This window comes from Parabacteroides sp. AF14-59, assembly GCF_003479515.1.
In the GTDB taxonomy this organism is placed as follows: Bacteria; Bacteroidota; Bacteroidia; order Bacteroidales; family Tannerellaceae; genus Parabacteroides; species Parabacteroides faecis.
Genome location: NZ_QUHH01000030.1, coordinates 1 through 57,671, shown reverse-complemented (window position 1 = coordinate 57,671; position 57,671 = coordinate 1). Strand labels below are relative to the sequence as shown.

Below are 57,671 nucleotides of genomic sequence, written 5' to 3'. Positions count from 1 at the left end.
CAGGAAATGGGGTTTTTGCGGAGAATGAGTTTGTGAAGTTGGAAAATGGTGTGTATATGAATGTTGTTGATTCCGGAAATGGCGAACGAGCAACGCTTGGAACACGTGTTTTTTGCCGTTTTATAGCACATGGAGTTTTGGATAGCGACTCGACATTGTTGGTTGATAATTTATCATCTCAATATAATGGTGTATGGGGATTTCCTACAGAGTTCTTATTTGGATCTGCTGCTTCATCTTCCGGTTTTGTAAACTATGCTCCTGATTATTTTGTCGGAGAAGGGTTAGTGACTCCAATGTATCATGTAGGAAATGGCGCTATAGTAAGATTGATTGTTCCGTTTAAAAGAATGGGATCTACATTCCAGGATACTTACAGTCCAATCTATTTTAGTAAAGTAAAATATACATTCGAAAAATAATCTAACATACTTATGACTCTAATTAAATCTATTTCCGGTATTCGCGGTACAATAGGCGGAGCACCGGAAGACGGATTAAATCCGTTGGCCATTGTGAAGTTTGTAGCAGCTTATGCTACCTTCATCAGAAAAAACACAACAGTTACAACAAACAAAATCGTAGTAGGACGTGATGCACGTATTTCCGGGCCGATGGTGAAACAGGTAGTTCTGGGTACACTTACCGGTATGGGGTTTGATGTGGTCGATATCGATCTGGCTACAACACCGACAACCGAATTAGCCGTAGCAATGGAAGGTGCTTGCGGTGGTATCATTTTGACTGCCAGCCATAATCCGAAACAATGGAATGCCTTGAAGTTATTGAACGAAAAAGGTGAATTTCTGAATGCAGCCGAAGGTGCTGAAGTGTTGGATATTGCTGCTTCCGAAAGTTTTGAATTTGCTGATGTCGATCATCTGGGAAAAGTGATCGTCGACAATACATATAAACAGAAACATATTGAGAGTGTACTCAATCTTGACTTGGTGGACGTAGAAGCTATAAAGGCTGCTAATTTCCGGATAGCTATCGATGCAGTAAACTCCGTAGGTGGTATCGTATTGCCGGATTTACTTTACGCATTGGGTGTAAAGGAGATTTTTAAGTTGCATTGTGCTCCTCACGGAAACTTCTCTCATAATCCGGAACCTATCCCTGAGAACTTGACGGAGATTTCAGAATTGATGAAACATGCGAAAGCAGATGTCGGTTTTGTTGTGGATCCGGACGTAGACCGTTTGGCTATTATCTGCGAAGACGGTGAAATGTTTGGTGAAGAATATACATTGGTTGCCGTAGCGGATTATATATTGAGTCATACTCCGGGTAATACAGTTAGCAATTTGAGTTCAAGCCGTGCATTGCGTGATGTGACTCGTGCTCATGGTTGCGAATATAATGCGGCTGCCGTAGGTGAAGTAAATGTTGTTACTAAGATGAAAGCAACAAATGCTGTGATTGGCGGCGAAGGCAACGGTGGGGTGATCTATCCGGCCAGCCATTACGGTCGTGATGCTTTGGTGGGTATCGCTTTGTTCCTTACTCATCTGGCAAAGAAGAAAATGAAAACAAGTGAACTGCGTGCCAGCTATCCTCCGTATTTTATCTCTAAACAGAAAGTACAGCTTACTCCGGAGATTGATGTGGATGCCATCCTGGCCAAGGTAAAGGAAAAATTCGCTCAATACGATATCACTGATATCGACGGTGTAAAGATTGACTTCCCGGATAAATGGGTTCACCTTCGTAAGAGTAATACCGAACCTATCATTCGTATCTATTCGGAAGCTCACACAATGGAAGAAGCCGAAGAGATTGGCGGCGAGCTGATCGCGGTTATCAATGAGATGTGTAAGTAAAATTTAATACATATAATAAATAGGAGAGGATATTCGAAAGAGTATCCTCTTTTTGTATATATATGCTTTACGGATTTGGCGTTTGTCTGTTTAAATGTAGCGTTTAATCATGATAATTAAAGTTTATACGTTAAAATGGGATTAACCGATTGTAAATGTCATAATATTTTATGTTCTTTGTTAGAAAGGGAAGGCAAGTATGGAAAAACAACAGTTAACGCCATATGGGGTATTCGTTATCCTGTTTAGTCTATTATTGGGTTGTTCGTTTCAAAAATCATCTGTAAAGGAGGCTGAAACGAGCAGGGTCGATTCTTTGCTTTCTTTTTATAGGGACTCTTTGGCTGTAAGGCCGTTAGCTGTTATTTCTAAATTAAGGACTGATCAGGAAAATATATCGGATAGCATAAACTATTATAATCTGGATCAAACGATCTCCCGTTGTTATTATTTTAGCAATCAGGTTGATTCTGCATTCTTATTGAATGATCGGGTCTTACATTTTGTTGAAAAACAACCGGAAAAAGATGGTCGTCTACTGAAATTATCGGCAGATGCCTATAATAGCCGGGGTGTTTTCTTTCAGGATATGAATCAATGGGACTCTGCCATTGTGTGTTTGCATAATGCTTCAGAAGCATTATCGCAGGTAAACGATTTTGAACGTTTACCTGCGATAAATGTCTATATTAATCTGGCTGATTGTTATCAGCATCAGGGTGATTATGGCTGGGCCGGTTATCATTACCGTAAAGCATTGTTTCTTTCTGATTCTTTAGGTGTTGGTGATAAGATGAATTATCCTATTTATTCCGGATTGGCAAAATTGTATCAGGAGCTGGAGAACTATTCGTTATCTGATTCTTATTTTCGGAAGGCAGAACAATATTGGGATAAAGGAAGCGATTATGAAAAGTACTATTTTGCTAATTCCAGAGGTAACTATTATTATGTAACCAAAGAATATGATAATGCATTAGTTTGGTTCCAGCGGGCAAATGTGATTGTAGCAAACTTTCCTCAACCTATTTATCGGGGTATAGTAGAAGGGAATATCGGTGAAATATATTTGTTGAAGGAGCAGCCGGATTCCGCCCACTATTATCTGGAACGTTCTGTTGCCTTTTTCGGGGAATCCGCATTGCAGCAACCCGGCATAAAGTTTTATATGGATGGATTGTTTGCATCTTTAGCTTTGCAGGAAAATGATTTGCAGGAAGCTGCGCGGCGATTGAATCAACCTTATGATACGCTTCATACGGATCTCCAGTACCAATATTATCATAACAAGCGGTTGGAGGAGTTATACCGTAAAAAGAAAGATTTTGCCCAAGCGTATTATTACAGGAACCAGGCGAACCTTTGTGGAGATTCTTTGCGGAATATGAAGATTGAGAATAGTATTCGTGAGACCGAATTTCGTTATCGGCAGGATACGACTCTTTTGAAGAAAGATATCATGATTACGCAAACTGAAGCTAAGGCACAGCAATGGATGTGGCTTGCATGGATTGCCGGACTAGGATTAATTATTGTTGTTTTATTAATGGTATGTGCGCTGCTTTATATCCGTCGGAAGAAAGAGCTTCGTTATAAACAGCAAATAGCTACTATCACCCAATTGCGTATGGCGGTTGTCAGAAATCGTATTGCTCCTCATTATATATTTAATGTACTGAACTCGGTTATGCCTATCTTCCGCCGTTATGAAGAACTTTCCGAACCGGTAAATTTGCTGATCGATGTATTGAGAGGCGACTTGCTTTCTTCTGAACAACTGGCGGTTCCATTAGAAAAAGAAGTAAGTTTTGTAAAGAACTATCTGAAGTTGAAAATGCTGGGGGATCCGGAACGTATCCGGGTGGAGTGGAGCATCTCCTCCGGCGTATCTATGGATACGTTAGTCCCTTCAATGTCTATCCAGATACCGGTTGAGAATGCAGTGAAATATGCTTTTAATACAGAATCTTTGAATCCGTGCATCACCATATCTATATCAGTAGAAGATGAAGAACTTCATGTATTGATAGAAGATAACGGTATTGGTTACCATCCCGGTGCACATGCCAGGGATGAGAGAAGTACCGGCCAGGGTTTAAAAATACTATATCGTACAACCGATTTATTGAATACTCACAATATCGGTAAAATGCAATTTTCCATCAGAGACCTGTATTCTGCCTCTGAAAAACAGCATGGAACCAGTGTCTCATTAATTGTCCCACTTAATTACAACTTTGCTTTATGAATGCGAATGAAATTACTACAGTCATCGTCGATGACGAACCCTCTTGTATCAAATGTTTAGAAAGCGATTTATCACGCTTCCCGGAGATACGTGTCGTAGCAACTTGTACATCTCCGGATAATGCAGCCCGTGAGATAGTCCGTTTACAACCGGACCTGCTTTTCATTGATGTCGAAATGCCGGGAATGACAGGTCTGGAACTTTTAAGCCGGATACAGTCGGATATTCATCCGGATATGCATATAGTTTTTTATACTGCTTATGATAAATATTTGTTGGATGCAATCCATGCGTCTGCTTTTGATTATTTGTTGAAGCCTTATAAGTTGAAAGAGTTAGATGATTTGATAAATCGTCTTCGTGCTCATGTTGTCAAAGATGAGAAAGTTAATATTGAACAGTCATTACGGAAGCTGCTTATTCGTAGTAAGTTTGCGGTTCAAACTATATCCGGGCTAGTTTTTGTAAAGTGTGAGGAAATTCTTTTGTTCCAATATTTAAGGGAATTGCGCTGCTGGCAAATGATGCTTGCTGCTGATCGCAAACTGCATAAACTCCGTATGAGTACGACAGCCAAAGATTTACTGGGTATCAATCCTTCTTTTGTGCAGATTAGTCAGGATTATATTGTGAATCTTGATTATTTATGTTCGATTGAAAATGTGACGTTGAAGTGTGAGTTGTATTCGCCGTTTACGGATATTGAATTAAATGTATCGCAAAGGTATTACAGAAGACTAAGAGATGTATTAGAAATACTGTGAAGCTATTAAAATTAGTGTGCTTATAAGTGAATTGGTATCGCTTGTCATAATGAAATGTTAGATAATCGTTGATGACATATTTCGGTAAACTGGGATATTTCTTTATTAAATACATTTGTCTTTAGGCATATATAGCCTACATGAATTTTATAGAGCAATGGACTTGGAACAATATACAGACAAACAGATTATTGATGGCATTCTTGCTAATAACAAGGTTGTAATTGAGTATTTCTTTCTAAAGAGATGCTCTTCACTTTTTATTTATATTATACAAAATATATTTGCTGGGAATATAGATAAAAAGGAATTAATTAGTGAATTATACTTATATATGGCTGATAAGGATTGGTACAAAGTTCGCCAATTTGATTATAGGAGTAAGCTTATGACATGGACGAGCGTTGTAGCAGTACGCTTCTTTCAAAAAAAGAAATATGAACTGATAGAAAATAGATCAAATGAGACTCTAAATAAAGAAATGGATAAAATAACCAATGTAACTATGTTTATAGATTGCAAGATGGATGTTTGTAACGCATTAAAGAAAATGCCTAATGAAAGATACCGCAAGGTTATCGAGGCGTTGGACTTAAAAGAAATACATCCGGAGTCATTAGCGGAAGAAATGAAAATAACTGTTGATAATTTATACAACATTCATCGTAGAGCACTTATGCAGTTAAAAATCGTTATGGGTAGAAAGGAGGAGTATTATGAATAATATTTCTGATGAGATGTTAGCAGCGTATATTGATAGTAACGCTACTCCATTGGAGTGTTTAATCATAGGTGATGCAGCTAATGATGAGGAGATAATGGAGGTTATGGATATTATATCTGGTATAAGAAATAGTTCCGATTTATTACTAGATGATGAATACTTTGAATTGAAAGTTATAGGAGAATCATTAAATAAAATAGAACGATTTAATGAACTTAAACGACGATTTAATGAAGATCAAGTTGATAATATAAAATAATAATTACATATGACTAATAAAGCGAAAAATGGAGCAATTTTTAACGCATACATTTAGTATTTCAGATCATCCAATTAAGAAATTTGATGAACCTTTTAATCTTCAGTATGTTATGGGACTTGGGGAATTTATGTGTTACATCTCCAACTCTAACAATCGTGCAAAATTATTATTTGAAGTTTGGGCTTATTCAATTTTAGGATATGTACCAAAAACATCGTGGAATTATACTTTTGATTGGATTTATATAAAGGCTGCTCTTTGTAGAGAAAGTGACGATATATATTTCTCTATAATGAGACAATCGTTTGTTTTTGATTGTTTTTATTTAGCTTCAACTTTAGACCCTAGATTAGCTATTTGTACATATACTTTTCTCTTAGATAAAGTCTGTGGATTTTTTACAAGAGATATTTTAACAGAAAATTATAAGTATTTTCAAAGTGAATTGTTTTTTGCAAGTAGTAGTAGTATTCCCTGTTCACTTCAACAACATAGATATTTAGATATTAAATTCCATGCGAAACCATTGAAGAAGATTCTTGTTGTTGCGACTATGAGTGCGGGTAAATCTACACTTATTAATGCACTTGTCGGATATCGTATCAACAGAATTAAAACAACAGCGTGTACTAGTCATCTTTGTTACATTTATAACAAACCATATGAGGATGGTTTAATAGTAAATATAGGTGAGAATAAATTTGTTTATAGTAATGATATGGAGTTTGTAAGTAGTGATTATTTTATGTCTGCAGGATTACACTTTGACTCTTATCTTTCTTCAGAACGGATTTGTATAATTGACACTCCTGGTACCAATTATAGTAAAGATATTAGTCATGGAGAAATAACAAAACAAGTAATTTGTGGTAATGATTATGATGCAATGATTTTTGTGGCAAATGGTCAATATTTTGCAACCAATGATGAAAGTGAATTACTTGACTATACGATTCAACATACTCATAAGCCTATAATATTTGTTTTAAATCAGCTTGATAGATTTAAACAACAAAATGATTCTATAAAGAAAATGCTTAATGATTTTGAGAAAGTTCTAAATGATAAGAAACATCATGAGCCATTAATTGTTCCTTTGTCAGCTTTTGGTGCTTTAATGATCAAACTGTACCTAAAAACGTCTTTTTTGGATGATGATGAATTATTTGAATTAGATATTTTGAAAGCTAAGTTTTCTAGGAAGTATTATTTTCTTGAGAACTATACTAAATACAGTTTTAGCAAGCAGAAATCAATATTGGATCATACGGGAATATTTGTTTTGGAAAAACTAATTAAATTTTTACAATGAAGAAGATTGAAATAAAGTACAATCCGTTTTTGATATCTACAGAGATATTAATAGATAACAAGAAGCCTAAAGCTAATAGTTCTTTAAACTTTGGTAAACTTAGATTACAAGAATGGGCTGGTAATTTACCTGATATTCTTGTTAGTGAATATTCAGATAAGAATTATGAAGTAGATTTCACAGGAACTCAAGCTGATTTTGATGACTTGAAAATCGCTTTTAAGTCACAGAGTAAAAAAGTAGAGGTTACAATGTTTAATCATCACTGTACACCAGATGTAGCAGATGTTGAGGCTGATGTAGATAAAATTTTCGAAGAAATTAAAAAAGGCAAGGTAGATGCACTTCGTGATGAATCAATAATTACAGCATTCGAAAAAGCGAAGAACCAAGAATTTGAGATTAATGTAATTGCAACAATGAGTTCGGGGAAATCAACTCTTATTAATGCCCTTTTAGGCAAGCAATTAATGCCTGCTAAAATGGAAGCTACTACGGCAACTATTGTAAAAATTATTGATACAGACCAAAAGAACTTTCTAGCCATTGCTTTTGATGCATTTGGAAAAGAAATTTTTCGAAATGAAGATGTTTCTTTAGATGTAATGAAACAATGGAATGAAGATGAGAGGGTTTCAAACATTGAAATTCAGGGACGTATTCCTTGTGTTGATTCCGTTGGTATGAAATTAGTCCTTGTAGACACTCCTGGTCCAAACAATGCGCGTGACGAGCGTCATAAAACATTAACTTACAAAATGCTTTCAGATTCGGATAAATCGCTCGTATTGTTTGTAATGAATGGTCAAGCATTGGGTATAACAGATGAGAAAGATTTGCTTGATTTTGTCTGCCAATGTATGAATTCGGGAGGGAAACAATCCAGAGAGAGATTTATCTTTGTAATGAATAAGATGGACGATTTTAAACCTAATCCTAAAGATGACGGACTCGATTGCATCGAGAATGCTTTAAAATCTGCCAAGGTGGATCTTGAGTCTAGAAAAATTTATGAGCCGAATATTTTTCCTGTTTCTTCGTTAGTCGCTTTGGAACTTCGTTCTGAAGATGAAGAGCCATCTGCACTTGATAATTTCAAACGTAAAATTAGAAAATATGATTCTTTTCATTTTGAATCATATTATCATTATTCGCATCTTCCTCACGTGGTTAGGCTTAAGTTTGAAGACGACCTAAAAGTGGCAGATGATGATACTAAAATAGAGATTCATAGTGGAATTGTATCAATAGAAAAAGCTATTGGACAATATATAAACAAATATGCTCGGACAATCAAAGTTTATGATCTTGTTCAAGCTTTTAATGATCGTTTGACAGAATTAGCGGCTATAGCTGCTATTCAAGAAGAGATTCGGCAAAATTCAGCAAAGAAAGAGGAACTTGATCTGGCTATTAAAGAGATAAGAAACAAGATTCAAATGGGGCAATCTGCACAGGTTCTAGCAACAATGATTGATAAAATTGATTTGATTAAAGATGTTGAAAATGAGGTGGATATCTATCTGTTGTCTCTTAGGGCCAAAATCAATAAAATTATTTTTAGATACAACAATAGTTCAAAGGTATTGAAATCTGAAGCTGAAAAACAAATTAAGGATATTCAAAATGAAAGTGATGCTATTCTTAATCAATTAAATGTGCGTATTGAAACAATTCTCAATAATACTTTTATTCGTCTTTGTAATATCATTATAGATCAATATAAGTCATATATTAAGGATCTAGGAATTGTCTTTAATGACAATGCATTGAGTATAAATCCGTTGAATTTTGTTGCGGAAGAATTAACAGATTTGTCAGACCTTTTGACTGAAAAAATAAAGAAAGAAGATGAAGGTCAATTTAGAAATAAAATGATCAGAGAGTCATACCAAGAAAAGAAGACTAACTGGTTTTGGAAACCTAGTCAATGGGGTTCTGTACGATATGAAACAAAATATCGTGACAAAATTGTTAGAGAGTGGGTTACTAAATATGTTGAATATGTCAATATGTCGGAAGTTGTTGGTAGTTATTTTGAGCCGATCCAACTGCAACTTGATGAAGCTAAGATAGAATCATTGAAACATGTCAAAAATGAAACAAGTCGTATAAAGTTGTCATTAAATCAAATACTTTTAGATATTAATCTAGTTCTTGAACAGAAATTAAATGAGCTTCAAATATCAATTAATGAAGCTAATACTACAGCTGAAGCAATAATAGAGCAACAAGAAAATCTTAAGTGGATGCAAAGTATAATTGATAGAGTCAATAAACTTATAAAATTTTAAAATATTACACAATGAAACGAGATTTTATAAATGCAGTAGAAAACAAGAATTTAGCAAAAGTCAGAATATCGTTATCTAACGAACTTTTGCTTGATCCTCGTGGAAATACTTTTGGGGAAATGTTATCATTTGCAATGAGTCATATTTCGGATCTTTTTGAAGAAAACAAGGAGGCTAATTATTCTGTACCTCCTCAAGAGGTTTGGAATCTAGAGTTTTTATTCGAAGTAAAGAGTGATTTGGATTCAAACTTCTCAAAAGAGAAACTAGCCTTTTATGAGGCAGTGATAAAAGTCGTTGGTCGAAGTAAAGCTCAAGAAATAAATGATACGGAGACAAAAGAGCGTGAATGTTCAGAAAGAGAGAAGTATACTGATAAGAAACAGCGTACTCGCATTAATACAACTAATGGAACAATAACTGCTGGAGGTACTATACTTACAATTGTTGGTATTTGTGCAGGTAAAACACTCTTAACTGTGTTAGGAGGAGTCGTGTTAATAGTAGGTGGTGTAATGTTGTATAATGATAGCAGAAAGTAAAATGGCAACAATATATGATCGCAATAAAAGAGTTAATAAACCTGCAGAGGTTCGATTAATATCCGATGATGTTGGGGAAGATATTCAAGGTGACTGTGGTTTATTAGAAAACATGGTGGCTCAGGGGACAGATGTAGCCTTTTCCACTGAATCATCAGAATTAAAAAATGAGCAAGAGATGCAAGCTTATGTTAGTACTGCTAACAACGCTTTAGGTATGGTAGACGATATAGTGTTGAAAAGTTACTTATCTAACTTGTCTGAAATGGAGGTAATGCAAATATCTTTCAACGATGACGACAATAATGTAATTCTTTTTAAGATAAATAAGATGGCCTATGAGAAAGATGAGTATGCTACCGACAAATTTGTGAGTACTATTAGTGCAATGACCTTTACTAATAGTTCTCTATTTTTAATAGTGGATGGAAAAAAAGATCATACTGATTTTTATTTGGGTGTACGAAATAATGACGATAATCGTACAACCCGCTCTGTTGCTGATGCATTTTATAATTCAATAAAGGGACAGTTTCCTGGTATTATCCTTGAGGATTTATCGAAAATTGAAAAAGGATCTTCGTCATCTTTGCAAGATAGTTTGTCATACCGTTTTAATAAGGCTGCAAGTCTCAGTTCCTGTGTCGGAGTTCCTGCATATAAAAGCGAGAAAGGTAACTATACTAATATCAACTATATTCAAGGTATTGAGAAGCTAGCTATTGCTATGCAAGGAAAGGAATACACTGCGATTATTCTAGCATCTAATATTACATCGGAAGAAATTCGTAATATTAGGTTAGGATATGAGAACATATATACGCAGTTATCATCAATAGCCACTCAACAACTTGCATACTCTACTAATGAATCGCTAGCTAATGCCATCAGCAGGACAAAAAGTCTCACTGATTCAATTACAGATAGTGAAACGCATGGTTCTGGTACTACAAATACTACAGGTGAAAATATCGGAAAAGCAGTTTCAAAGAGCACGTCAAAAGGTGAGTCAAAACCGAACGCTTGGAGTAAAGGTGGTCAACTTGCAGGATCATTGGTTATGGCAGGCTCTGTTCTTACTGCTACAGGTGTTGGCGCTCCTGCTGGATTAGTATTGATGGGCGCAGGGGCAATTGCTAGTTTGGGAGGTATCGTTTTCGGGAAAACAAAAAGTAGTAATGAATCTGAGAGTCAAAGTGAAACAGAAGGTCGTTTTACTTCAATAGGAAGTTCTGAGACTGATAATTATACAAAAGGAAGATCACATACAGAAGGGTTAAGTGACACGCGTGGTAATACATCAACAATAGGTTCTTCTAAAAATTTTACTCTAACAGTTCATAATAAGCATATTGAAGAAGTTCTTAAACTCATTGATAAACAATTGCAACGTATTGAATTATCAGAAAGTACTGGGCTCTGGTCTGCTAGTGCCTATTTTTTTTCCTATGATAATGATCGTGCAACTGCTGAGACTGGTGCTACTATTTTCAGATCTATTATGCAGGGAGAAGGGTCTGGTATAGAAACTTCGGCTCTCAATACTTGGTTTACTCAGAACAATGAAAAATATCAGGAGCGTTTTAATAATATTAAAGCATCTGTCGTTAACTTTATCCATCCAGTCTTCCTTTATGCAAAGGATAATATGAATACAACCGTAGAAGTACCAGGTACATCACTTGTAAGTAGCAAGGAGTTGGCTTTGATGTTAGGACTACCTCGTAAATCAGTGCCTGGATTACCAGTCATTGAGCATGTTTCCTTAGCGAAAGAGGTCGTTAGACACAATGCCCGTCCTTCTAAAAATCCTATTGAGATAGGTTGTATATTTGACCAGGGGGTCAGTCATTTAGAAAACAAAGTAAAACTGGATGCTAAGAGTCTAACTCAGCATACTTTTATTACAGGATCGACTGGATGTGGCAAGAGTGAGACTATTTACAAACTTATTGATGAAGCAACAAAAGTAGGTGCAACGTTTCTCATCATAGAACCAGCAAAGGGAGAGTATAAGAATATATTTGGAAATATAAATGTATTTGGAACAAATCCTTTAATAACAAAATTGCTGTGTATCAATCCTTTCCGTTTCCCAAAAGGAATTCATGTGTTGGAGCATATTGATCGTTTGATTGAAATATTTAATGTCTGTTGGCCGATGTATGCCGCTATGCCTGCTGTACTTAAGAAATCTATGCTCACAGCTTATGAAAATTGTGGTTGGAATTTGATAAAATCTTCAAATATATATTCAGATCATTTATTCCCTACATTTGTGGATTTGTTAAATGAATTAGTGTTGACGATAAATAATTCCGCATATTCCGAAGAGGTGAAAAGTAATTATATAGGGTCTTTAGTTACACGTATTGAATCGTTAACAAACGGTATAAACGGTGAGATTTTCTCGTCTGATGAAATTCCTGATAAAATCCTTTTTGACGAAAATACTATTATTGATTTAAGTCGTGTAGGGTCACAAGAAACAAAATCGCTTATAATGGGTATCCTAATAATGCGATTAAGTGAATACAGAGTGACCTCTGTTACGGAAGCGAATAGCAAACTTCGACATATAACTATTATTGAAGAAGCACATAATATTCTCAAGCGCACTTCTACAGAGCGATCAGTGGAAGGTAGTAATATTACTGGAAAGTCTGTTGAGATGCTAACTAATGCCATTGCAGAAATGCGTACCTATGGTGAGGGTTTCGTTATTGTTGATCAATCACCAACATCTGTTGATCCTGCAGCAATTAAAAATACCAACACTAAAATTATTATGCGTCTACCAGATGTCGATGATCGTCGTATAGCTGGTAAAGCGGCCGGTATGAAAGACTATCAAATAGATGAAATAGCAAAACTTCCAACAGGTATAGCCGTAGTTTATCAGAATGACTGGATAGACCCAGTTCTTTGTCAGATTGATATTTTCAATGGTGAGAGAAAAGTATTTACTCCGACTAATTGTTTAACTAATTGGAACGAAGCTGACATAGCAACTACTGAAATTTTGAAACTGTTACTCAAAGGTCGTTTATCTACTAGCGTTGAACCTGATTTAGATTTAATAAATCAATCTATCGACAATATAAAACGATCTACATCAACGAAAATTGTATTGAGAGAATTGGTGTCGCAATATAATTCAAATGATATTTCATTTTGGAAAGATGAGAATTTTGGTAAATTGTCGAAAATCGTAACAGATATTCTTGGAGTTAAAATGGATGTTGAACGTCTCGTTTACAAAGCTAAAGATTTCTCTCAATTGAATGAGGAATTATCGAAATTGATAACAGAACATGTGGAAATACCTTCTTGCATGGACTTGGCTATTCGTCAATCATTGATGAAAGACTATAGTGAAGGTTCTGATACGAAATACAAGATTTATAATGCATGGTTTCAAGAAATTAATAAACAAATTTTAGAATGAACTTAGATTTGAATAACTCAGAGGGGTTAAGAGCATCTTCTCCTTTGGCTGAATTAGCTAAAGTTAGTGACTTGCTCAACGACCAGGAACTTAATAAGTCATTAGACAAAATGAGTTTTAATGGAAGTGCAGCTAAAGTCGGATACTATACTTTTCATAAGCTTTCACAAATGCCGGTAGTTTGTGAAAAGATAGATGAATGCAAAATATCTTTTTTAGATAGTATAAAAGCTGTTGGTATAAAAATAGATGATTTTCATGAATCTGTTAAAGAAGATGTATGTGATTTTTTTAAAGGTACTTATGAGAATGTAAAAGATTTTTTTGCAGATAAGTCCGATACGCAGGCTTTAAAAGGTCTTGGAGAAGATTTTTATGAAACTCGCGAATTTGGAATTGACAAATGTTCTGCAGCAGCCAAAGAAATTTTTAATCCCGGCGTTATAGATAATTGGATGAATTTATCTTTGACTGAACGTCAGGGTATTTCAAAGGCTTATGCTGCAGAAGTAGCTGAAGCTTTCAAACTAGAGAAATATTCTGGTGTTATTTTTGAAGATCTTGAATCTGGTGTATTAGGATATAATAATGGGGATGGTAGCATTCATATTACTAACGATATGCTTATTAACTATGGTTCGCCGCTTGAAGTTGTAAACACTATTACTCACGAATTGCGCCATCAATATCAAAATGAATGCATAAATGGATATCACAATGTTTCAGATGAAGTGAAAAATGAATGGACGGCAGCAACTGCTATTTACGACTCAAATAGCCAACCGTGGGCATTCGACCCTTGGGGATATAAATACAATCCTCTTGAGATTGATTCTCGATATGCAGGAGAGACTGTAGTGAGAAATATTACAAAGGATTTTATTAACGATCAATTCGCATAATAATGAATACTATAAATAGAGAAGAACTGAAAGTCCGCCTTATTACGGAAGGATATGCAGATCAGTATGGTTTTGAACAAACCATTGACCGTTTAATTAATTTTGATGGTAAGCCAGGAGAAATGTTAAAAACATGGATGAAAACGGGTGAAATTTCTGAATTTGAAGCAATTCAAGGTATAGATGTTACTTTTTTACGTAATAAGTTGAGAATGAAAGATCCTGCAATCATCATAGCATATGCTATGCTTTTAGCCGACCCTCAGTCCAATGGGATGTATTTAAAACGCCTTGCAGAAAGTCGGATTATTTATCATTCGGATAAAGAAATTGATTAATCAAAGTATTATAAGAATGTTTGTATATTTTAATTAATTGGGCAATAACTACTATAAAAATATTGGGTAAATAAGAAATACGGAATTTAATGAGAGTTCCGTGTTTTTTTTATTTCAGTGATAGTTTTCCAATGTTTATGTCTTCTCTATAAGAAACGATTAAAACAATATTATCATGGAAAAGAGAAGTATTATCAATTATTTTATGTTGTGGGAAAAGATCGACGAATACACCCGAAAAGCTGGAAGAGTGAGCGCACGTCCTGTTTTGTTGCTGTATTATGTGCTGAAAAGTCCGGATACACCGAAATCAGATAAACTTCTGATAGTTTCTGCGCTTTCTTATTTAGTACTTCCAATTGATTTAATATCTGCTAAACGTTTACCTGTTATTGGCTGGATAGATGAAATCGTATCATTAACGATAGCTTATCAAAAAGTTTGTAAATATATTACTCCGGAAATACAATGGAAAGTAGATAATATTCTGGACCGTTGGTTTCCAGAGATAGAGTCTGAAGTATTAACAAATTAATATTGCGTTATATGATGAAAACTATTCAATTAACAATCAACGAAGCATTACAGAATGCCGATTTTTGGTTTGTTCATGACTAGGAGAGTGAAGTGTTTTATTTTATGATGCAGGAAGGAAATGTAAAATATACAATTATGTTAGGATATGATGAAGAATAAGCTCTTATATGAAATAACTTGGGATGATTACGGTTGGATAAAACAGTTTAGAAGTGCCGACAGTCAATCAGATAGAGGTATTTGTAGAGATTTACGGAAGAAGGTTTTTGAAAATACAGTAAAAATAGTCAAAGCCGGGTCATATATGACAATGTGCGGACGTGTTGTCCGGCTGGATTTGAATCCGGATCTGACCAGGCAAACAGAACTGTATGACAAAGAAATTCATCCTGCTTATAACAGTCCTCTATATAAAACTGAAATTGCAGCTATAAATTCAGATTGTCTTGAGTATGCGAGGAAAGTTGCTGTGATAGATGATAGTGTGAGCGTGTTGAACATGGCTAGTCGTCAGAATCCGGGTGGAGGAGTATATAGTGGGGCAGGAGCACAAGAAGAGTATCTTTTTCGTTGTACGGATTATTATCGTTCATTATTTCAATACGGATCTTTTTCATCGAACTATGGCATTCCAGCAGCAGTTAAACAATATCCGCTTGATCAGAATTTCGGAGGATGTTTTTCTCCTGATGTTACAGTCTTTCGTAGTTCGGAAGAAAATGGTTATCGTTTATTGAGAAAGCCTTGGAAGGTTAATTTTATAGCCGTTTCTGGGATGAACAGACCAAAACTCATTGATCAAAATGGTGAATGGCGTATTGATGACTGTTTAGTAGAAGGCGTTAAGAATAAAATACGTACAATTTTGAGGATAGCCATCCTAAATGGACAGCAAACGCTTCTTTTAGGTGCTTTAGGATGTGGCGCTTTTGCAAACCCTCCAAAGCACATTGCTGAGTTATTTAAAGAAGTTTTTGATGAGCAGGAATTTAAACATATATTCCGAAGAATCTTTTTTGTGATAAAAGAGGATGCTAATTCTCATGGAATGAATTTTCAACCGTTTAAAGACGTTTTTGGAGAGCGTTCCCCCTTTCAACCTCTAACATCCGAATTGTTATTGCGTTTCAATCATAGTAATGATATAAATAAAAGTAATGTATCCAAAATTCTGCACAGGGAGAGTTTTGATAAGAATTTGTATTGGACATTATATTCAAACGGAATTTTGTCTATCTCTGGAGTTGGAAAAATACCTGACTATATAAACCATTGGGACTCTTATTTTGGGGAAGGGCAAGCTCCCTGGATTGGCTGTGAACGTTATGGGGTAATGCCTCATATTCTACGTATAGAAGAGGGGATAACTCATATAGGTGCAAATGCTTTTGAAAGCTTAGATAATTTTCATATAGTTTATTTGCCTCAAACTTTAGAAAGTATAGGAGATTTGGCTTTTTATAATTGTTTTAATATAGAACAAATAAATAGGCCGGTGAATCTGCGTTATGTAGCTTCGGATGCTTTTTGTGAAGCGGGAAAACAAATTTATTAGCAATTGAAAGTAGTCTGTAACGAAGAAAATAGTTTATTATGGAACAATCATACGATCAACATATCCGTCAGCAAGTAACAGATCTTTTCCAAGCTATGGAACAACGAGTAACTCAGGAAGAGATGGAACGGATTAAAGCAGCTTATGCTTTGGCTGACGAAGCGCATAAATCTCAAAAGCGCAAGACGGGAGAGCCTTATATTATTCATCCTATAGCAGTGGCCTATATCGTTGGTAAGGAATTAATGCTGGGAGCAAATCCTGTGATAGCAGCTTTCTTGCATGATGTGGTGGAAGACACTCCGTTTACTATCGAGGATATACAGGAGCGTTTCGGAGAGGATGTCGCTTTTCTGGTACGTGTTGTTACTAAACAGAAAAAAGAACATTATGAGATGTCGAAGCAACTGGATAATTTCAAACAAATGCTTGATTCGGTACATTATGACATCCGTGCTATCCTGATCAAACTTTCTGATCGGCTGCATAATATGCGAACATTAGACAGCATGCGTCCGGACAAACAAATGAAGATAGCCGGAGAAACGGACTATTTTTATGCTCCTTTGGCTAACAGGCTGGGATTATATGATATAAAAACCGAACTGGAGAACCTGAGTCTGCGTTATCGTTGTCCACGAGAATATGCAATGCTGGCAGAGTTTCTGCAAAAAGACGAAGCTGATAATAAAGCCAGACTGGAATATTTTACCGGTAGGATCAGTCGTTTGTTATTGGATAACGGGATACAGGCCCGCTTGGAGGTAGTGTATAGGACTCCTTATAGCGTATGGCGTAAAATGCAGGTTACAGGAAGAGACTTTTGGCATTTGGACTACCGACATATTATTCATATTATTTTTCCTGATGACCAGTCGGCATCGGAGAAGAATATAAGCCTTCGTATTTATTCTCTGTTGACGGACGTATTTAAGGAGAAGCCGGGCGGTATTACGAACTATATTGATTCGCCCAAAGAAAACGGTTATCAAAGTTTTCATGTCAAACTGCTTTGCGAACAGGGTATATGGGAGGAAATCCATATTAGTTCTGAACGTATGGTACATAATTCAAGACAGGGTTGTGTGGCCGATCGTACGGAAAAGAATATAGAAAACTGGATTGAAAAATTTAAAGCTGTATTACAGGATATAGCCTATCACAGTCAGGAAGGCAGCTTTATGGAAAGTGTGGTAACCTCTTTCTATAATGATGATATAATGGTGTTCACTCCTAAAGGGCGTCCGATTATTTTACCACAGAAGGCAACTGCTCTTGATTTTGCATTCGAAATTCATAGTCGTATCGGTAAACATGCTCAATTTGCCCGTATCAATGGCAAACTCTGTTCTGTAAAAACCGTGTTGCATCGGGGGGATTGTGTGGAGATCGGTATAAATGAACATATTTATCCCCAAGTAGATTGGATAAACCATGTACTTACTTATAAAGCCAAACGTCATTTGCGAACCTATCTGTCCCGAATGAAAAAAATACCTTATAAACGTTGTCCGCATTGTCATCCGTTGCCTGGTGATGAAGTGATTGGTTTTACAGAGGCCGATAAATGCGTTACTATCCATAAACGAGATTGTGCATCTGCGATCTGTTTGGCTTCTCAAAATGGAGACTCAATTGTTTCTGTCAGTTTTGAAGAAGACAAAGATATTCTTTATCCGGTAAGTATCAGCATAAAGGCGGTTGACCGTTATCATTTGCTTAGTGATTTGATCGATTGCATTACGAATAAATTGCAACTATCTATTGTGAATCTGACAACTGTAACAGTGGATGAAATTGTAGATTGTACAATAGATTTTTCAGTTCACTCTGTTGAAGAGCTGCAGGATGTGATTATACATCTCAATACAATAACAGGGGTAGATGAAGTGCGAAGAAGAGAATTAAAATAATGTTTAGAATATATGAAAGGAAGATTAAACACTAGTTATAAATTATATCTCGGGCTTTGGGTTCTATGTTTTGTTGCATGTTCTTTCTCCTCCTGTTCGGATAAAAGAAAAGGAACGGGTGGAAACGATATAACAGCTATCCCCGGAAAATATGTCGTAGGCGAGCCACGAGATCTGGTTGCTTATTTTGATTCATTGGAACAGCATTGTGGGGCTGAGATTTGGGTACATTGTCCGGAAGACGGAGGGGTGGAAGAAGTTCGTGAAAGTATTCGGGAACTGGATAGATATGTTGCCGGCAAACGAAAGTTCTATCCGGTGGAAGAGGTTAAAGGAGCCCTGAAACAGATGGCTTTTCAGCAGGGTTATTATTACAGCCATGGTCCTGGAGATGAAGAAGATGTTAATTCGGGTGAGGTTTTCTTTTTCCGTTATTTGGAACAAGCTGCTCGTTTTTGTCCGGAAATATCATTTCTGGCTGATTTTAAGTCGGCCAATGATAGTGTGGGAGTGATATATTATCCAGAATGGTCGGCAAGTAATCCTCTTTATTCCTTCCTGATCTATCAGCAAAAAAATGGTTTTAAAGTACAAGCCATCGGAACTAAAGGCAATACGCAAATAGAGAAAATATTCCAACTGAAAGATGAAAAGAGGCAAACCTATTATTTGTGTTCGAATAATTTTTCACCTCTGCACTTCTGCCAATATTTATATAGGATCGAGGGGGACGAGATAAAGTTACTTTGTAGTACAGACGATGAGGATTATCATCCGGAATGGAATACGGATTTGATTGATTATGAGATTGTTTTTAATCCTCAGGAGATATGCTGGAACAGATGTGATAAAAAAGAAGATTATTATTACAAAATAGAAGGGACGAAAACGTTGTATCTTAAATTGGATGGAGAAAGATCTTGTTTCTATGTAAAATGAGAATATAACCGTTCATCCTTCATTTTTGCCTCATAAGGTGCTGGTTCTTTTTATTTTAAGTTGGTGAATGGTCGGTGATTGGTTCTCGAAAAGGTGAATGGTTGGCTTAAACCGTTCACCTTTTGAGTTTCATGTTCTCCTACACTTAAAATAAGTAACACTTTTCTCCCTGTATATTACCACAAAACCAATAATAAACTATACCTTTAGCTATGACTTATAAACTAAAGGATGGCTATCGTTAAGCTTTGCGACCTGTGTCGTTAAGCTTGATGACGAAGGTGGTTAAGCATACTGACCCTAGTCGTTAAGCGAAAGAGTTATAGGATTTGCCTTAAATAGTACTGACTTACTCCTTACTTGCAAGTGAGGTAAGGAATAGAAAAAACAAATGTATATATGCCAGCAAAGTATCTGTTTTACGAAAATCCTCATTCTCCCGGACAGGAAGAAAAGGGAGTATTACATGCCCGTATTGTGGAAGGGCAGGTGTTGCGTTTTGATAAGCTATGTGAGATAATTGCCGATCGCAGTACCTTCAATGAAGGAGAGGTCAAAGGTATAATGACTTTTTTTAAAGAAGAGTTGGTTCGGGCACTGAAGGAGGGTGATCCGGTGGAAATAGATGGAATCGGCTCGTTTTATGTTACGGCTAAATGTCCGCCTATACATGATCCGAAGGAGATCAGGGGCGAAAGTATCCGGTTTTCGAAAGTTGTTTTTCGGGCCTGTAAGGAATTGAAAAAGGAAATGAGTTCCATGCATTTCGAGAGGGCGACGGATTATAGGAAAAAAGTGGCTTACACTCCCGAGCAACGTCAGGAACGTATTCTCCGCTATTTATCGAATCACAGGGAGCTCACCAGTTCCGATTGCATGGGAGTGAATGTTTGTTCCCGTTATATAGCCCAGCAGGATCTGAAGTTGTTGAGAGGAGAGGGGCGTATCGTTCGCCTGGGAGGTCCGAAAGTCGCTGTTTATGTTTTAGCGGAGAAAAAAGAGGAGTGAAATGAAAGTTACATTATTGAAAGGAAATCTGAGTTCCGGTAAGCTGGTGGCGCTAGATGTTGTCGCGGAACGTATAAAGAATGAGGATCAAGCCCGGCGAGTGAGGGATATGCGTGAAATGATTCCCTATTGCTCGCCCGGAAGCCGGTTGGCTGATGCGGAGAAAATTTCGGTGGTACTTTTTGCTTCCGGTTATAAGGAGCAGGTTTGGAAACAGTATAACGGTTTGGTTTTACTGGAATTCAACCGTTTGGCAAACAGGGCGGAAGCCAGGCGGTTGCGTGATGAGATTACGAAGTACAACCAGCCTTTATTGGCCTTTATCGGTTCAAGCGGATTGAGTGTGAAGGTCGTGGTTCGCTATACGCTGCCGGATGGTTCGCTGCCGGTGGAAAAAGAGGCGGCGGCTTGTTTTCACGCATATGCCTATCGCAGGGCGGTATTGCATTATCAGGCGCAATTGCAGTGGCCGGTCGATTTCAAGGAGCCGTCGCTCGACCGGGGATGCCGCTTGTCGTTCGATCCGGAATGTTTTTATAATCCGGAGTCGTTGCCTGTCCGGATGGAACAGCCGTTGAAGATGCCGGAAGATTCCGGATATGCGGAGCTGATACGGACTTCTGATGATCCGCTGGCACGTATCTTGCCAGGTGTGGAGCAATATAAAAAAATGGAAATGCTTTTCGAAACTTGTCTGAATCAGGTGTATCGCGAACAGGGGCCCGATTGGGGAGAAAAGGAACCGAAAGATTTTATTGTGGCGGTCGGTGCGCTTTGTTTCGATTCGGGTATTCCGGAAGAAGATGTCGTGCGCTGGCTTTATTTCCGATTATGGAATTTACGTGATCAGAACCTGCTGAGGCTGACGATTCATAATGTGTATCTTTCGCGGAAATCGTTCGGGAAGAAACCCCATCTGCCGCAGTCTATGAATCTATTGGCACGGATGGAGGAATTTCTGAAACGGCGATATGAGTTTCGCAAGAACGAGATTATCGGGGAGGTAGAGTACAGGGAGAAGCATTCTTTCTGTTTTCGTTTCCGACCGGTGACAACAGAGGTATTGAACGGCATTTGCCTGAATGCGATGGAGGAAGGCCTTGATATCTGGGATAAAGATGTGCGCCGTTATATTTATTCGCCACGGGTTCCGAATTATAATCCGTTGGAAGAGTTTTTATACAATCTGCCGGGATGGGACGGGAAAGACCGGATACGTGCATTGGCCGATACGGTGCCGACATCGGATCCGGAGTGGAGGAATCGGTTTTATGTATGGTTTGTCAGTATGGTTGCCCATTGGCAAAAGGCAGACCGACTGTATGCGAATAGTCTGGTTCCTGTTTTGGTGGGCGGACAAGGGATCTCGAAATCAACATTTTTCCGTTTACTCCTTCCGCCTGTGTTGAGGGATTATCATGCAGAAAGTATCAATTTGGAAAATAAGAGTGAGGCAGAGCTGTTGATGTCTCAAAATGTATTGATCACAATTGATGAATTCGATCGTTTGAGCCGGAAGTATCAGGCTGATTTGAAACATTTGATTCAGAAGCCGGAAGTGAAAGTACGTCGCCCGCATCAGAAAACATTTCAGCAGATGAGGCGTTTGGCTTCATTTTCGGCCACAGCCAATCCAATGGAGTTGTTGACGGATCCGACAGGGAGCCGTCGTTATATTTGTGTTCAGGTAACAGGGGCGATCGATGTTTCTTCTCCGGTGGAGTATGAACAGTTGTATGCGCAGGCGCTTCATGCGATCCGTTCGGGTGAACGTTATTGGCTGAACACCGAAGAGGAACGGTTGTTGACACAAAGTAATTCCGGATTTCAGGATGAACCGTTGGAGATACAGTATTTGTTCAGTTATTTCCGTTTACCGGAGCCTGGGGAGAAAGAGGAACGGTTTACATCAGTCGAATTGTTGGATATTATTTCGGAACGCTCCAAACGGAAGTTCAGTAATACGTCGGCTTGTCGTTTCGGTAAAATGCTGAATGCCTCAGGGATTCGGAAGATACATACGAAGACTGGGAATTATTATTGTTTGGTGAGGAAAGTATAGAAATAATTGAACCTATCTGAGCATAAGTCTCAGTCATCAATAAGACATACTTAGTTACAGGTTCATTTGCCGTCTGCTTCAGCTGACGGATTGGTAAATGATCTATCTCATTGGACTTTAGTCCCTTTTTAAACAGTCTTGTTATTTAAGAGAAATGCGGCTAAAGCCAAAAAAGGGATACAATCTGTAGACCGTTGGTTAAAACCAACGGCAAATGAACCTGTAATAGTCATGTCACTTTGATTATAGGATAGTTCAATTCTGATAAAATATGAAGGTGAACGGTTTGCTAATAACCATTCACCTTTTTTTTGAAACCATTCACCTACGTTTATTGCAGATGTGTCTTGTTTTCTAATGTGTTGAATGTGGTTGGGTGAACGGTGAATGGTTTTTATGTTGTTTTTAATATGTTATAAGAATAACCGCCGGAACTCCTGTTCAAAATTCGGAGTAAACACGTTTTTCCCCAGGTTGGTTTTAATCTCTTCCATCGACCAGAAACGTCCGCCGTCTAGTTCTTCGGTATCCGGTTGGATTTCTCCGTTATAGACGGTACGAAATGTATTGACCAGTTCTTTTTCGATAGCCGATTCGAATATATAACGAGTCATGAATTGTGGGGTGAATTCGGTGATACCCAGTTCCTCACGAACTTCCCGGCGAAGAGCTTCTTCCACCGTTTCACCATAATCGATATGTCCGCCTACAGCCGTATCCCATTTACCAGGTTGAATATCTTTGTTCATCGAACGTTTTTGCAGGTACAATTCTCCTGCATCATTAAAAATATGCAGGTGGATGACCGGATGTAATTGTTTACTACCGCTATGACATTCCCGGCGGGTAGCCTTACCTATTGTTTCTCCCTCTTCATTCACCAGAGGGAACCATTCTTCTCTCATAAGTTAATAATTAATGAACAAATATAGGGAAACTTTGAAGATTAACCTTATCTTTGTAATCTATTCTAAACCTGGAGATATGAAAAAAGATGATTTATTACATGAGGAGCAATCAAGGTCTCAATTAAATGAACCTATGGCTCAATATTATTCACGTTTGAAAGTTCCTGTACGTGTATATAAAGATATACAGGTCGGTATTGAGCAAGCAGATAAAGGTTTGCTTATTCCTATGGAGGATGTTTTAGCTCGATACAGATAGGTTTATGGATATCTATTTTACTCCACTTGCTCAACAACGGTTAGATGATATTGTAGAATACAAGTATTGACTATATGGGATAATCGCATGAATCCTCAAACTCTTAAATTCATCTTTTCTGGATTTGATTGATTATTGAAATCATTTACCGGAGGTTGGAATATGAATTTTAATTATAACTTTTACAAGCCAGAACATTATAATGACAAATAATAGAGCCATTATAATGCTTTTATTACTTCTATCAATTCTTTATCCGATAACCCTTCTCCATAAGTCGCATAATCCAGACGGAACGTACAACCGTTCTTATATTCGGAACAGCCGTATGCCGTTTTTCCCCGTAGGATATTTCCTTTCTTACAGATCGGACAAACAGGTTTTTCTATTTCTTTCGGTTTCTCTTCCTTTTTAGCACGCGGCTTTCGGGGTTTCTTTTCTTTTTTCTCCTCTTTAGTCCCTTTTTCTGCTTTCGGTGCTTCTTTGACTGCCTCCTCTATGGTGATGGTGCGGGTCGACTGGTCGGAAAGAACGTTGATGACTACCTGGTTGACCATTTGTTTCAGTTCTTCCAGGAATGTCCGGGCTTCGTATGTACCCCGTTCTATCTGACGCAGTTTCTTTTCCCATAAACCGGTGAGTTCTGCACTTTTGAGCAATTCTTCATGTATCGTTCCAATCAGTTCCTTTCCCGTTGCAGTAGGAAACAGGTTCTTACGTTCCTTCCGGATATAATTCCGTTTGAACAGTGTTTCGATAATGGCAGCGCGAGTAGAAGGACGTCCGATACCGTTTTCTTTTAGGGCATCGCGCAAATCCTCATTCTCCACCAGCTTACCGGCAGTTTCCATGGCACGGAGCAATGTCGCTTCCGTATATGGTTTGGGGGGAGTCGTCCAGGTTTCTTTCAGTAACGGCTTGTGAGGTCCGGACTCTCCTTTGGTAAAGTCAGGCAAAACACCTTCTTCTTCGGTTGGTTCTGCATCGGGATCTTTTTGCTCGGCACCGAATACGACACGCCATCCCGGTTTTAATATCTGTTTTCCGGTTACTTTAAAATCGACTTTACCGACTTTCCCTAGTACAGTGGTGGTCGATATTTCGCAATCCGGATAAAAGGCTGCGATAAAGCGGCGGGTAACCAGGTCGTACACCTTTCGTTCGTTCTCTGTCAGGTTACGGGCCGGAACGCCGGTCGGGATGATTGCATGGTGATCGGTTACCTTCGAGTTGTCGAATACTTTTTTACTTTTAGGGATCTTGGCGTTCAACAGAGAAGCCGTCAGCTCGGTATAATCTACCAATCCTTTCAGCGTATTCGGGACCTTCGGATAAATATCCTCACTCAGGAAAGTGGTATCTACACGAGGGTAGGTCGTCACTTTCTTTTCATATAAAGATTGTATCAGTTTCAATGTCTCATCCGCAGTGAAGGCAAATTTCTTATTACATTCCACCTGTAACGAGGTCAGGTCGAAAAGACGGGGAGCATATTCTTTTCCTTTCTTTTCGGATATATCAGTAACGGTAAAATCTTCCTGTTGGACGATTTCGAGGAACGCTTCCCCTTCCTCTTTCTTGGTGAATTTACCTTTGGTGGCAGAAAATGTCGTATTCCGGTAGACCGTTTTCAATTCCCAGTAAGGCTCGGGCTTGAAGTTATCTATTTCTGCCTGGCGGTTTACGATCAGTGCCAGTGTAGGTGTCTGAACGCGGCCGATGGAAAGTACCTGGCGGTTTTGTCCGTAGCGGATCGTGTATAAACGGGTTGCGTTCATACCCAACAGCCAGTCGCCGATGGCCCGTGACAGTCCGGCTTCGTATAATGTCTTGAATTCTGTCTGTTCTTTCAGATGCTGGAAGCCTTCACGGATCGCCTCTTCTGTCAAAGAAGATATCCATAACCGGTACACCGGGCAGGTGCAACCGGCTTTCTGCATGACCCAACGTTGTATCAGTTCCCCTTCCTGGCCGGCATCACCGCAGTTAATCACCATTTCGGCGTTCTGCATCAGTCCTTCGATTATTTTGAACTGCTGCTCGTAAGTCGGGTTGCTGATCAGTTTGATTCCGAAGCGGGGTGGGATCATGGGAAGAGCGCTCAGGCTCCACCGTTTCCACTCGTCGGCATAGTCATGCGGTTCCTTCAGTGTACACAGATGTCCGAATGTCCAGGTAACCTGATATCCGTTTCCTTCAATATACCCGTTCATCTTTTTTGTAGCCCCCAGTACTTCGGCAATCTCACGTGCCACACTCGGTTTTTCAGCAATACATACTTTCATCTGCAATTTAATCCTTTCGTAAAAATCACACAAATGTACGGTTTCCTGCTGACTTAATAAAATAGTGAATGGAGTTTGTGAGGTATATAGAATATCTCTATATTTGACAAGTCTTAGGATTGAGAGGGAATAGATATGCCTTTAGCAATTATTTATGTATAATAATTCAGAACAGGAGAAAAAACTAATTGCAGGTCTGATTCATGATGACGAATCGGCTTTCTGTGAATTATACGCTTTGTATAAGAGCAGACTGATGTATTTTGCAATGAAGTTTCTTAAATCCAGGGAATTTGCGGAAGATGTTTTTCAGGATGCATTTACTTCGGTATGGCAAAACCGTCGTTTTCTGAATCCGGATTCACCTTTTGCCCCCTATATTTATACAATTGTAAAGAACCGGATCCTTAATTTACTGGCTGGAATAGAAAAAGAACAACAACTTAAAGATATCATATTAAAAGGCTCTGTGGATATAACTAACGACACGGAGGATAAAATAGTAGACGCCGATCTGAACCAGTTACTGGAAAAAGCGTTGCAGGACCTGACCTCACAACAACGCCGTATTTTCGATTTGAGCCGGAAGGAAATGAAATCTCATAAGGAGATTGCAGAAGAATTGAATATATCTGTGTATACCGTTCAGCAACATATTTCCGCATCTTTGAAAGTAATACGTTCTTATTTAGTTAAATACGCCGGGACATATGCCGATTTGCTCTTACTCCTTTTTTGTTTAAATTCATAATAAAAGTTAATAGCATCCCAGTTGTGCCCGCTTCCGTGGTACTATAATTATACGCACCAATAATATGTCAGAATTGAAGCATATAAACAACATATTAAAACGATTTATTGATGGTCTTTATACCCGTAAAGATGCCGATGATTTATTGAAGCTTCTTCATGAGGGAAAATATAATACGGAGATCAGTGAAACGATGGACGCTGTCTGGGAAACAATGGAAGATGATGAATTGTCATTGGCCCGGCAGGAATCCTATAAAGAGGAAGCCCGTCTGTTGCTGGATCGTATCCGGAAGCCGGAAAAGCGTCTTTCTTTTACTCCTTATTTTAAATACGTAGCTATGTTGGTTGCCGTATTCGCCATAGGGTGGGGAACCTTTAATATGTTCCGCTCAAACCGGCAAAAAGAACTGGCTTATATTGAAATACGGGTAAAAAACGGGGAGCATAGACAAATCACTTTGCCGGACGGTACTTCCGTTACGTTGAATGCAGGTTCCTATTTGAAGTATCCGGAACATTTTATCTCTGATATCCGTCAGATAGAGATGGATGGAGAAGGCTTTTTTGAAGTGACGCGGAATGAAGAGAAGCCTTTTGTTATCCATACCAAAGATGCTCATGTGAAAGTATTGGGGACCTCTTTTAATGTGAAGGCTTATGATATAGACGAGCAGTTGACGGTGAGTGTCCGGACCGGAAAGGTACAGGTCGATCTGCCGGAAGCCATGATGCGCCTGGCTCCTGACGAACAGCTTGTCCTGGATAAAACGAAAGGAGAGTTCCAGAAACGGAATGAAGATGCAAAGCTTTCTACTATTTGGATAAAGGGAGGGCTTTATTTTAACAGGACTCCGATACGGACCGTGGTAAATGAACTGATCCGTATGTATAACCGTCCGATAGCATTTGCTCCGGGAGCTGAATATGATGAATATATTTATGGAGAACACGATAATAAGAGCTTGGAGTCGGTACTTAAATCAATTCAATATTCGACAGATATAAAATACAGAATAGAGAAAGACAAAATAATTTTATATAAGAATTAATTATGAACCTTTTAATTTGATACTTGCATGAAAGACACCAGTTAACGAAAAATTAAAAGAAAAGGAAGATCACAGAGATCCTCCTTATACTCTACGATTGCCAGGCGTCCACTCCAGGCAATCCATACGGAGTCGTTTTAAATTACTATTCAAAACAACCATAAAACATCCAAATTTATGAACTTCCTTAATATTAAGAAGTATTGTTGGGCTTGTTATTCTGTTCTTTTTGTTTTTTTAGCAGTTGTGTGCGTACAACCGGTAACAGCTCAATCGGTTAAATCAGAAGTGATAACCATTCAGGTTCACAACCAGCCTGTAGAAAAGGTTTTTAAAGAGATTTCCCAACAAACGGGAGTCAAGTTCTTTTATGGCGAGACCGTCATCAATAACAAATTGACGGTTAATCTGGCCTTCAACGGCAAGCCGTTAAAAGACGTCCTCAGTGAAATATCCAAACAAACAGGTTTGGATTTTAACCGTGAAGATAACACGGTTTCTGTAAGTGTCCGTAAAGCAAAAACCGGTGCGTCTCAACAGGCTCAGCCGGAGAAGAAGATATCGGGGGTGGTAACGGACGATAAAGGGGAACCTGTTATTGGTGCGAATGTCGTTGTAAAGGGTACCACAAACGGTACTATTACGGATCTCGATGGTAATTTCAGTTTGGAAGCACCTGACGGCAGCACATTGACGATCTCCTATATCGGATATTTGAATAAAGAAGTACGTGTTGACGGACAATCCCAATATGATATCAGGTTATTGGAAGATACGCAAACATTGGACGAAGTCGTTGTTGTCGGCTTCGGTACTCAGAAGAAAGTCAATCTGACGGGTGCCGTAAGTACAGTCAAAATGGATGAGGTGATGGGCGATCGTCCTGTTGTCTCTGCCAGCCAGGCTTTGCAGGGAGCTATGCCGGGTTTGACGATTACCACGGATGCCGGTAGCCCGGGTAAAAGCATGAAACTGAATGTACGTGGTACCAACCGTCTGAATATAGACGAATATGGCGAAGGGGAACCTCTGGTGTTGGTTGATAACGTTCCGATGGATATCAATATGATCTCTCCGGCCGATATCGAAACGGTAACGGTGTTGAAAGATGCTGCGTCTGCTGCTATCTATGGTGCACGTGCTGCTTTCGGTGTTATTTTGATCACGACCAAACAGGCCAATAAAGAACAGAAAGTTTCTATCAATTATAACAACAACTTTGCTTTTTCCAAACCCCAGTCTTTGATAGAGAAAGCATCGCCTCTGGAGACAGTCCGTTTCTATAATGATATGGGTTATAAGAATGGCCGCTATAATAACGGACAGGACATTTCTGCCTGGTTAGGCTATCTGGAAGATTATCAGGTGAATCCCGGTAAATATCCATTGGGTTACTATATGGATGAGGGCGGAAACCGTTATGACCTGAGAGAAACAAACCATCTGGAGCGAATGATGGATAACTATGGTTTTCAGCAATCACATAATGCTTCTGTCAGTGGTGGTACGGCTAAATCTGCCTACCGTCTGTCTTTCGGTTACCTGGACGAAGACGGTATCCTGGTTTCAGACAAGGACGGTTATAACAGATATAACCTGTCTTCTTTCGTAAGTTCTGAAATTGCTTCCTGGTTTACAGTACAGGCCGATGTTAAATATTCGAAGGCGAAGAAGACGAATCCGAATATGAATACATTGAGAAACTGGTCGCCGTACCGGTTGGCTCAGTTGTTGCCTACTTATTATCCGGAAGGTGACGTCGAAATAGATGGGGAAACGTATCCGATAGGCACTCCCCGCTGGAATATCATGAACTCTCCGGTTCAGTCTGAGAATACGGAAGATATCCGTCTTTTCGGCAAGGCTATTTTTAAACCGATGGAAGGGTTGTTGATCAATGCGGAATATACTTTCAACAGAACGAACTACGATAAGGATGAATATCAGAAGACAGTGAAATATGTCAATGCAGAGAACAACTATTTCTCATTGGCCGATTCATATAGCGGCAATTCATCTTATCAGTTGGATGAACAACATACCAATTATAATGCGATCAATATCTACGGAAACTACGATAAGACTATCAATGACCATTCTTTCAGTGTAATGGCTGGTTTCAACCAGGAATACAGTTACATACGTAAAGTATGGGGAAAGAAATTACATGTTGTAAATCCCGAACACCCTTCCCTGAGCGGTGCAGACGGAACGATGACTACAGGTGACGAATATGACGAATATTCATTGCGTGGCTTGTACTACAGACTGTCTTACAACTATAAAGGAAAATATTTATTTGAAACAAACGGACGTTATGACGGTTCTTCCAAATTCCCTTCAGGTAACCGTTTCGGTTTCTTCCCTTCTTTCTCATTGGGTTGGAGAATTTCCGAGGAACGTTTCATGGACTGGTCGAAAGAATATGTCACTAATTTCAAGTTAAGAGGTTCTTTCGGACAGGTTGGTAACCAGGCTATTAAAAACTATGCTTTCCTGGGTGTAATGGCAACGGATGACGGATGGTTGGAAAATGGCGTATGGAACATTACCCGTAAGGTTCCGGCTTTGTTCAGCTCTAGTTTTACCTGGGAAAAGGTTGAAACCCTGGATATCGGTTTCGATCTGGGTATGTTTGATAACCGGCTGGATCTGGTATTCGACTGGTATCGCCGTGACACGAAAGGTATGTTGGCTCCGGGTAAGGAACTTCCTTCTGTGCTGGGCGGTTCTTCTCCTTTGGAAAATTCGGCAGATTTGCGTACGAAGGGTTGGGAGTTGGCAATCAATTGGAGAGACCGGATCGGTAAAGACTGGCGTTATAATATCGGTTTGAATCTCTATGATTCACGTTCCAAAGTAACGAAGTTCGACAATCCGACAGAGATGTTATCTACTGCAAAAGTAACTAATTATCGTGTAGGTCAGGAAGTAGGAGAAATCTGGGGATTTGTAACAGATCGTTTCTATACGGAAGATGACTTTGAATATATCAATGAAGAAGAAGGTATTTATAAACTGAAAGAAGGTATTCCGACACTTGATCCGTACGTTCGTGATCCGAGACCGGGCGATATCTTGTTTAAAGACTTGAATGGTAACGGAAAGATCGATACGGAAGGGGATAATACCGCGAAGAATCCGGGTGACAGAAAGATCATCGGTAATAGTTCCAGACGTTATCCGTATGCTATCAATGCCGGCATCGGCTGGAAAGGTTTCGACCTGACATTCTTCTTCCAGGGAGTTGGAAAGCGTGACCTGATTGTCGGTACGGATGGTAAGTCGAATTTCCTGGCATGGCCACATACCAATACGGATAATCCGAATGCTGCTGCGACAGTCCTGAAACATCATCTGGACTACTGGACTCCGGAAAATCGTGATGCTTATTATCCCCGCTTAGGTAATCAGACCGGCGTTAACCAGGGAGCGGATAGCTTCAACAGAAGGAATCAGACAAAGTATCTGATGGATGGATCGTATATCAAACTGAAGAATGTCACATTGAGCTACTCGTTCCCGAGTACCTGGCTTGAAAAGACAAAAGCGATCTCTGCCTTTAAAGTATTTTTCAGTGGTGAGGATCTCTGGACAAAACATCATATGTATAAAGGAATGGACCCGGAACAGACAATGAGTATTAATGACTTGTATCCGTTCATGAAGAAATTCTCTTTTGGTATTAATGTTACTTTATAATTTGTATAATACTTGATTCTTATGAAAAAAATATATTTATCAGCTTGCTTGGCTGCATTTCTTTTAGGGGGAACATCTTGTTTGAATGATGAGTTCCTGGACAAATACCCGATTGACAAAGAAACGGAAAATACCGTCTTTACGACTTATGATAATTTCAAGATGTATGCGTGGGGATTGTATAATAAAACGCTGATCGCTTATCAGAATTATCCTCAGGCAGGAGATATATCGGATATGTTATACGATTCGAACGATGCCCGTGGAATAGCCTGGGTGAATAACCGCATGTCTCCCTCGAATGTCAGTGCAGATACATGGACCTTTGATTTTATCCGCCAAGTGAATCTGATGCTGGATAATATTGATAATTCACAAATGACCGAGAAAGATAAGGCTCACTGGCGTGGGGTCGGTTATTTCTTCCGTGCTCATGGCTATTTTGAGTTGCTTAAAAAGTTTGGTGATCTGCCCTGGCTGGAACATGTGGTCGGCACGGATGATGTAGACATTCTGTATGCCAAACAAGATTCCCGCGAAGTTGTAGCCAATCATATGCTGGAAAATCTTCTTTATGCCGAAGAGAATATAAAAGCACAAGGGGATGGTGATAATACAGTCAATCCGAATGTTGTACGTGCTTTAATTTCCCGTTTCGGATTGTATGAAGGGACCTGGAGAAAGTATCATGGCAGTGTGGATAATATAGATGGTTCGAAATATCTGGAAGCCAGCGTGAAAGCCTCTCAGAAACTGATCGACCAGAATCTGGGTCTGATGGCTGATTACGATGATGTCTTCAATTCATTAAGCCTGAAAGGGCAAAGTAGTATCCTTTTGTACAGGGAATATCTGGAAAATGAAAAAGGGAAAGGGCATGACCTGACTCAACGTACGACCGGTGAACGTTTATATGAAGGTTCAAAGAAACTGGTTGAACACTATTTGTGTTCGGATGGGAAACCTATTTCAACTTCTGCTGTGTATGATGGGGATAATACCGTTTATGATGAATTCAGGAATCGTGACTTACGTCTGTATTATACGATTTGTCCTCCTTATAAAGTAACGGTTTCTACAGACCTGTCCCATTGGGAATATACAGATGAAGCGGTAGAACGGGAATATATCGATATGATGGGCAAACTGACCAAAAATAATCAGGAAAGAAAGATGTTGCCTCTAAAGAAGACTACTTCCTATATCGCGAATATTCCTAACCTGACCGCAGTGAAAGTCAGTGGGGTAGATACACAGACCGGTTACTTCATGTATAAATATTATAATGCATTGCCCGGTGCCGATAAGGGGGAAGTGCAGGGTACTGACGGACCGATTTTCCGCATGGGAGAGGTGTTGGTGAACCATGCCGAGGCGATGTTCGAGTTGGGACGTTTCGACCAGGTGGTGGCTGATGCAACGATCAACAAACTGCGTGCACGTGCCGGTGTGGCAGCCATGACCGTGAATGCGATCGGATCGGATTTTGATACGCTTCGTGATAAAGATGTAGCTCCTGTTTTGTGGGAGATCCGTCGTGAAAGATGTTCTGAACTGATGGGATCCGGTTTCCGTTTCGATGATATCAAACGTTGGAAGAAAGGTGAATACCTGAATGAGCAACCGGTCGGTGTCAAGATCAATAATATAGGAGATTACAATAGTGAGGCTCTGGCTAAAAGTTTATATAAAGGGACGGATATGCCTCGCTATGTGAATTGCGTAACTTACATCGAAAAGCCGAATCCGGGCTGGGAAGACAAATGTTATTTGTATCCTATCCCTTTGAAGCAGACTGTATTGAATGAGAACCTGGTGCAGAATCCGGGGTGGAAATAATACATACACTATTCTGGAATCTTCCGAATGAAAAAGTAAAATCATTCGGAAGATTTTTATTTAATTTGTATCTTTAACGCTTCTATGCGGTGATATATTGACATTATCTAATAAAAACACGATATCATGAACAGAAAGCTAATGCTTTTAGCAGCAACGTCAAGCCTTGCTTTTACCGGCTTCGCGGCAAATTACACAAATTTTATCATCATCAACCTCGACGATGCGGGTTATGGGGACTTCTCCTATAACGGGGCATACGGATATAAAACGCCGAACATCGACCGTATGGCAGCCGAGGGAGTCCGTTTTACTCATTTCCTGGCCGGACAACCCATCAGTGGCGCATCGCGTGCCGGTCTGCTGACAGGCTGTTATCCGAACCGTATCGGTTTTGCCGGAGCACCCGGTCCGGGTTCCGATTATGGGATCAGTCCCGATGAAATGACGATAGGGGAGTTGCTGAAACAGAAGGGATACAGTACGGCCGTTTTTGGTAAATGGCATTTGGGAGACGCTAAACAGTTCCTGCCTTTGCAGAACGGTTTCGACGAATATTACGGATTGCCTTATTCCAATGATATGTGGCCTTACCATCCGCAGCAGGGCGAAGTTTTCAACTTCCCGGATCTGCCGACATACGATGGCAACGAAGTGGTTGGTTATAATACCGATCAGTCGCAGTTTACGACAGATTATACGAACCGCACGGTCAACTTCATAAAGAAAAATAAGAATAAACCGTTCTTTATCTATCTCGCACATTCTATGCCGCACGTTCCGCTGGCTGTGTCCGATAAGTTCAAAGGAAAGAGTGAACAGGGACTATACGGTGACGTGATGATGGAACTCGACTGGAGCGTAGGTGAAGTGTTGAAAGCACTTCGCGAACAAGGACTGGAAGAAAATACGCTGATCGTCCTGACTTCCGATAACGGTCCCTGGGCGAACTATGGAAACCATGCCGGTTCTGCCGGAGGGTTACGTGAAGCAAAGGCGACAACTTTCGATGGTGGTAACCGTATTCCTTGTGTCATGTACTGGAAAGGGGTGACGCAGCCGGGAACAAGTTGTAACAAATTGGCTTCCAATATCGACCTGTTGCCTACATTGGCCGAGATCAGCGGTGCTTCGCTGCCCCAGCGTAAGATCGACGGTGTAAGTATCCTGCCTCTTATCAAGGGAGAGAAGGATGCCAACCCACGTGAATCATTCGTTTATTATTATCATAAAAACGATTTGGAAGCAGTAACAGACGGCAAGTTCAAACTTGTTTTCCCGCATAAGTATGTGACTTATGGTGCTTACGTGCCGGGTAATGACGGTCAACCGGGTGATTTGACGAACCTAGAACTGAAAAAGGCTGAAATGTACGACCTGCGCCGTGATCCGGGAGAACGTTACGATGTCATTTCCCAATATCCGGAAGAAGCAGCCAAGCTGATGAAGATCGCCGATGATATGCGTAAGGATCTGGGAGATAACCTGACACGTGTGAAAGGGCCGGGACGTAGAGAACCAGGAAAATTAAAATAAAGAAAATGAAAAACGCTGATCTAATTTTGAAGGCAGGTCTGTTAGCAACATGCCTGCCTGTCATTGGTTGCAACTCAAACAAAAAGACGGAGAAAGAGGCGGAAGAACGCCCGAACATCCTCTTTATTTTGTCTGACGACCATACCGGTCAGGCATGGGGTATCTATGGAGGTATCCTGGCCGATTATGTTAAGAATGAGAATATCCGCCGTCTGGCCCAGGAAGGTTGCGTGCTGGATAACTGCTTTTGTACGAATTCGATCTCTGCACCTAGCCGTGCGGCTATCATGACCGGTGCTTACAGCCATCGTAACGGAGTGTATACACTGGAAGACGGGCTGGATCCGGCTGTCGACAATATCGCCAAACAGATGCAGGCAGGCGGTTATCAGACGGCTCTGATCGGTAAATGGCATTTAAAGAGACAACCATCCGGTTTCGACCATTTCAATGTATTCCATGACCAGGGTGAATATGTCAATCCGATCTTTAAGACTGCGGAAAACTGGGTGGACGACGATAAGGGTAAACAGGGCGTTGAGGTAAAAGGCTTCTCGACCGATATTGTTACCGACCAGACAATGGAATGGATACGTAACCGCGATAAAAACAAACCGTTCATGATGTGCTGTCACTTCAAAGCGACACACGAACCCTGGGATTTCCCTGAACGGATGAAGCATCTCTATGACGATGTCGTTTTCCCCGAACCGGAAAGCATGATGGAGTTCGGACCGGAGGAATCGGGAAGAGCTTTCCAGGGACAGCAACTGGAGAATATGGGCTGGCGTTGGGAGACTGCATCGAAAGACCCGGATGCCTGGTGGTGCCGTTATCCGGAACTGCCTTTCTCTACGAAGGGAATGGATAAAGTGGCTGCCCGTAAGAAGATCTATCAGAAAATGATCAAAGATTATCTGCGTTGTGGAGCAACTATCGACGATAATATCGGTCGTCTGTTGAAGATGCTCGACGAAGAAGGATTGAGCAAGAATACGATCATAGTCTATGTTTCCGACCAGGGATATTTCCTGGGTGAACACGGTATGTTCGATAAACGCATGATGTATGAAGAACCTCTGCATATGCCGTTCGTGATCCGTTATCCGAAAGAGATTCCGGCAGGCACACGCAACAAGGATATTATCCTGAACGTGGACTTTGCTGCTACACTGGCCGACTATGCCGGAATAAAAGCTCCGGAAAGATCACAAGGGGTAAGTTTCCGCGACAACCTGAAAGGTGAAACACCTGCCGACTGGCGCAAGGAAATGTACTACCGTTACTGGACACATCATTCCATTCGTCCTGCCCACATGGGTATCCGCAACGAACGTTATAAACTGATGTTCCTGTACGGCGACCGTCTGAATGCAACCGGTTCGGAAGAAACGCCGACTACTCCGGCATGGGAATTTCATGATCTGCAGGTCGACCCGAAGGAAGACAAGAACATGTATAACGATCCTCAGTATGCCGATGTCATCAAGGAAATGAAGCAGGAATTGTTGAAACTCCGTGCGGATGTTGGCGATACGGATGACGATACGCCGCGGATGAAAGAGATCATGGACCAGTATTACTGGTAATATTTATACGCTTTTACTGAAAAGGAGGCTGTGACATAAGGACTGGATAGCCCGTGCCGCAGTCTCCTTTTTATCTCTAAACAATTTATAAACCACTAAAATAATAAAAATGAAGAATGTTTATATTATGACTGTTGCCAGTCTGTTTCTGGGGTTGACCCCGTTGGCGGCACAACAGACGACAGGTAATATCGTCGAGTATTTCGGTAAAGAAAGGGTTGAACGTGTGGACGAAGGCATCATACTTCATTCTTTCAAACAGGGGTATTTTGTTCCGGTGACAGCTCCTTCCGGTTATTTGTTCACTACCTCTGACGGATTGGGATGGGAGATCGCTACCGGGAAGTTCAAAGCTCCTTCCGGAAACGACCTGACAGCAACCAACTACGGACGGACCCGTGATGCTGTGCAATGGACGCCGATCGAGGCCGACTCTACCGGAAAGTTTGCCAACCGTGCTTTACGCCGTGCCTATGTCTTCACAGAATATAATGCCGACAAACCTCAGATCGCACTGCTCGAATCGAGTGGGAATACCCGCACGTTTATCAACGGTATGCCTCACGAAGGGGACCATTACGATTTCGCTTATACGTTGATTCCTTTCCGGATGCAGAAAGGTAATAATGAATTTATTTTCACACCCGGACGTTTCGGCAGGGTAGCAGCTAAACTGATCATTCCGTCCAAACCGGTAATGTTGACCAAACGGGATATGACACTTCCGGATATTATCAATGGGGAAGGAGAGAAGTGGGGAGCTATCCGCATCGTTAACGCACAGGAAAAAGCTCTTTCCGGATTAAAGATACAATGTAAACTGGAAAATGGGGAAACAGCTACCCTGACAACGGATGATGTAATGCCGATGATGGTCCGCAAGGTAAAATTCCGTATCCCTGCCGCAACGATGGCAAAGACAGGTGCAACGAATGCAACGGTTATCCTGCAGGATCGATCAGGCAAAGAGATTGACCGCGCCGAAATTGTTTTGCAGCAAAAAGATGCTTCTGTCATACATGAACGTACTTTCATCAGCGATGTGGATGGAAGTGTACAATATTACAGTGTGAATCCTTCGACTACCCAGGGAGATAATCAGGCTTTGTTCCTGTCTGTTCATGGTGCTTCTGTGGAGGCCCGTAATCAAGCCCGTGCCTATGCACCGAAAGATTGGGGGCATATAATCGCTCCGACCAATCGCCGCCCGTTCGGCTTCAATTGGGAAGAGTGGGGGCGTATCGATGCAATGGAAGTATTGGTAGAAGCTGAAAAAGTCTTTAAGACAGACCCTGCCCACACCTATCTTACCGGACATTCGATGGGCGGACACGGTACCTGGTTCCTGGGTGTCACCTATCCCGACCGTTTTGCGGCTATCGCTCCTTGTGCCAGTTATCCGGATATTGCCCGTTATTCGCGGCCGAATGCCGATGCTGCCAATGTAGGAGAGAAACATTTTACGACGATCTGCCAGGCTGCCAACGCCGGACGTGTACTGGATTTGAAAAGGAATTTCCTGCAATCGGGTATCTATATTCTTCATGGCGATTCGGATAATGTCGTTCCTATCCAGCAAGTGCGTCAGATGCGTGAGGTGTTAGGCACATTCCATCCGGACTTTTGTTATTATGAATATCCGGGCGGTTCGCATTGGTACAGTAATGAGAGTGTTGACTGGAAACCTATTTTCGATTATTTCCGCTGGCATAAAGTACCTGCTGCCGGCGAAGTGAAACAATTGGAGTTCCATACTGCTTCCCCGGCCATCTCTGCTAAGGATTATTGGGTAACCATCAACCAGCAGGATACGGCCTATGCTTTCTCTTCCGTTTCTTTCAAACAAACGGATAACGGCATTTCAGGCACGACTTCTAATGTGGCATCGCTGACATTCGATCTGCCGGCTTTGAAACTCCCGGCAGCAGCAAGCATCACTATCGATAACGAAACAATGCAGGCAGATGGTACTAAACCGGCTGTACTGAAGAAAGTTTCCGGTAAATGGACGTTGGTGGATGAAGTTTCTGTGACAGAGAAGTATCCTTCCCGTTATGGCGGTTTCAAACAGGCATTCGACAATCATGTTGTATTTGTATATGCAACAGGAGGTAATAAAGAAGAAAACAACTGGTATCAGAATAAAGCCCGTTTCGATGCCGAGACTTTCCTTTACAGAGGAAACGGTTCCATCGATGTGATTGCCGACAAAGATTTTATCCCTTCTGCTTATGCCGACAGGAATGTAGTCCTTTACGGAAATGCAGCCAACAATAAAGCGTGGAACAAGCTTCTGAAGAATGCTCCGGTACAGGTTCTGAAAGGTGAGATCCGTATGGGAGATAAAGTGATGAAAGGTAATAATCTGGGTACTTATTTTGTTTATCCTCGTCCCGACAGCCGTACAGCCAGTGTCGGTGTTGTAGCCGGAACAGGGATTGAAGGTATGAAAGCAACCTATCCGAATGATTACATCTCCGGTATTACCGGTTTCCCCGACCTACTGATCTTCAATGTGGATATCTTGAAGGAAGGCATTCATGGTGTTGAGGTATCCGGCTTCTTCGGTAATGATTGGAGTGTGGAAAACGGTTGTTTTATAACAGAATAAAGAGGAGGCGTTTTAGTCTACTTTTGGCTTGATCCAAAAGTAGGCAAAAGATCAAGGCTACACCTGCCTCGCTACTTCGCATCCTGTGTTCGCTGTCGCCTCCGAAACTCGCTTCGCTCAAACAGCGGATGCTCCGGGCGCTCTCTCCGGCTGCTGCGTTTAACGCTCGCCAGCTGAGGCCTTTCAAAGGAAGCGGAGCTTCCTCTTAGGATTGCCGATACCGTCTGTTAAAGTCGAAAACACCTGTTGTATTATAAAGGTGTCGGTATCGGCAATCCCTAAAGAACGCTTTGCGTTCTCTGACAGGCCTCAGCGGGTGAGCGTCCGCTCCGTCTTTCCCCGTAGCAGCGAAGCCGGTGCAGCCTTGAACTTTTGGTTACTTTTCTTTCAAGAGAAAAGTAACATTCAATTCTGATAAATTACGAACCGCAGTAGTTCCTATACCAGGTATCTCTTTAAAAATAAGCCGGAGATAAGCATTTTCCTTTCTTTATTCCGTATATTTGAAAACGAATCAAAAAGAGCGGTATGGAGAATTATTATCTTTCACTTGTATGTCTCTGTTGCGCGTGGCTTGTTTCTTCCTGCAATGTCTCCACTTCCCGCAAGCAGACAGACTTAATGATGAAAGACAGTATTTGTGAGACTCCGGCTCACAATATGTCAACTAGGGAAATCCCTGCCCAGGAAGTACCGATGCGGTTATTGGAAAAGCTGGCGGAACTTTACGGGGATGAACCTCCCGGATTTACCGGTTTTTCAGTCACTAATAAGAACTGTCCTGATTTTATTTGCGGCGTATATGTGAACGAATCCAATAGGTTGGTGGTCCAGATTAAAGGCGATTCTATTGTGGCACGTAAACGGTTGGAAGATGTGTTGGATTCGAAAGACTTTCTCATTGAAACCGATGCTATATATACCCAAAAAGAACTGATAGCACTTAAAGAACAACTACTTGACAGACAAATAATATTGGGTGATTTACCCCTTCTCAGGAATGTGTCTTATACTAAAATGAGAACGCATGATATTGAAATATGCCTGATTGTCAATACTCCGGAGGAGCAAAAAAAGTTTCGTGAGCAGGTCATGGACTCTCCGGCTTTCTGTTTTACCGGACCGGAAATCCCCGATGGAAATACAGTGGTGGGAGTGAGTGATACGATGGGGATTGTTCTTCGTCCGGAGTATCCCGTCTATTCAACGGCAACAAAAGAAATCCGGTTTATCTTGTATAATAGCAGCAGGCATATGGTTCATTGCGACAGATATTATTTTATTACCTGTGAGGATGAAGAAGGCGTATGGCATCAATTATCCGGGAATCATTATGCTTTTTTAGATGTTGCTAACGGGGTGGGGAGCGGTGAATATACAGAGTTTTCTGCCGGTCTTAATCTGGATATATATAAGAATCGTGCGGGGTGTTACCGTTTTTTCTTTCATGTAATTCCCGGAGATGTGGGGTTTGCAACAAAAGTACTGATGATGGCTAAATTTCGCCTTTCGGATGATAAGGAGGAACTAAACCGAATAACTAAAAATCCTATGCCCGAAAGCTTCCTGGGAGGTTTGTCTGAACAGGAATTTCGTAAACAGGAAAAGCATATGCTGGAAACAACCGTATTCACAGTCGTAGAACAGATGCCCGAGTTTTCAGAAGGAGGACAAAAAGCCCTGTTAGCTTTTATAGCAGATAACATCCCGGAAAATATAACCGGAGAAGGACGTGCAACAGTCTCTTTTACTGTAGAAAAGGATGGCTCGTTGAGCGATATCAAGGTTGTTCGTTCTTCTTCGTACAAAGAACTCGATGACGAAGCAATCCGTATTGTTCGGAAAATGCCGAAATGGATACCAGGTAAACACCGTGGAAAGACTGTCAGAGTAAAATATACCATTCCGGTCACTTTCCGTAAGAAGCAGGAGAGTAATAATCAATAAATCAGATGAAGTATGGAAAATCGACTTCTTTTATCAGTATGTATCGGTGGCCTGTTGTTTACTTTTGCCTGCAACATCTCCACTTCTCGTAAATCGGCGGACACGATGCCGAAAGACAGTATTAGTGAGACTCCGGCTCATAATATGTCAGGTCGGGAAGTCCCTGCCCAGGAAGTACCGATGCGGTTATTGGAAAAGCTGGGTGAACTCTATGGAGATAATCCTCCCGGAGTTGTCGGCTTTTCGGTCGAGAGCAAGAAGTGTCCCAACTTTATCGGCGGCATCTATATTGATGATCGGGATACGTTGGTTTTCCAAATCAGGGGTGACTCTGCCACTGTCCGTAAACAACTGGAAGAGATATTGGGATCGAAGGAGTTCATTGTCGAACCAGGTTTGACCTATACTCAAAAAGAACTTTTAGCAATTAACGAGAAACTGACTGAACGATGGCGGCAACTCGAAAGAACTCCTGTGATGCGTAATGTGATAAGTACAGGGGTAGGAACACATGCTATCGAGATATGCCTGATTGTCAATACTCCTGAGAAACAAAAGGAATTCCGTGAGAATGTGATGGACTCCCCGGCTTTCCGTTTTACCGGTCCTGAGGTGCCCCCCATAAATACAACAGAAGGAGTGAATGATAAAAAAGGTGTTGCTCTTCGTCCCGAATACACTGTTTATTCAACGGAAACCAAGCAGGTAAAATTTATCTTATACAATCATAGCGGAGGTCCTGTTTATTGCGGTGCACATTATTACATCACCTATGAAGACGACAAAGGTGTCTGGCGCAAACTGCCTATCAATGATTTTGCAGTCGATATCCTTTATAGTGTAGAAAATGGAGACTGTAGGGAGTTCTCTGCTTCCCTTTACCCCGATGTGTATCCGAACCATACCGGACGTTATCGTTTTTTCTATGATGTTACCATCGGAGATATGCAGGTTGGTGACAAACTGTTGATGATGGCAGAATTTCGCTTGTCGGATAGCAAACAGGAACTGGCACAGGCTGCCAAGACACCTGTTCCCGAAACGATTCGCTAAGTGACATTCAGGTCATTCGTTCTTCTTCATATAAAGAACTCGATGACGAAGCAATCCGTATTGTTCGGAAAATGCCGAAATGGATACCTGGCAGGCAGCGTGGTAAACCGGTAAAAGTAAAATATACCGTTCCGGTAGATTTCCATAAAGGAGAAAATAACTAACAGGAATGAGATGGCAGGTATTGAATTTCCTGCCTCTTTTTTTAATAAGTGAGAAGTAGGCCTTCTCTTATCTTTTTTCTGTATATTTGGAAACAGTATAACGTCTAATAGGAGGGTCTGTTTATGCGAATCATAGGATTTCTATTCGTGTACCTGTTTTCGTTGGCCGATTTGGGTGCACAGGTAAAAGACCGGTATCTTGAACTCACTCATGATACTCTTTCTGCCGAAATGGTTGGTACTAACTTCCTGCGTACGACATTTTCTTCCGTTCCGCAGGCTTTCTTTATGAATAAGGATTGCATGAACGATTGTAAAGCCTGGGAAATAGAACAGTTGGACGATATCTATCGGTTCAAAGCGGTTGAGGGCCATAACCTTTTTCATTATTCTACAGACGAATTATCAGCTAAAACGATGGAAGCATTGGCTGACCGGGAGTTATATGACCTGCTTTCGAATCTGTTCCGCCGTGCCTTCCTGCTGGCAGAAGATGCAGACGGATATAGTCTCGGCCTGGATGGGTATACCTGTTATTTCGCTTCTACGGATACTTGTGGAAAAGTGAGCGTCGGTTTGAAATGGGCACCTGAGGTCGGTTCTTTGTGCCGCGAATTGACCGACCTGGGAGATTCCGTTTACAGCCGGATTGTCAGGAATGAGACTGATTGGGCTTTGACGAAGCAGGCTGCTGCCGCCCTTTTGGAGAAATTGGAAAAAGAACCTGTCGATACTGTCCGTAATCCGGTTTATCGCGGCATCTGGCAGCTGGGATTACAACAGAAGAATCCGGTGGAGTTAAGTGAGGAACCTCAATTCCCCGGTTTTGTAGATATTGAAGCGTATTTTTATAATAAGATGGAGTATCCGGCAGATATGTTAAAAGCAAACAGGGGTGGTTACGCCGTTTGCCAGTTTACGATAGACACAATGGGAATGGTAAAAGATGTTTTTACGCTGGATAGTAGTGAGCCTGCCTGTGAAAAAGAGGTAAAGCGTCTGATAAATACAATGTCGCATTGGCTTCCGGCCTATGATAAAGCCGGCAAACGGGTGGAATGTATGTACGCAGTTTATGTCTCGTTCCGTCCGCAACGTTATTATACCCGGCAGAAAATACGCGAAGCATGGGATAAACAGAAAGAACAGCTGTTTGTCAATTATGAATCGGTAGCGGAGTTTCCAGGCGGTAGTGCTGCCTGTTTAGAGTTTATCAGGAAACATGTACAATATCCTTCTTCGTATATCGGTTCGAATAAGAATGTGAAGGTTACTTGTACATATACTATAAATACGTATGGAGAGTTGAAGGATTTTGAAGTTATTCGCAGTAGTAATATTCCTGAATTTGATGAAGAGGCTTTGCGGGTACTTCGACTTATGCCGCGTTGGAAGCCGGCAACCAGTTGCTATCAGCAACCTCGTTTTATAGAATGCAGATATACTATTCCTGTTATATTTACAGACCCGGGGAAATAAGAATCGTTATCGTTATGTTTTTATTAAGAGAGGAGGAAGATAATCTCTAACATCCCCTGCATCTGCCTTGCTATTGCGGATCTTATGTTTACTGTCGTTTGTGAACCGGCTTCGCTCAAACAGGTCAGCGAGTTCACAGACGACAGTGGAATTTATCGGTTCATTACTCGATATTCTTACGAATCTTAGTCAGATACTCCTTCATCGCATCGGAATCTTTATCTTTGATGATATCTTGCAGGATATTCAATTCCTCCTGTATCCGGGAAATCTGTTTCGGAGTACGTGGATTGAAGAGAATTTCTGTCAATAGGTAATCATCTTCAGACAGCAATCCGCGTGCAATCTTCATGTGACGTTTGAACGTTGTACCCGGTGCATCCTGATGTTTCATGATGGCGGCAAATACCATGGTCGAAGCAAACGGTATACCTAAAGAATAAGCAACCACCTTATCATGTTCCTCAAACGTATATTCACGTATATTCAGGCGAAGGCTGGAATAGATATCTTTGAAGAAGATCTTTCCCAAATGGTCACCTTCCGATATGATGATCGTATTTTCCTTTTCCAGATTTCCCAGATTGGCAAAAGTCGGACCGAACATCGGGTGAGTGGAGACATACGGGAATCCGCAGGTTTCGTAGAACTCTTTCAGATGCGTCTTCACGGAAGCGATATCTGAAATAATACAATACGGTTGCAGATAAGGAAGAACGGTTTTGAACGCATCGATCGTATAATTCAACGTAACGCAATTGATAACCAGTTCGGGAGCAAAGTCTGCCACCTCTTCCGGCTTTTGTAACCGTACAGCATTGTAGATGAAACGCATGCGCTTCGGATCATTTTCCAATACAGCTACTTCGTGATCAAAACTCAGCAAATCGGTGAAGAAAGAACCCATCTTTCCGGCACCTAATATTAATATCTTCATTTCTTATTCATTCATGATGATCATCTGCTGACGAACAGACTCTTCGTGTATCTCTTTCAATATTTCCTTTACAAACTCAACATTCAGCTCCATTGTCTGTCCCATGTCCGAACGTTTTTCCAGTATTTCGCTGTAACGCGGTGACTGTAGGATGGGCATGTTGTGCTCCTTCTTATACACACCGATCTCACGGGAGATACGCATACGTTTAGCCAGCAACTCAAGCAATTGTTCGTCGATACCGTCGATCTGGCGGCGCAGTTCGGCCAGGTTTTCCGTTGTCTGTGTCTCGTTACGGATAACCAGCAGGTTGACAACATAATCCAGCACATCCGGAGTGATTTGCTGTGAAGCATCGCTCCATGCACAATCCGGACACGGATGAGATTCGATCATCAGACCGTCGAAGCTCAGGTCCATAGCCTGCTGTGAAAGCGGAGCGATCAGTTCGCGTTTACCACCGATATGGCTAGGATCGCAGAAGATCGGCAGGTTCGGCATGCGGCGGCGCAGTTCGATAGGAATATGCCACAGCGGCAGGTTACGGTACATCTTCTTGTCATACGAGCTGAATCCGCGGTGGATAGCTCCCAGTTTGTGGATACCGGCTCCGTACAGACGTTCGAATGCACCGATCCACAATTCCAGGTCCGGGTTTACCGGGTTCTTGATCAGGACAGGAATATCTACCCCTTTCAACGCATCGGCAATCTCCTGTACGGCGAATGGATTGACGGTTGTACGGGCGCCGATCCACAAGATATCGATCCCTGCTTTCAAAGCTTCGAATACGTGGTCTTTCGTTGCCACTTCGGTAGCGACATACATGCCTGTCTCTTTTTTCACACGTTTCAGCCATTGTAATCCGACTGCACCGATACCTTCGAATCCTCCCGGTTTTGTACGTGGTTTCCAGATCCCTGCACGGAATATTTTAACACCTTTCGATGCAAGCTGTTGAGCTGCCTCCATTACTTGTTCTTCTGTTTCGGCGCTACACGGTCCCGAGATGATGATGGGACGCTGAGGGTCCACACCGGGTAATAAGATTGATTCTAATTCCATTTCCATGATTGTATACTTTTATTTGTTTATTTCTAATTGTTTGATTCTGTTTAATGCTTCCTGTAATGCTTCATTCTTGCAGCAAAGGGAGATGCGGATATAACGTTCGCCACAGCAGCCGAAAATAAATCCGGGAGTGATAAAGACATTGGCCTCGTACAACACTTTGTTTGCCAGCGCTTCGCTGCCTTCCGCTTCTGCCGGAATTTTTCCCCAAAGGAACATGCCTACCTGGTTTTCATCATACGTACATCCTATAGCATGCATGATCTGTCCGGCCAGGTCGCGGCGGCTGCGATAAGTACGGTTCATATTGTCGTACCATTCTTTCGGAGCTTTCAGGGCTTCCACCGCAGCATGCTGCATCGGTTTGAACTGGCCCGAGTCGATATTGCTCTTAACCTTCAGTATCCATTGAACGAACTGTGCATTTGAAGCCAGCATAGCCATACGCCATCCGGGCATGTTGTGCGCCTTGCTCATCGAATTCATTTCGATGCAGATGTCTTTTGCTCCCGGCACACTGAGGATACTTAGCGGATGCTCGTTCAGGATAAAACTGTATGGATTGTCATTACATATAATAATCCCGTGTTTGCGTCCGAAAGCAACCAGCTTTTCAAAAAGCTCCATGCTAGCATTGGCTCCGGTCGGCATATTGGGGTAATTCACCCACATCAGCTTCACATTGGAAAGATCGCTCTCTTCCAGTGCTTCGAAATCCGGTTGCCACCCCAATTCCTCTTTCAGTTCATAGGGAATAAGGTTTGCCTGTACCAGCTTGCTTACCGAACTGTAGGTCGGATAGCCCGGGTTGGGAACCAATACGCCGTCGCCCGGATTCAGGAAAGCCAGTGAGATATGCAGGATACCTTCTTTGGATCCGATCAGCGGCTGGATCTCCGTCTTCGGGTCCAACTCCACATCATACCAGGTCTTGTACCAGTCTGCGAAACCTTTACGTAATTCCGGAATACCTACATACGGCTGATAACCATGCTCATTGGCATTGTGGGCATGTTCGCACAATGTCTCGATCGTCTGTTCCGAAGGAGGCAGGTCGGGACTACCTACGCCCAGGCTGATTACATTCTTGCCTGCGGCATTCATTTCGGCTACCTCTTTCAGTTTCTTCGAGAAGTAGTATTCCTGTACGCTGCCGACACGGTCGGCAGGTGTGATATTACACACTTTGTTTTCCTTCTGCATATTCACCTAAAATTTTTAAGTCCTTTGTTAATGGTATGATCGCATCCAATGCTTGTTTGTATCTGGTATAATCAGTAAATGTCAGGTCGATATAGAACAAATATTCCCATTCGCGTCCGATGATCGGGAGCGATTGTATTTTAGAAAGATTCATGTCGTAAAAAGAGAGGATGGAGAGCACTTTGGAAAGACTACCGGAAGTATGGGGGAGAGCGAATACCAGTGAGGATTTGTTGATGTCTGCCTTTTCAAGCATGTCTTCAGCCGTCCATCGGTCTGCCAGGGCAAGGAAGCGAGTGAAGTTTCGTTTGTTTGTCTCGATCCCTTCGGCAAGGATTTCCATGTTGTATATTTGAGCAGCCAGCTTACCGCAGACGGCGGCGTGTCCTTTCAGGTTATTCTCGGAAATCCAGCGGGCGCTCATGGCGGTATCTTCTTTTTCCACCATCTTCACGTTCGGCAGGGTATCGAGGAAGTCGGTACATTGCATCAGTGCGATCGGGTGGGAGTTGACTTCCGTTATTTCGTGTATCGTCGTACCCGGCAGTGCAACCAGCGAATGCGAAATACGCAGTTTGTATTCACCGATCACCCGCAGACCGCTTTCACGTATCAGTTCATGATTCTGCAGCAGGCTTCCGGCAATCGTATTCTCGATGGCCATCAGACCCAATATCGTGGAGTCTTTCTTGATGGTCGTGATTACATCTCTGAATGTATTGCATCCAACAATCTCAATTTCTCCACCTTCATAGAAGCTACGGGCTGCGATGTCGTGATACGAACCGGCTATTCCCTGAATTGCTACTCTCTTTTTCATCTTTCTGTCTTAAAGTCATAAAAAAAGTCCCACCGTAACCGGCAGGACTTCATATTATTATTGATACATATTATCTATCATCAACGCTTTACATATAAATTCCTGCCTTCACTTTGCTAAAGTAAAAGTAATAAAAGAAATATGTAAAGCTAAATCGATTCATTTGTCTCGTTTGTTTTTAAATACGCAGCAAAAGTAACGCTTTTTTGGAAACTACAAGCGAAAAGTGATATTTTTTTTGTGTTACCCTATAAAAATAATGTTCAGACTACTTTTAATCCGGCTTGCAGTGTCAACATTTCTTTCGGAACGGACTTTTTAATGCTCTCGATCAGCATGCCTGCGATCGTATGGCGGATAAAATCCTTGCGGGTGATCCAGACGATTTCGCGTGCCGGTTTAGGGATTGCAAAAGGACGTACCAGTGCTTTTTGTTCCTCGCTGAGTTGCAGAGTTGCCAGTTCCGGTATGAAAGTGACGCCATTTCCGCTTTCTACCATTCGCATGAATGTTTCCAGGCTTCCCAGGCGGTAGGCAGCCTGACGCAGTTTTACTTTCTCCATCTGGCAGAAGCGCATCAACTGGTCGCGGAAACAATGTCCTTCATCCAGCAGCCAGAGATGTTCGTCACTGATGTCTGCGGTACGGATCAGATCCTTTTTGAAGACCGGATCGTTCTTGGCAACATACCCGAAAAATTGCTCATAATATAATGTATCGCCTTGCAACTGGTTTTCCGACGGTTGGTTGGCAATGATAGCAGCATCGATCTCTCCGTTCAGTATGGCTGCCATGGTCGGAGCCGTTTTCATTTCCAGGATACGGATATCCAGTTCCGGATGCTTTTCCGACAACTGCTGGAAGAAACGGGGAAGCAGATACGGCGCGATGGTCGGGAGTACTGCCAGGCGGAATGTACCTTTCAGCGACTGTTCTTCTTCATTAACGATATCTTTGATCAGGGAAGCCTGATAAAGAACCGTACGTGCCTGGTCAATTACCTTGCGTCCGGCTGGAGTAGGGCAGACCGGCTGCATATTACGATCGAATAGTTTGATCCCTAGTTCGTCTTCCAGTTTCTGGATCATCATACTGAGGGTAGGCTGTGTCACTCTGCAATGTTCTGCCGCTTTGGCAAAATGGCGGTATGTGTCTACCGCAAGGATGTACTCAAGTTGCTGTATATTCATTGTCTTTCAATTCTCATGATATTAATCCTTACGAAAATCAATTACAAAGATATAAAAATTCTGTTATGTAGCGTATTACTTTAAATCTTTGTATAAGGTGAAATTGTTTTGATAGATTTTATCTATTAGTGTATAGTAATTATCTGTTTGACAGATGTTTATATCTAGTGTATCTTTGCAGTATAGAAAAACAAAAACGTATAACATATAAAAATTAAGAATTATGAAAACATTAGATTATTTGCATTTAGATGCATCAGCAGCAAACAAAGTAGTAGAAGCATTACAGCAGTTATTGGCCGATTACCAGGTATTCTATACAAACCTGCGCGGATTTCATTGGAACATTAAAGGACATGGTTTCTTCGTACTTCACAGTAAATTTGAAGAAATGTATGACGATGCAGCCGAAAAGGTAGACGAACTGGCAGAACGTATCTTGATGTTGGGTGGTGTACCTGTAAACAAATTCAGTGAATATCTGAAAGTGGCAAGAGTAAAAGAAGTATCAGGTGTTTCTTGTGGCGATGAGGCTTTGGAAAATGTCCTGAACACTTACGGACAGTTTATTGCGGAAGAACGTAAACTTCTTTCCCTTGCATCGGAAGCAGGAGATGAAGCTACAGTTGCACTGATGAGCGATTATCTGAAAGAACAGGAAAAATTGGTTTGGATGTTAGTAGCTTATTCTACTTGCGACTGCAAGAAGTAATGAGAAATAAGTATAAGTATTAATAATTCATTCGTTGCGTTAGGAAAGAGGTTACCGTGAGGTAGCCTCTTTTTTTTGTGTAGGGTAGATAAAATTTTATGCAGCGTCTGATATGTAAAATGTGAGGTCTGTTTTCATAGTGGAAAGCCTGTAATTGAACCGGATTTTAGTAACTTCAAAATTGCTTCTTCTTACAATTTTAAACCTGTGAATGAAATATTTATTTTATTGTGTAACAGCTATATATAAGGAAAAATAAGAGATGTGGGCTATTTCTTGAATAATGAGTAATGGCTAGATTAAACGATCGTTTTTTTTAGTCACCGCAAAAGTATGCATAAAAAATTGAATAAACAAAATTAAAAAATCATCATCCCTTGTGAAACATGCCATAATGCAAAATTAGAAGTTTAAAATTAACATTTTATCGATACATGAAAATGACTAAAAAAAACGATCGTTTTTGCTAGTCATTTTCGTCGTTACGATTTGTGACTGACGAACTTTTTTGTGCCCTAAAAACAATGAAAAATGGCTAGTATTATGTTGATTATCACAGGGGTGATAATTTCGATCCTACTTTCTTCTTTTATTATACCGCGGATATTGGTTGTAGCTTTCCGGAAGCGGTTATTTGACATTCCTGACGAAAGAAAAGTCCATCAGGGCATTATTCCTCGTTTAGGAGGTCTCTCTTTTGCTCCCTCTATTCTCTTTACATTATCCTTTACAACGGGGCTTCGTTACCTTATCGGTTACGAGATTCCGGAGGAGATGTTGTGCTTTATCATACCGGAATTTTATTTTTTGGTCTGTGGGTTAACATTACTGTTCCTTGCCGGGATAAAAGATGATCTGGTGGGGTTACGTTATCGTTCGAAGTTTGTTATACAGATTATAGCAGCCGCCATGATCCCTTTATCCGGTTTATGGATAAACAATCTGTATGGCATCTTGGGGATTCATGAATTAACTCCCTGGCTCGGAATACCATTGACTATTTTATTGATTGTGTTTATATGTAATGCGATCAACCTGATTGATGGTATCGATGGCCTGGCTTCAGGTTTGAGTTGTGTATCGTTGATCATTCTAGGTTGCTTGTATATTCATAATCATTTATGGATGTATGCTATGCTTGCATTTGCTTCGTTCGGAGTGCTAGTCCCCTTTTTCTATTATAATGTATTTGGCAAAGTCGAACGATGCCGGAAAATCTTTATGGGGGATACCGGTAGCCTGACATTAGGTTATATCCTATCTTTCTTAATTATCCGTTATTCTGTTTGTGCTCCTGATATTATACCTTACTCGGATGGGGCAATCATTGTTGCATTTTCAACAATAATTATCCCTATGTTCGATGTGATGAGGGTTATGTTTGTACGTTGGCGCAGCCATAAGGGGATATTTGTTGCCGATAAGAATCATATTCATCATAAATTATTGAATATGGGGTTAACGCAGTGGCAAGCTATGTTATTGATATTGATTATGGCTTGCTTATTTAGCGGTGTGAATATTTGTTTGATATCATATATTGACAACAATATTCTGATAGGATTTGATATTCTTGTTTGGACAGGCCTTAATCTATGGTTTGACAGGATACGGAAAAAACATCTGGCAGAAAAGTCTACTTAATGTAGACTTTTAGGAATATCGTTGGATTTTGAAATATTGTAAGAATAAGAATAAATAAGTTTTTTATAAACAGAAAAATTATGAAAGCATGTTTTATGGGGTTGGGATATATTGGACTTCCCACAGCTATCATTGCAGCAAAGCATGGAATAAATGTTTTAGGTGTCGATATCAATCCGGGTGTGGTGGAAATGACAAACCAAGGTAAACTTCATATTATTGAACCAGGGATGGAAGAGTATTTGCAAGAAGTTGTAAATGCAGGATTGTTGAAAGCTTCTACCACTCCTGAAATCAGCGATGCTTATTTTATGGTTGTGCCCACTCCGTTCAAAGGTAATCACGAACCGGATATTTCTTATGTGGAAGCAGCCACCCGCTCCGTTCTTCCTTATTTGAAGGAAGGAGATTTATATGTAATAGAGTCAACATCTCCGGTGGGAACTACTGAAAAGATGCAAAGTCTGATTTTTTCAGAGCGGCCGGAATTGAAAGATAAAATATATATCGCCTATTGTCCGGAACGGGTTTTACCGGGAAATGTCATTTATGAATTAGTCCACAACGATCGTGTGATTGGAGGAATCAATGAAGAATCGACGGAAAAGGCCATTCAATTTTATGGTCGGTTTGTACAGGGAACCTTGCATAAGACGAATAGTAAAACGGCAGAAATGTGTAAATTGACGGAAAATTCATCCCGTGATGTGCAGATCGCTTTCGCCAACGAACTTTCACTCATCTGCGACAAAGCCGGTATCAATGTATGGGAACTGATCGAATTAGCCAACAAGCATCCGCGTGTCAATATTCTGCAGCCTGGAGCGGGAGTAGGAGGGCATTGTATTGCTGTAGACCCTTATTTCATCACAGCCGAATTTCCGTACGAGTCGCAATTGATATCCAAAGCACGAGAAATCAATAATTACAAATCCTTCTGGTGTGCCGAAAAGGTACAGAATGCCATATTAAGGTTTGAATTAGAGCATCACCGCAAACCGGTTGTTGCTATGATGGGACTTGCTTTTAAACCTAATATTGACGATTTGCGTGAATCTCCGGCTAAATATATTACAACCAAAGTGATGCAAGCCTGTAATAATGCGGATATTCTGATTGTTGAGCCAAATGTGAAAGAGCACAAAGTGTTTAAACTGACCGATTATAAAGAAGCCTATGAGAAGGCGGATATTGTGGTGTTTTTAACGGCACATGATCCATTTAAAGAATTATCTTATACGAAAGGTAAGGTTATATTAGATTTTTGTGGTATTTATAAAAGGTAATTATCTGAATATTTTATTTAGCCAAAACAGATTTAGCTTAAGTATAATATAGAACTTCCAATACGAGAATGGACCAACTTAAAGCTGGAGCTTTACTTTCTTATGTGGTTTTAGGGTTGAATACTTTAATAGGATTGCTCTATACGCCATTTATGTTGCGTATGCTAGGACAATCTGAGTTTGGGCTCTACTCATTGGCAGCTTCTGTAATTGCTTATTTAACTGTTTTGGATTTAGGTTTTGGTAATGCGATCGTCCGCTATACCGCCAAATATCGTGCAGAAGGTAAACAAGAAGAACAATATGAAATGTTCGGTATGTTTTTTCTGCTCTATCTGTTTATTAGTGCGTTAGCATTTATCTTAGGTGTACTGTTAGTGGCTAATGTAGATTGTTTGTTTGATACCCATATGACGGTAGATGAGATGGGTAAAATACGGTTGATGTTGTTGTTGATGGCTTTTAATCTGGCGTTTACATTTCCTATGAGTATTTGGGGAGCTATTATTACAGCCTATGAAAATTTTGTATTCCAAAAAGTTATAAATATTGCCCGTATTCTTCTGAATCCAATTGTAATGATCGTTTTGCTTTTGTTAGGCTATAAGGCTGTGGCAATGGTAGTCGTGACAACCTTTTTTAATGTTGCCACTTTAGTAATCAATTGGATTTACTGCAAGAGAAAGCTACATGTCCGTTTACGCTTTACCCATTTTAAATGGGGCTTTTTGAAAGAAGTGTCTATTTATTCTTTCTGGATATTTTTGAATGCTATAATGGACCGGATCTATTGGAGTACAGGACAGTTTGTTTTAGGTATTTTTCAGGGTGCAGCGGTGGTTGCCGTTTATGCAGTAGCTATACAATTGCATAATCTATATATTATGTTTTCTACCGCTATTTCCGGTTTGTTTTTACCTAAAGTAATGGCGATGGTGACACGGAATGAAAATCGTAAAGTAATTTCTGATTTATTTATCAGAACAGGACGCATTCAATTTATTGTAATAGCTTTCGTATTAACTGGTTTTATAATATTTGGTCGTCAATTTATTCAACTTTGGGCAGGCGAAGGGTATGAAAATGCTTATTGGATTTCTCTGTTATTTTTTATACCCTTAACGGTTCCATTAATTCAAAATCTTGGAATTACGATTTTACAGGCTCGTAATGAAATGAAGTTTAGATCTATTTTATATGTGATCATAGCTATCGCTAGTTTGGGACTATCTATTCCAATGGCAAAAAGTTATGGTGGCATAGGTTGTGCTCTTGCAACGGCTTTAGCCCTTACGGCAGGACAAGTTGTGGTAATGAATATTTATTATCAAAGAAAACAAGATATAGATATTATAAAATTTTGGAAAGAGATAGGAAAAATGTCAATTATTCCTCTTATTGTAACATTATTTTCTCTCTTGCTTATATGGAAAATGAATATTGACATATCAAATATTACTCGTTTAGCCGGTGGTATTGTTTTATTTTCTTTATTCTATCTTCCTCTTTCCTGGTTTGGGGCTATGAATGCTTCAGAACGTTCGCTATTTAGTGGCATATTCCTGAAATTGATAAAGAGATAATGTATGATTAATATAGATAGTAAGGAAAAGTGCTGTGGTTGCTGGGCTTGTGTGCAACGCTGTCCAAAACATTGTATTACAATGGTAGAGGATGATGAAGGTTTTCTTTATCCCAAAGTGGACTCATCGCTTTGTATTGATTGTAGTTTATGTGAAAAGGTTTGCCCTGTAATTAATCAGGGGGAACCAAGAATGCCGGAAGGAGTTTATGCTGCAAAGAATTTGAATGAAGAGGTTCGTATGGCTAGTTCTTCCGGGGGAATTTTTACGTTGTTAGCAGAAGAAGTAATAGCTAAGGGTGGTGTTGTTTTTGGTGCCAGATTCAATGAAGAGTGGGATGTAATCCATGATTATGTAGAAACGATAGAAGGTTTATCTGCTTTTCGGGGTTCTAAATATGTACAAAGTAGAGTGGGTAAATGTTATTCACAGGTAGAAGAGTTTTTGAAAAAAGATCGTAAGGTTCTATTTTCTGGTACTCCTTGTCAGGTTGCGGGTTTGAAACGTTTCCTCAGGAAAGAATATGATAATCTTTTGATGGTGGATTTCGTTTGTCATGGCGTTCCGAGTCCGGGTGTATGGCAAGAATATCTGAAGGAGGAAACCGCACGCCAGTGCGGTGGAAAAAAATTAATTTTGTCTCACCCTATATCAAATGGCAGAGACGCTCACATTGAGAGCATCTCGTTTAGAAACAAATGCCTAGGTTGGAAAAAATTCAGTTTTGCTCTCACTATCTCTGTGTCCAATGGACACGGAGAAAAAAAAATAGTTTTGCTTTCAGAGCCTTTAAACAAGAATATTTTCCTGCGAGGCTTCTTGGCAGATTTGTATTTACGTCCGAGTTGTCATGCTTGTCCGGCGAAGAGTTTGAAGAGTGGAAGTGATATTACGATTGGGGATTTTTGGGGAATACAAAATGTGATGCCTGAGATAGATGACAATAAAGGCGTGAGCGTGGTGATGGTGAGTACGGAGAAAGGAAAGGAAATCTGGGGAGAAATTGCAACTATTAACTATGAGGTTACTTTTGATGATGTGGTTGCTGCAAATTCAGCCTTGATTCGTTCCGTGAACCTTAATCGATATCGGAATATGTTTTATGGAAACCGGATGAATACGATAGAAATGCGGGTGGCAAGTTTGACAAGTATTTCCTTTTGCCAACGTTGCCATAGGTTGTTGTCTGTGATTTTGCTAAGGTTGGGACTTCTTGATAGATTGAAGGATAAATTGAAAAAAATATCATGAAGATTGGTATTATTACACAACCGTTAGGTTTCAATTATGGGGGATTGCTGCAAAATTATGCGTTACAAACCGTATTACGCCGTATAGGGCATGAGGTCGTTACCATGGATCAACCGAATTGCCAGATCGGATTGTTTCAGTTGTTAGCCTCTGCAGTTAAGACTTTTTTACTGAAATTGATTGGAAAAGGAAAGGGACGACGTTATCCGTTTGTGGCGAAACCAAGTCAAATAAAGCACATTGCAAGGTATACCGATTCTTTTATTGACAAATATCTAGTGCATTCTACGAAGATGATTGATGCTAATGAGTCTGCCTGTTATGTGCGAGAAAATCATATAGAGGCATTCGTGGTGGGTAGTGATCAAGTGTGGCGGCCTAAGTATAACGTGGACATATACCATTCATTTCTTGATTTTACCAGAGGGATGGATGTGCGGAGAGTAGCGTATGCGGCTTCTTTTGGTGTGGATACGTGGGAGTATTCTTCCCGGGAAACAGATTGTTGCAGGCAATTAGTCCAAACTTTTCAAGCTGTATCGGTACGTGAGGAGTCTGGTGTAACGCTATGTTCAAAATACTTGGGCGTGAAGGCTATCCCTGTACTTGATCCGACCATGCTTCTTGACAAAGAAGATTACGAGTTTTTAGTGGAACAGGAGAATGAATCTTCATGTGATGGAAATATGCTTTGTTACATATTGGATAAGAATGAAACGAAGAATCGGATAGTAAATGAGGTGGCGGAATACTTACATTTATCTCCTTTCACTGTAATGCCGATTCAACCTTTGAATGGAGAGACGATGAAAAATATCAATCAATGTGTGTTCCCTCCGGTGACCAAATGGCTGAGGGGATTTATGGATGCCAGTTTCGTTGTGTGTGATAGTTTTCATGGCGCAGTGTTCAGTATAATTTTTAATAAACCTTTCTTGGTGATAGCTAATCAGGGGCGTGGGATGGCTCGTTTTTATTCCTTGTTGCGTATGTATGGTCTAGAGGATCGATTAGTTACTGATGATATGGATATCTCCTTGCTTGAGAAGCCTATCGATTGGATCGTTGTGAATAGAAAGAGAGAGGAGATGAAAGATATCTCTTTGGCTTTTTTACGGGAAAATTTGAAATAGATTAGTTCTTATGCTTGAAAATCCTAAAGTGTCAGTCATAGTTCCTGTCTATAAGGCAGAAGCTTATTTATATCGTTGTGTGGATAGTCTGTTGGTGCAGACCTTCACTAATTTTGAGATATTACTGATAGATGATGGTAGTCCAGACTGTAGTGGAGAAATCTGCGATGAATACGCAAGAAAGGATACTCGTGTACGGGTATTCCATAAGGAGAATGGTGGAGTGTCTAGTGCTCGGCAATGTGGTTTGGATAACGCTGTTGGCGAATACACCATACATGCTGATCCTGACGATTGGGTTGAACCGGATATGTTGGAGGAACTGTATATAAAAGCAATAGAATCTGGTGCAGATATGTTGATATGTGATTTCTTTGTAAATGCAGGTAATAAACAAATATATTGTAATCAAAAACCGACAGTTTTGGATCATGAAAGAGTTATGTGTGAACTTTTCCAGCATTTGCATGGAAGCTGCTGTAATAAACTAATAAAGAGAGCCTGCTATAATATCTATAATGTAAAATTTCCTGAAAATTTTTCTTTTTGTGAAGATCTTTATACTAATGTCTCATTATTGAAAAATAACATAAAGATCGCATATATTTCGAACGCTTATTATCATTATGTACAGGATATAAATCTCAATTCAATAGTAAAGACATATAGTATTCATGATTTTGAATATTGCAAAATGCTATTGAAAAAGTTTTCAAAACTGACAAGTGGGACATCTTGTTTTGATCTATGTGTATGCAATATGTCTTATTTGATAGTTAGTAGAGCGTTTAAAGCAAATATTTTTACGTCTGTAGAGTTTAAAAATAAATGTGGTAAGTATAGAAAAAATATGTTAGCATATGAATGCCGGAATAGTCTTTTTATGTATGCATTAAATTTATCATGTATCGGGTATTATAAAATTGTTTATTCATTTTTTGTGATAATAAAAAAAATATATAAAGTGTTAATATGATAAGTAATATGGGATGATAT

At 40.4% G+C, this 57,671-nt stretch carries 44 protein-coding genes (1 of these 44 running past the window's edge); 37 read left to right on the top strand and 7 right to left on the bottom strand.

Annotation, left to right across the window (positions count from 1 at the left end; all coding sequences use genetic code 11):
* The 18 genes from DWW23_RS23025 to DWW23_RS22940 form a co-directional block, all read left to right on the top strand.
* Positions 1 to 422 carry the 3' portion of a DUF4827 family protein gene (locus tag DWW23_RS23025; RefSeq protein WP_122356673.1) on the top strand. It extends 157 nt beyond the left edge of the window, so only the last 422 of its 579 coding nucleotides appear in the window; the start codon falls outside the window, past its left edge; its stop codon occupies positions 420 to 422.
* Positions 423 to 434: 12 nt separating this feature from the next.
* The gene (gene glmM / locus DWW23_RS23020) at positions 435 to 1,823 is read left to right on the top strand and encodes a phosphoglucosamine mutase (RefSeq protein ID WP_122356605.1); all 1,389 of its coding nucleotides are present in this window, start codon (positions 435 to 437) and stop codon (positions 1,821 to 1,823) included.
* Between the two features lie 199 nt (positions 1,824 to 2,022).
* On the top strand, positions 2,023 to 4,071 hold the full coding sequence (locus DWW23_RS23015; protein WP_122356603.1) for a histidine kinase: 2,049 nt from the start codon (positions 2,023 to 2,025) through the stop codon (positions 4,069 to 4,071).
* Positions 4,068 to 4,835, top strand: coding sequence for a LytTR family DNA-binding domain-containing protein (locus DWW23_RS23010; RefSeq protein ID WP_122356601.1), 768 nt, complete (start codon positions 4,068 to 4,070; stop codon positions 4,833 to 4,835). Before DWW23_RS23015 ends, DWW23_RS23010 begins: the two co-directional genes overlap by 4 nt.
* Positions 4,836 to 4,992: 157 nt before the next feature.
* Positions 4,993 to 5,559, top strand: a complete 567-nt coding sequence (locus DWW23_RS23005) for a sigma-70 family RNA polymerase sigma factor (RefSeq protein ID WP_122356599.1) — start codon at positions 4,993 to 4,995, stop codon at positions 5,557 to 5,559.
* On the top strand, positions 5,552 to 5,818 hold the full coding sequence (locus DWW23_RS23000; protein WP_122356597.1) for a hypothetical protein: 267 nt from the start codon (positions 5,552 to 5,554) through the stop codon (positions 5,816 to 5,818). The genes DWW23_RS23005 and DWW23_RS23000 overlap by 8 nt, the downstream gene beginning before the upstream one ends.
* A gap of 28 nt (positions 5,819 to 5,846) precedes the next feature.
* Entirely contained in the window at positions 5,847 to 7,133 is a 1,287-nt protein-coding gene (locus DWW23_RS22995; RefSeq protein ID WP_122356595.1) for a dynamin family protein, read from the top strand.
* On the top strand, positions 7,130 to 9,427 hold the full coding sequence (locus DWW23_RS22990; protein WP_122356593.1) for a dynamin family protein: 2,298 nt from the start codon (positions 7,130 to 7,132) through the stop codon (positions 9,425 to 9,427). Before DWW23_RS22995 ends, DWW23_RS22990 begins: the two co-directional genes overlap by 4 nt.
* Before the next feature lie 11 nt (positions 9,428 to 9,438).
* Positions 9,439 to 9,969, top strand: coding sequence for a hypothetical protein (locus DWW23_RS22985; RefSeq protein WP_122356591.1), 531 nt, complete (start codon positions 9,439 to 9,441; stop codon positions 9,967 to 9,969).
* Between the two features lies 1 nt (position 9,970).
* On the top strand, positions 9,971 to 13,417 hold the full coding sequence (locus tag DWW23_RS22980; RefSeq protein ID WP_158583234.1) for an ATP-binding protein: 3,447 nt from the start codon (positions 9,971 to 9,973) through the stop codon (positions 13,415 to 13,417).
* A complete protein-coding gene (locus DWW23_RS22975) occupies positions 13,414 to 14,319 on the top strand; it encodes a hypothetical protein (protein WP_122356587.1) in 906 nt (301 codons plus the stop codon). Before DWW23_RS22980 ends, DWW23_RS22975 begins: the two co-directional genes overlap by 4 nt.
* Before the next feature lie 2 nt (positions 14,320 to 14,321).
* Entirely contained in the window at positions 14,322 to 14,657 is a 336-nt protein-coding gene (locus tag DWW23_RS22970) for a hypothetical protein (protein ID WP_122356585.1), read from the top strand.
* A gap of 172 nt (positions 14,658 to 14,829) precedes the next feature.
* Positions 14,830 to 15,192, top strand: coding sequence for a YkvA family protein (locus tag DWW23_RS22965; RefSeq protein WP_187576713.1), 363 nt, complete (start codon positions 14,830 to 14,832; stop codon positions 15,190 to 15,192).
* Positions 15,193 to 15,339: 147 nt separating this feature from the next.
* On the top strand, positions 15,340 to 16,749 hold the full coding sequence (locus DWW23_RS22960; protein WP_122356581.1) for a TIGR02452 family protein: 1,410 nt from the start codon (positions 15,340 to 15,342) through the stop codon (positions 16,747 to 16,749).
* Positions 16,750 to 16,787: 38 nt separating this feature from the next.
* A complete protein-coding gene (locus DWW23_RS22955; RefSeq protein WP_122356579.1) occupies positions 16,788 to 18,662 on the top strand; it encodes an HD domain-containing protein in 1,875 nt (624 codons plus the stop codon).
* Positions 18,663 to 18,674: 12 nt separating this feature from the next.
* Positions 18,675 to 19,601 carry a hypothetical protein gene (locus DWW23_RS22950; RefSeq protein WP_122356577.1) on the top strand — a complete coding sequence of 309 codons (927 nt, stop codon included), beginning with the start codon at positions 18,675 to 18,677 and terminating at the stop codon, positions 19,599 to 19,601.
* A 399-nt stretch (positions 19,602 to 20,000) separates the two neighbouring features.
* Positions 20,001 to 20,609 (top strand): HU family DNA-binding protein, encoded by a 609-nt coding sequence (locus DWW23_RS22945; RefSeq protein ID WP_122356575.1) that lies wholly within the window; start codon positions 20,001 to 20,003, stop codon positions 20,607 to 20,609.
* Between the two features lies 1 nt (position 20,610).
* Positions 20,611 to 22,671: a VapE domain-containing protein gene (locus DWW23_RS22940; protein ID WP_122356573.1), complete on the top strand. Its 2,061-nt coding sequence runs from the start codon at positions 20,611 to 20,613 to the stop codon at positions 22,669 to 22,671.
* 413 nt (positions 22,672 to 23,084) lie between these two features.
* On the opposite strand, the gene DWW23_RS22935 is transcribed toward DWW23_RS22940, so the two are convergent.
* On the bottom strand, positions 23,085 to 23,576 hold the full coding sequence (locus DWW23_RS22935; protein WP_122356571.1) for an NUDIX domain-containing protein: 492 nt from the start codon (positions 23,574 to 23,576) through the stop codon (positions 23,085 to 23,087).
* Between the two features lie 79 nt (positions 23,577 to 23,655).
* On the opposite strand from DWW23_RS22935, the gene DWW23_RS22930 reads away from it, so the two are divergent.
* Positions 23,656 to 23,838: a hypothetical protein gene (locus tag DWW23_RS22930; RefSeq protein ID WP_122356671.1), complete on the top strand. Its 183-nt coding sequence runs from the start codon at positions 23,656 to 23,658 to the stop codon at positions 23,836 to 23,838.
* A gap of 221 nt (positions 23,839 to 24,059) precedes the next feature.
* Here DWW23_RS22930 and DWW23_RS22925 read toward each other — a convergent pair whose 3' ends face one another.
* Positions 24,060 to 26,123 (bottom strand): DNA topoisomerase 3, encoded by a 2,064-nt coding sequence (locus tag DWW23_RS22925; RefSeq protein ID WP_122356569.1) that lies wholly within the window; start codon positions 26,121 to 26,123, stop codon positions 24,060 to 24,062.
* A 154-nt stretch (positions 26,124 to 26,277) separates the two neighbouring features.
* Here DWW23_RS22925 and DWW23_RS22920 point away from each other — a divergent pair, with 154 nt between their 5' ends.
* The 11 genes from DWW23_RS22920 to DWW23_RS22875 all read left to right on the top strand — a co-directional run bounded on the left by DWW23_RS22920 (position 26,278) and on the right by DWW23_RS22875 (position 43,845).
* Positions 26,278 to 26,874: an RNA polymerase sigma-70 factor gene (locus tag DWW23_RS22920; protein ID WP_122356567.1), complete on the top strand. Its 597-nt coding sequence runs from the start codon at positions 26,278 to 26,280 to the stop codon at positions 26,872 to 26,874.
* Positions 26,875 to 26,938: 64 nt separating this feature from the next.
* On the top strand, positions 26,939 to 27,925 hold the full coding sequence (locus DWW23_RS22915) for a FecR family protein (RefSeq protein ID WP_122356565.1): 987 nt from the start codon (positions 26,939 to 26,941) through the stop codon (positions 27,923 to 27,925).
* Between the two features lie 177 nt (positions 27,926 to 28,102).
* Positions 28,103 to 31,627 carry a TonB-dependent receptor gene (locus tag DWW23_RS22910; protein WP_122356563.1) on the top strand — a complete coding sequence of 1,175 codons (3,525 nt, stop codon included), beginning with the start codon at positions 28,103 to 28,105 and terminating at the stop codon, positions 31,625 to 31,627.
* A 21-nt stretch (positions 31,628 to 31,648) separates the two neighbouring features.
* Complete coding sequence (locus tag DWW23_RS22905) at positions 31,649 to 33,466, top strand: RagB/SusD family nutrient uptake outer membrane protein (RefSeq protein WP_122356561.1); 1,818 nt, start codon at positions 31,649 to 31,651, stop codon at positions 33,464 to 33,466.
* Positions 33,467 to 33,592: 126 nt separating this feature from the next.
* The gene (locus tag DWW23_RS22900; RefSeq protein WP_122356559.1) at positions 33,593 to 35,002 is read left to right on the top strand and encodes a sulfatase; all 1,410 of its coding nucleotides are present in this window, start codon (positions 33,593 to 33,595) and stop codon (positions 35,000 to 35,002) included.
* Between the two features lie 5 nt (positions 35,003 to 35,007).
* Complete coding sequence (locus DWW23_RS22895; protein ID WP_122356557.1) at positions 35,008 to 36,591, top strand: sulfatase; 1,584 nt, start codon at positions 35,008 to 35,010, stop codon at positions 36,589 to 36,591.
* A 109-nt stretch (positions 36,592 to 36,700) separates the two neighbouring features.
* Positions 36,701 to 39,202: an alpha/beta hydrolase-fold protein gene (locus tag DWW23_RS22890; RefSeq protein ID WP_233564427.1), complete on the top strand. Its 2,502-nt coding sequence runs from the start codon at positions 36,701 to 36,703 to the stop codon at positions 39,200 to 39,202.
* A 528-nt stretch (positions 39,203 to 39,730) separates the two neighbouring features.
* Positions 39,731 to 41,149 (top strand): energy transducer TonB, encoded by a 1,419-nt coding sequence (locus tag DWW23_RS22885; RefSeq protein WP_122356555.1) that lies wholly within the window; start codon positions 39,731 to 39,733, stop codon positions 41,147 to 41,149.
* Between the two features lie 12 nt (positions 41,150 to 41,161).
* Positions 41,162 to 42,202 (top strand): immunoglobulin-like domain-containing protein, encoded by a 1,041-nt coding sequence (locus DWW23_RS22880; RefSeq protein ID WP_233564426.1) that lies wholly within the window; start codon positions 41,162 to 41,164, stop codon positions 42,200 to 42,202.
* Positions 42,203 to 42,207: 5 nt separating this feature from the next.
* Positions 42,208 to 42,366, top strand: coding sequence for a TonB family protein (locus DWW23_RS26825; RefSeq protein ID WP_316251422.1), 159 nt, complete (start codon positions 42,208 to 42,210; stop codon positions 42,364 to 42,366).
* 123 nt (positions 42,367 to 42,489) lie between these two features.
* On the top strand, positions 42,490 to 43,845 hold the full coding sequence (locus tag DWW23_RS22875) for a TonB family protein (RefSeq protein WP_122356553.1): 1,356 nt from the start codon (positions 42,490 to 42,492) through the stop codon (positions 43,843 to 43,845).
* A gap of 163 nt (positions 43,846 to 44,008) precedes the next feature.
* On the opposite strand, the gene DWW23_RS22870 is transcribed toward DWW23_RS22875, so the two are convergent.
* The 5 genes from DWW23_RS22870 to DWW23_RS22850 all read right to left on the bottom strand — a co-directional run bounded on the left by DWW23_RS22870 (position 44,009) and on the right by DWW23_RS22850 (position 49,066).
* Positions 44,009 to 44,782, bottom strand: coding sequence for a prephenate dehydrogenase/arogenate dehydrogenase family protein (locus DWW23_RS22870; protein ID WP_122356551.1), 774 nt, complete (start codon positions 44,780 to 44,782; stop codon positions 44,009 to 44,011).
* A gap of 3 nt (positions 44,783 to 44,785) precedes the next feature.
* On the bottom strand, positions 44,786 to 45,853 hold the full coding sequence (locus DWW23_RS22865; protein WP_183671854.1) for a bifunctional 3-deoxy-7-phosphoheptulonate synthase/chorismate mutase type II: 1,068 nt from the start codon (positions 45,851 to 45,853) through the stop codon (positions 44,786 to 44,788).
* Positions 45,854 to 45,865: 12 nt separating this feature from the next.
* The gene (locus DWW23_RS22860; protein ID WP_122356549.1) at positions 45,866 to 47,056 is read right to left on the bottom strand and encodes a pyridoxal phosphate-dependent aminotransferase; all 1,191 of its coding nucleotides are present in this window, start codon (positions 47,054 to 47,056) and stop codon (positions 45,866 to 45,868) included.
* A complete protein-coding gene (locus DWW23_RS22855; RefSeq protein ID WP_122356547.1) occupies positions 47,031 to 47,876 on the bottom strand; it encodes a prephenate dehydratase in 846 nt (281 codons plus the stop codon). Before DWW23_RS22855 ends, DWW23_RS22860 begins: the two co-directional genes overlap by 26 nt.
* Before the next feature lie 263 nt (positions 47,877 to 48,139).
* Complete coding sequence (locus DWW23_RS22850) at positions 48,140 to 49,066, bottom strand: hydrogen peroxide-inducible genes activator (protein WP_122356545.1); 927 nt, start codon at positions 49,064 to 49,066, stop codon at positions 48,140 to 48,142.
* Between the two features lie 223 nt (positions 49,067 to 49,289).
* Between DWW23_RS22850 and DWW23_RS22845 the strand changes: the two genes are divergently transcribed.
* The 7 genes from DWW23_RS22845 to DWW23_RS22815 all read left to right on the top strand — a co-directional run bounded on the left by DWW23_RS22845 (position 49,290) and on the right by DWW23_RS22815 (position 57,651).
* Positions 49,290 to 49,778, top strand: coding sequence for a Dps family protein (locus DWW23_RS22845; protein WP_122356543.1), 489 nt, complete (start codon positions 49,290 to 49,292; stop codon positions 49,776 to 49,778).
* Between the two features lie 531 nt (positions 49,779 to 50,309).
* A complete protein-coding gene (locus DWW23_RS22840; RefSeq protein WP_122356541.1) occupies positions 50,310 to 51,422 on the top strand; it encodes an MraY family glycosyltransferase in 1,113 nt (370 codons plus the stop codon).
* A gap of 80 nt (positions 51,423 to 51,502) precedes the next feature.
* Positions 51,503 to 52,708 carry a UDP-N-acetyl-D-mannosamine dehydrogenase gene (gene wecC / locus DWW23_RS22835; RefSeq protein WP_122356539.1) on the top strand — a complete coding sequence of 402 codons (1,206 nt, stop codon included), beginning with the start codon at positions 51,503 to 51,505 and terminating at the stop codon, positions 52,706 to 52,708.
* Between the two features lie 68 nt (positions 52,709 to 52,776).
* Entirely contained in the window at positions 52,777 to 54,291 is a 1,515-nt protein-coding gene (locus DWW23_RS22830) for an oligosaccharide flippase family protein (RefSeq protein WP_122356537.1), read from the top strand.
* Between the two features lie 3 nt (positions 54,292 to 54,294).
* Positions 54,295 to 55,542, top strand: a complete 1,248-nt coding sequence (locus DWW23_RS22825; RefSeq protein WP_122356535.1) for a Coenzyme F420 hydrogenase/dehydrogenase, beta subunit C-terminal domain — start codon at positions 54,295 to 54,297, stop codon at positions 55,540 to 55,542.
* Positions 55,539 to 56,675, top strand: a complete 1,137-nt coding sequence (locus tag DWW23_RS22820) for a polysaccharide pyruvyl transferase family protein (protein ID WP_122356533.1) — start codon at positions 55,539 to 55,541, stop codon at positions 56,673 to 56,675. Before DWW23_RS22825 ends, DWW23_RS22820 begins: the two co-directional genes overlap by 4 nt.
* A gap of 10 nt (positions 56,676 to 56,685) precedes the next feature.
* The gene (locus DWW23_RS22815; protein ID WP_122356531.1) at positions 56,686 to 57,651 is read left to right on the top strand and encodes a glycosyltransferase family 2 protein; all 966 of its coding nucleotides are present in this window, start codon (positions 56,686 to 56,688) and stop codon (positions 57,649 to 57,651) included.
* Positions 57,652 to 57,671: the final 20 nt, after the last annotated feature.

Coding starts and splice junctions, on each gene's coding strand:
- DWW23_RS23000 (WP_122356597.1), top strand. CDS start 5,552: ATGAATAATATTTCTGATGAGATGTTAGCAGCGTATATTGATAGTAAC.
- DWW23_RS22860 (WP_122356549.1), bottom strand. CDS start 47,056: ATGCAGAAGGAAAACAAAGTGTGTAATATCACACCTGCCGACCGTGTC.
- DWW23_RS22895 (WP_122356557.1), top strand. CDS start 35,008: ATGAAAAACGCTGATCTAATTTTGAAGGCAGGTCTGTTAGCAACATGC.
- DWW23_RS22890 (WP_233564427.1), top strand. CDS start 36,701: ATGAAGAATGTTTATATTATGACTGTTGCCAGTCTGTTTCTGGGGTTG.
- DWW23_RS23005 (WP_122356599.1), top strand. CDS start 4,993: ATGGACTTGGAACAATATACAGACAAACAGATTATTGATGGCATTCTT.
- DWW23_RS22935 (WP_122356571.1), bottom strand. CDS start 23,576: ATGAGAGAAGAATGGTTCCCTCTGGTGAATGAAGAGGGAGAAACAATA.
- DWW23_RS22830 (WP_122356537.1), top strand. CDS start 52,777: ATGGACCAACTTAAAGCTGGAGCTTTACTTTCTTATGTGGTTTTAGGG.
- DWW23_RS22880 (WP_233564426.1), top strand. CDS start 41,162: ATGGAAAATCGACTTCTTTTATCAGTATGTATCGGTGGCCTGTTGTTT.
- DWW23_RS22850 (WP_122356545.1), bottom strand. CDS start 49,066: ATGAATATACAGCAACTTGAGTACATCCTTGCGGTAGACACATACCGC.
- DWW23_RS22905 (WP_122356561.1), top strand. CDS start 31,649: ATGAAAAAAATATATTTATCAGCTTGCTTGGCTGCATTTCTTTTAGGG.
- DWW23_RS22945 (WP_122356575.1), top strand. CDS start 20,001: ATGCCAGCAAAGTATCTGTTTTACGAAAATCCTCATTCTCCCGGACAG.
- DWW23_RS23015 (WP_122356603.1), top strand. CDS start 2,023: ATGGAAAAACAACAGTTAACGCCATATGGGGTATTCGTTATCCTGTTT.
- glmM (WP_122356605.1), top strand. CDS start 435: ATGACTCTAATTAAATCTATTTCCGGTATTCGCGGTACAATAGGCGGA.
- DWW23_RS22865 (WP_183671854.1), bottom strand. CDS start 45,853: ATGGAAATGGAATTAGAATCAATCTTATTACCCGGTGTGGACCCTCAG.
- DWW23_RS22995 (WP_122356595.1), top strand. CDS start 5,847: ATGGAGCAATTTTTAACGCATACATTTAGTATTTCAGATCATCCAATT.
- DWW23_RS22910 (WP_122356563.1), top strand. CDS start 28,103: ATGAACTTCCTTAATATTAAGAAGTATTGTTGGGCTTGTTATTCTGTT.
- DWW23_RS22855 (WP_122356547.1), bottom strand. CDS start 47,876: ATGAAAAAGAGAGTAGCAATTCAGGGAATAGCCGGTTCGTATCACGAC.
- DWW23_RS22970 (WP_122356585.1), top strand. CDS start 14,322: ATGAATACTATAAATAGAGAAGAACTGAAAGTCCGCCTTATTACGGAA.
- DWW23_RS22840 (WP_122356541.1), top strand. CDS start 50,310: ATGGCTAGTATTATGTTGATTATCACAGGGGTGATAATTTCGATCCTA.
- DWW23_RS22825 (WP_122356535.1), top strand. CDS start 54,295: ATGATTAATATAGATAGTAAGGAAAAGTGCTGTGGTTGCTGGGCTTGT.
- DWW23_RS22980 (WP_158583234.1), top strand. CDS start 9,971: ATGGCAACAATATATGATCGCAATAAAAGAGTTAATAAACCTGCAGAG.
- DWW23_RS22985 (WP_122356591.1), top strand. CDS start 9,439: ATGAAACGAGATTTTATAAATGCAGTAGAAAACAAGAATTTAGCAAAA.
- DWW23_RS22845 (WP_122356543.1), top strand. CDS start 49,290: ATGAAAACATTAGATTATTTGCATTTAGATGCATCAGCAGCAAACAAA.
- DWW23_RS22975 (WP_122356587.1), top strand. CDS start 13,414: ATGAACTTAGATTTGAATAACTCAGAGGGGTTAAGAGCATCTTCTCCT.
- DWW23_RS22870 (WP_122356551.1), bottom strand. CDS start 44,782: ATGAAGATATTAATATTAGGTGCCGGAAAGATGGGTTCTTTCTTCACC.
- DWW23_RS22900 (WP_122356559.1), top strand. CDS start 33,593: ATGAACAGAAAGCTAATGCTTTTAGCAGCAACGTCAAGCCTTGCTTTT.
- DWW23_RS22925 (WP_122356569.1), bottom strand. CDS start 26,123: ATGAAAGTATGTATTGCTGAAAAACCGAGTGTGGCACGTGAGATTGCC.
- DWW23_RS22820 (WP_122356533.1), top strand. CDS start 55,539: ATGAAGATTGGTATTATTACACAACCGTTAGGTTTCAATTATGGGGGA.
- DWW23_RS22960 (WP_122356581.1), top strand. CDS start 15,340: ATGATGAAGAATAAGCTCTTATATGAAATAACTTGGGATGATTACGGT.
- DWW23_RS23010 (WP_122356601.1), top strand. CDS start 4,068: ATGAATGCGAATGAAATTACTACAGTCATCGTCGATGACGAACCCTCT.
- DWW23_RS22920 (WP_122356567.1), top strand. CDS start 26,278: ATGTATAATAATTCAGAACAGGAGAAAAAACTAATTGCAGGTCTGATT.
- DWW23_RS22950 (WP_122356577.1), top strand. CDS start 18,675: ATGAAAGGAAGATTAAACACTAGTTATAAATTATATCTCGGGCTTTGG.
- DWW23_RS22990 (WP_122356593.1), top strand. CDS start 7,130: ATGAAGAAGATTGAAATAAAGTACAATCCGTTTTTGATATCTACAGAG.
- DWW23_RS22955 (WP_122356579.1), top strand. CDS start 16,788: ATGGAACAATCATACGATCAACATATCCGTCAGCAAGTAACAGATCTT.
- DWW23_RS22815 (WP_122356531.1), top strand. CDS start 56,686: ATGCTTGAAAATCCTAAAGTGTCAGTCATAGTTCCTGTCTATAAGGCA.
- DWW23_RS22930 (WP_122356671.1), top strand. CDS start 23,656: ATGAAAAAAGATGATTTATTACATGAGGAGCAATCAAGGTCTCAATTA.
- DWW23_RS22940 (WP_122356573.1), top strand. CDS start 20,611: ATGAAAGTTACATTATTGAAAGGAAATCTGAGTTCCGGTAAGCTGGTG.
- DWW23_RS22875 (WP_122356553.1), top strand. CDS start 42,490: ATGCGAATCATAGGATTTCTATTCGTGTACCTGTTTTCGTTGGCCGAT.
- wecC (WP_122356539.1), top strand. CDS start 51,503: ATGAAAGCATGTTTTATGGGGTTGGGATATATTGGACTTCCCACAGCT.
- DWW23_RS22885 (WP_122356555.1), top strand. CDS start 39,731: ATGGAGAATTATTATCTTTCACTTGTATGTCTCTGTTGCGCGTGGCTT.
- DWW23_RS22915 (WP_122356565.1), top strand. CDS start 26,939: ATGTCAGAATTGAAGCATATAAACAACATATTAAAACGATTTATTGAT.